Source organism: Priestia sp. 40 (assembly GCF_049368575.1).
Lineage (GTDB): Bacteria > Bacillota > Bacilli > Bacillales > Bacillaceae_H > Priestia > Priestia zanthoxyli.
In genome coordinates, this window is the sequence record NZ_JBMPZA010000016.1 from 57,318 (window position 1) to 114,459 (window position 57,142).

Below are 57,142 nucleotides of genomic sequence, written 5' to 3' on the forward strand. Positions count from 1 at the left end.
GGGATAGCGATTTGCAAGCGGCTCTAGCTTCACAAGCTGCAGCAGCTCGGTTACTTTCTTGTTAATGTCTATTTTAGCAGGCCTTGTTTTTTTAGGTCGTACTTTTAAACCATACGCAATGTTATCAAACACAGTCATATGCCTGAACAAAGCATAGTGTTGAAAAACAAACCCTACATTTCGCTCCTTTGGATTTACGTGCGTAATTTCCTTTCCATCAAATAAAATAGCTCCTTGATCAAGGTGTTCAAGACCGGCAATGATGCGAAGCAAAGATGTTTTTCCAGAACCGGACGGACCGAGCAAAGCTACTAATTCACCCGTTTGAATATCAATGTTAATAGAATCCAGCGCTTTAAAATCACCAAAGTTTTTTGATACGTGCTTAATATGGATACTCATCTCATAAGCTCCTTCCTATTTAAATATGTTTGGCTTTCCACTCAATAATATTTTTTACAATTAATGTAAATATAGCTAAAACTGACATTAAAGATGCTACCGCAAACGCTGCTGCAAATTGATATTCATTGTAGAGAATTTCAATATGAAGAGGCATCGTATTAGTCATTCCTCGAATGTGCCCAGACACAACGGAAACAGCTCCAAACTCCCCAATTGCACGCGCATTACATAAAATAATGCCATATAATAAGCCCCATTTAATATTAGGTAATGTCACTAGAAAAAAAGTTTTGAAACCGCTGGCTCCTAACGTTAACGATGCTTCTTCTTCGGCTGACCCTTGAGCTTGCATGAGTGGAATCAATTCTTTGGCAACAAACGGAAGCGTTACAAAAAGGGTAGCTAATATAATACCGGGAATAGCAAAGACAATTTTAATATCTTGATTAAACAGCCATTCTCCGAATAACCCTTGTGCACCAAATAATAAAATAAAAACCAATCCAGCAATAACAGGCGAAACGGCAAACGGTAAATCAATAAGCGTAATTAAAATATTTTTCCCTTTAAAATCAAACTTCGTAATTAACCATGCAGCTACCACGCCAAAAACGGCATTTAAAGGAACGGTAATCAGCACAACAACTAACGTTAGTTTAATAGCAGCTAAAGCATCCGGATTCGTAATCGCAGCTAGATACGTTTCCAACCCTTTTTGAAAGGCTGTCATAAAAATAGTAATAAGTGGAAGCACTAAGAATAGAGCTAAAAAAGCAAGCGCAATAAACGTAAGCAGCCATCGGACGACTTTAGGCTCTTTTAAACTAGAATGATTAAGTTCCACATTCGTTTTTGCATGCTGCATTGGAACATGTCCTGCCAATGTCATCCCTCCTTAACTATGTACAAATTTACGATTTGTCCACCATTGAATAATATTAATAAGTAATAACAGAAAAAATGATACAACGAGCATGACTGATGCAATAGCAGTAGCGCCCGCATAATCGTACTGCTCGAGTTTTGTCATGATAATAAGCGGCGTAATTTCAGTTTTCATCGGCATATTTCCAGCAATAAAAACAACCGACCCATATTCTCCAAGCGCTCTTGCGAATGAAAGAGAAAAACCTGTTAAAACAGCAGGCACCAGCTCTGGAAAAATAACTTTTCTGAACGTTTGCATTCGGCTGGCTCCTAAACTAGCAGATGCTTCTTCGATCTCTGTATTAAAGTTTTGCAATACCGGCTGCACCATTCGGACGACAAACGGCAGACCGATAAACGTAAGAGCGATAATAATTCCGATAGGCGTAAATGCGATTTTAAACGTAAATAATTGACCAATCCATCCTTTCGGAACGTAAAGAGTGGTCAAGGCAATGCCGGCAACAGCCGTTGGCAAGGCAAACGGCAAATCCACAAGTCCGTCAATAAACCTCTTTCCAGGAAAATGATACCTCACTAATACCCACGCAATAATGGTTCCAAAAATAACATTAATAATGCCGGCTGCAAATGCTGCTCCAAAACTTAATTTATACGATGCTACTACTCTAGGGTCTGTAACAGTTTTAATAAAGTCGCTCCATCCCATAGATGCCGTATTTAAAAAAATCATAGCTAACGGAAAAAGAACAAGGATGCTTGCATAAAACATTGTAAAACCTAAAGAAAGCCCAAATCCAGGTAAGATGCTTTTCTTTTTCTTCTGTCGTTGTAACACGCTCACGTCTTACACCTCTCTCTGCTTTCAAGATACATGTACACAGAAGATACGAATCACCATTCGTATCTTCCTCGTTCTACTTTTTTAATGAATCATATTATTTTGGCTGATAAATCTGATCGAACGTTCCCCCATCATTAAAATGCGTTTCTTGAGCTTTTTTCCATCCACCAAAATCCTTAATGGTGACTAGGTTAAGAGAAGGAAATTGATCTTTGTGTTTCTCTAATACTTTTTCATTTCGAGGGCGATAGTAGTTTTCTGCTGCGATTTCCTGACCTTTTTCTGTATATAGGTATTTTAAGTATGCTTTTGCGACCTTTGTCGTGCCTTTCTTTTCAGCTACTTTATCTACTACAGCAACAGGCGGCTCCGCTAAAATACTTAATGACGGTGTTACAATTTCAAATTTATCTTTTCCTAGCTCATTTAACGATAAGTAAGCTTCGTTTTCCCATGCAATTAACACGTCTCCAATGCCTCGCTCTACAAAGGTAGTTGTAGCTCCTCGTGCACCTGAGTCTAACACTTCGACATTTCCATAAAGCTTACTCATGAAGTCTTCAATCTTTTTGTTATCGTCGTTGTATTTATCCTTCGCGTATGCCCAAGCCGCTAAATAATTCCAGCGTGCGCCTCCAGAAGTTTTTGGATTTGGCGTAATAACAGAGGTACCTTTTTTAGTTAAATCATCCCAATCTTTAATTCCTTTTGGATTTCCTTTACGAACTAAAAAAACAATCGTTGAAGTGTATGGTGTAGAATTATGAGCCAATTCTTTTTCCCAGTCTTTGTTTAATAATTGGCGAGTTTGAGCGATTTCATCAATATCGTAAGCAAGCGCCAGCGTTACTACATCCGCTTCTAAACCGTCAATAACTGCTCGGCCTTGCTTACCAGAGCCACCGTGTGATTGCTGTATCGTGACGTCTTGCCCTGTTTTATCTTTCCAATAAGACGCAAAGCTCTTATTGAACTCCTGATAAAGCTCACGTGTAGGATCATAGGAAACGTTTAAAAGTTCTACCGGTTTTTTTGAATCGTTTTTACTCGTAGAACTATCTTTCCCTGCTGTTTCAGTAGATTTTCCATTGCCGCAACCTGCTAGCACCACGAGCAGTGCTGTCAGCACCATTAAAAACTGAACCGCTTTTTTCTTCATGTTTTACTCCCCTTTTTATAAAAAAATACAAAAAGGCCGCTATCTCTTTGAAAAGAGAAGCAGCCTTCAGTTAGTCTGATCAGCGTATATGCTCTTAAATTATTCTTATTAAATTTATTAGTAAGAATAAAAAGAAAATACTTTCTGAAAAGACAATTTATTCTTGTTTTTATAATAAACACACTTCACCTATTAGTCAACTAGGTTTTTAATCTTTTTTACACTTATTTTAGTTCTTTTTGCGTATTTTCCTTACTTACTGCGTGCCTGATACTCTTTTTCTAAGTCAGAGAGTGTGAGTTCAAAAAGATGATGATTTTCTTTTTTGTAAATCCCTTTTTTCAGTAACTCTTCAATAAGGTATTGTTTTCTTTGCCGCACCGCTGCTCGTAATAAATTTTCCATCTTTTCTCCTCCTATTATATTAATTTAAGAATAAAAAAAGACTCCTAACACAGGTCAGAAGCCTTCGGTAATCCGATCAGCACAGGAATGAAACTGTCAGATCTTCATCATTTTAAAAAGTATAAAGCTGCTTTAGCAGCTTTACACTTCTCATCGTCATACTCATATAACCTATAACTCAATTTTAATTCGAAAAATTCTAAATCTTTGACCGGAAAGAAAGTCAATTCTTCTTCGAATACGCACGTTTTCTATGTTTAGTACAGTACTTGCTTGCCCCGCCGTCAAGCGTTCGCTATCTAGGCCGGCCCTTCAGTTTCTCTAAATACGTATTTAAATAGGCTTATTTGTGGCTTGCTACTTTGCTTTTAGCTAAAAAACGGTTTTTTTCCGTGCTGTCTACCTGAGTAATTTGTCCGTCGTGAAGAGTAATTAGTACAGATCCATAGTTGATTTCAGTTAGTAATTTAACAATATAATCTAATTTTTCTTGTGTAATCGAAGCCATTTTATCATTCTCCTATTCATAGATAAATTTATATTTTAGTTGCAGTTGAATAAACAAGGCGAACAACATCTATAAGTACTTGTATAATGTGCAGAAGATAAATACATGGTAATCCTCCCCATATGTTCAGTTGAAGATTGAGATTTTAATGACCACAACCAATGTACAGAAAAGGCCCACACTAGTAGCGAACAAGTATGAGCCTTCGGTTGACCGATCAGCTTCTTTAGCATCCCAATTTTTTCAAAAGATTTATACTATCTATATTATTTACACTTTACCTATATGTCAAGTAGGGATTAAAAAAATAAATGGATATTATTAAATTTTTTTATATCTATAAAAAACTCATCTGTATGAATTTACACAGATGAGTCTTTTTTATTCCTATTTTTTTGGATAGGTAATGTTACAGTAAAGGTGCTTCCTTGATCACTTTTGCTTTCTACATGTATGGATCCCTCATGCAGTCGAACAATTTTTTTGGTAATAGCTAGACCAAGCCCGCTTCCTTTTAACGTTCTGGATTTATCTACTTTATAAAAGCTTTCAAAAATATATTTTTGATCTTCTTCGGCAATACCAATTCCATTATCTTTTACTTTCACTTCTATTTTTTCGTCTTTTAGAGAAATGGATATTGTCACAAATCCATGTTCAGGCGTATATTTAATAGCATTTGTTACTAAATTTAGCCAAACTTGCTCTAACAAATCTTTATCTGCTTCTATTTGAACATTGGATAAATCAAGGTCAATTTCTATGTTCTTTTTTATCCACTGAGGTTCTAAAGCCATGACCACATGCCTGATTTGTTCATCTAACCGGTATTGCTGCAGCATTAGCGTTTGATGTTCAGAGTCAAGAGAAGCAAGCTTTAGCAAATTGGAACTAAGCTGAGAAAGTCTTGTACTTTCTTTTTCAATAATCGTTAAATATTGTATCTTTTTATCTTCACTGACGATATCGTCTTTAAGTGCCGCTGAAAAACCGCGAATAGAGGTCAGCGGTGATTGAATTTCATGCGAAACGCTAGCAATGAACTCTTGCCTCATGGTTTCTATTTTGTTTAATTCTTTAGTCATTTGATTAAAGTTTTTAGTTAACAGGCCGATTTCATCATTCGCTGCGTGCTCGACTTGCACATTGTATTCGCCTTTTCCGACAACTTTCATCGCCGTACTGAGACGCTTAATCGGTTTAATAATAATCGTTGAAACATATGCAAATAATACAATACCTACTAATAAAATCGTAATAAGCTGGATATTTTGAACATCTTGAATAACTGAAAACTGCCGCTGTGGATGAGACTGAATAAATAGAGCATACGACCGTCCATTTTCTTGAAAAGGAAGACCCACTACGTTTGGCTGTGGACGATCACCTTTTTCCTCGTTTAAATTAGAATAACGCTTCCCTTCTAATACTTGATCTACTTCTTTCGATGTAATTGGAATAGGCGGTCCTGGCTGCCCTAATACCTTTTCTTTATGCTGATCATCAATAATAATAAACGAAAAATGAATGAATGATGAATTAGATAAAAACCTTGCAGCTTTGTCGGAGTCTTCTGCTCCGTACAAATCGATAAAATCTTCTCCCATCTTCACCATATCCTGACCTAATCGCATTTCGAGCTTCTGCTTGCTAAGAAATGTCGTGACGACAACGGTAATCACAACGCTCAATAAAATCGTAATGATGAATGACAGAACCAGCTTTACATAAATTGATTTCACGTTAACACCCTTCTGCTCTATAGCCTAGTCCGCGAATTGTTTTGATTTCCATACCGACGTTTTTCATATGATTAAGCCTCTCTCGCAGACGTTTTATGTGAACGTCTACCGTGCGCTCATCGCCTTCATAATCATATCCCCAAATTAATTGAATAAGCTGATCACGAGTAAAAATCTTTCCTGGAGAACTAACTAACGTGAACAGTAATTCAAACTCTTTTAGCGGAAGCTGTTCGCTTGTTTCTCCTGCACTCATCTCTAATTTGGTACGGTCTAATTTTATATTTCCCATATAGATTATATTGTTGGCTTCTACTCGGTACCTGCGTAAAAGCGCCTTTACACGAGCAACCATTTCCTGAGGATCAAAAGGCTTGACGACATAGTCGTCTGTTCCGATATCAAATCCTTTTAGTTTATCATGCGATTCGCCTCTAGCTGTTACCATCAAAACCGGTATATCAAAATACTCCTTAATTTCCTTTGTTAGTTCCCATCCGTCTTTAAATGGCATCATGATATCAACGACCGCTAGATCAATTCGAAACTCTTCCATTTTCGCCCACGCTTCTTCACCATCTGCTGCTTTTATAATTTTAAATCCTTGATTTTCCAAATATAATGATATCAGCTCTCGAATATGTTGATCATCATCTGCAACTAATATTTGAATCATACATGTCTCTCCCTATCCCTAAGTTTGTCCAGCTTTTACGCACAGTAAGCTCTCTGTTTATAGTAAACAGAGAGCCACATAAGATCATACAATGATTTTATACTTCAAATATGAACTGAATATGAACAAACTGATTAACTCTTATTAGCTGAAGTTGTTTGCTCGTTCTTTTTCTACAATTCCTTCCAAATACGATAAAAACGTTTGACGTAAATCTTTACGCTTTAACGCCACTTCTACCATTGCTTTCATATAGCCTACCTTATCTCCAATGTCAAAGCGTTTCCCTTCCAGTTCAAGAGCAAACAGCCTCTCTTTTTCACATACTACACGCAGTGCATCTGTTAATTGTAATTCATTTCCTACCCCTCTTTCAATCGTTTTTAGATAAGAAAAAATAGAAGGGTTTAAAATGTAGCGGCCCATAACGGCAATAGTTGACGGAGCTTGTTCTATCGATGGTTTTTCAACCAAGTCATTCACTTCATGAAGGCTGCCGGATTTATTTTTTGGCTGAATGATGCCGTATTTCGATACCTCTTCAACATCCACTTTTTGAACTCCGATAACTGATTGATTAGTCGTTTCATGCGCTTGGATCATCTGTTTAAGGGCAGGTTCTTCAGAAGTCATAATATCGTCTCCAAGAAGAACGGCAAACGGCTCATCTCCAATAAACTGCTCGGCGCAAAGAATAGCATGACCAAGTCCTAACGGCTCTTTTTGACGAATATAGTGAATGCTGGCCATTGATGAAATCGTTTGTACTTCTTTTAACATTTCGTACTTGTGCTTTTCTTCAAGCATTTGCTCTAATTCAATTGATTTATCAAAATGGTCTTCAATTGATTTTTTATTTCGGCCTGTAATAAAAATAATACTTTCAATACCTGATTTCACAGCTTCTTCTACAATATATTGTACAGCAGGCTTATCAACAATTGGCAGCATTTCTTTCGGCTGTGCTTTTGTCGCCGGCAAAAATCGAGTTCCTAAACCGCCTACTGGAATAACTGCTTTTTTTATCGTCATATATGAATCCCTCTTTCTTTTTTGGTAGTAAATACAAATAATTTGGTGCCAATAAAATTGATACCGACACTTACGATTGTAATTAAAAGTTTACTGATTAGCAGTGGTATACCCCATTTACTATATAGAACAGTCAACAGAAAAGATGTTAGGGATAAAGTGATTAAATTCACGACCACGAATGAAATCACTTCACGCTTACTGCTTTTTTCTTTTTTCTTAAACGTCCACTTACGATTCATGACATAACTGTTTAAAATCCCCGCGCTGTATGAAATCCACTGCGCTAGTATGTAGTTAACACCGATTGTTGTTAAAAGTGCGTATACTACAAAATCAATCAGTGTATTCACAACTCCTACTATCGCAAATTTAATCAAAGGTAGCCATTTGTTAGTCACGAAGAGATACTTCCTTGCGTGTTTCAAACTGATATTTTTCACGGACGATATAAAGCGGACGATTTTTTGTTTCATCGTAGATGCGTCCAATATATTCTCCGATCATACCAAGAATGATTAAAATGATGCCGCTAAAGAATAGCTGAATGACAATTAATGACGACCATCCTGTGATGGTGCTTTCTGTAAACAACTTCAAATACAGTACTACTAAAAGATAAATAAAACCAATACCAGATAGCGTTACACCAGCATAGCTAGCTAGCTTTAATGGTTTATATGAAAAAGATGTAATACCATCCATTGAAAGCTTTAACATCTTTTTCAAAGGATATTTGGACTCCCCAGCCAAACGCTCGTCTCGCTCATATTCTACTGCTATTTGCTTAAAGCCCACCCAGCTTACTAATCCGCGAACAAAGCGATTTTTTTCTTGAATGCTATTCATTTGATTGCATACTTTACGATCCAGCAAACGAAAATCCCCAGTATCGAGCGGAATATCAATATCGGTCATCGCACGTAAGAAACGATAAAACATAGCAGCCGTTTGCTTTTTAAAATATGTTTCTCCTTTTCGCTTTGTACGCTTAGCGTATACAACGTCAAACCCTTGCTCCCATTTTTCAATCATCTCTAAAATCAATTCGGGCGGGTCTTGCAAATCAGCATCAATCACAACAACCGCTTCTCCTCTTGCATAATCCATACCAGCTGTAATAGCAATTTGATGACCAAAGTTACGGGCAAAATCTAATAAAACAACCGCTGGGTCTTGCTCACTGTACTCTTTAATGATTTCTGCTGTTCGGTCTCTACTGCCGTCGTTCACGAAAAGAAGCTCGTAAGCTTCTTTCGTTGAACGCATCACTTCTGTTAGACGGCGGTAGGTTTCATGAATCACTTCTTCTTCGTTGTAGACAGGAACAACAATAGAATATTTAATAATTGAACTCATGTTCATCTCCTCCTTATTTAAGCGTTATTTCGTATAATGTTCCGTTTCCAGATGGCCCTTGCTGAGCACTTGATGAAGTAGACTGCCATTTGGAAGAAGGAATCTCCTTACTATTTTCTTTAATCCACGTGATAACGTCAGATTGACCTCCCTTGCCCATTCCAGACAAGTAGAAATATTTCACTTCACCTTTTTTAATCATGGCTTTTAATTTACTCACCGTTAAAATTGGGTCTGAACCGCTAAATCCTCCCATTGCCATGACTGGCTTGCCCGTTTTGATAATGTAAGGCGCAGCTGAAGTTGAATCCGTTGTGGCAAATAAATATTTTTCGCCTGTATTATTTTTTGTTAAATAGTTTAGTAACTTTTTGTTCACTTCTGCGTTCATCCCTCCACTTTTTCGTTTTGAAGATGATAACTTGCTTGAAGAGCTACTTGGCATTTGCATTTGACCATTATTATTGGACGAGCCTCCTGGCATTTGACCGCTACTTGACGAACCATTTGGAGGCTGCATTTGACCATTATTGGACGAACCGCCCGGCATTTGCATTTGACCGCCGTTCGATGAACCGGTTGGCGGCTGCATTTGATTGTTTGAAGATGAATTGCTGCTAGAGCTTCCTGGAGGCTGCATGCCGTTAAAGCCAGACTGTTTGCTATTCGTTGCTGTGCTTGGAGGTCCTCCCATACCGCTTGAAGAATCAGGACCTGCTGCTGGAAGCATGCTATTTCCACCATAAATAATTGGTGTCATCGCCCAGTACGCCGGCATTGCAAGCAAGACAACCATTGCTGCTACTCCTAAATAATTCGTTACAGAATTTTTACGCTCTTTACGAATAGCTAAAACAAGAGCTAAAATGACGCCCAGTGCCCCTACACCTGCAATTGGCGCTACGCCGATTGAGCTGACATAAGGAGACATGATATATACTTGAAGCGCTGCTGTTGTTAAAATACCTCCCGGCAACAGCCATGATTTCCAACCATTACGCTGTTTGTACATACTCCATAAAGCTACTGCTCCCGCTCCTGCAAATGCTGCGATTGGAGGTGCCAGCATAATTAAATAATACTGATGGAAAAATCCTGCGATACTAAAGAAAACAGCTACTGGCAGCAGCCACGCTAACCAAAATAAACTTTCTTTTTGTTTTGTTGTGTAAGGTCCTTTAAATTTCATTCCTGCAAATAGACCTACGATTGAGAAGATTACAAATGGCAATAACCAGCTGATTTGATCTGATAATCCTTTTTGGAACAGTCGGAATGGACCAGGGTTCCCTGTGTTGAACATTCCGTTTTGATTTCCTCCACCTGGAGCCTGCATCTTTTTAGAAGAGCTGCTCTTGCTTTGATTTGAGCTTTGTGAAGACTCAGCATTTGAATTACTAGTTTGTTTTGTTTCATTGCTTGCTGTTTGCTGCTGAGCTTGAGCAGGCTGTTTATGACTGCTTCCCGTCACGCTTGTATTTCCAGTTAAACGATTGATACCGTTATATCCAAAAGCAAGCTCTAGAACTGAATTTGTTTGACTGCTTCCCATATAAGGCCGCTTATCAGCAGAAGTTGAATCTACTACAACTGCCCATGAGACAGAAACAGCAAGCATCAGTGCAGTTGCTGTTGTTAAAAAAGCAATTTTCTTTTTCCACGTAATTTTGGTCGCCACTACATAGAAAACATAGAATGCTGGTAAAACCATGTATGCTTGAAGCATTTTCATGTTAAATGCAACACCGATCATCGCAAAAGCCGCTAACACCCAGCCAAATTTAGCCGTACGCACAGCACGAAACAACATCCACGTTGCTACTAATAATGTAAACACAAGCATACTATCAATATTATTTGTTCGGCTTACCGCCGGCACAATTGGCGTCAAAGCCATACCAAGAGCAGCAAACCTCCCAGCCCATACGCCAAACGTACGTTTTACGAGTACGTATAGTAAAAGAACTGAACCGATGCCCGCTAAGGCTTGCGGTAAAATAACGCTCCACCCGTGAAATCCAAATATTTTGGCGCTAATTGTCTGAATCCAAAACACAACCGGCGGCTTATCAATCGTTACATAGCCTCCTGGATCAAAAGATGCGTAAAAGAAATTATGAAAACTTTGAAGCATACTTTTGACAGCTGCCGTGTAATAAGCGTTGGCGTATTCATCTGTCCAAATTTTAAATAAGTTCAAAAACGCTGCAATTAAAACAATTGGAACTAAAAATAAGTCTATTCTTTTTTTGTTTGAAGTCCGTTCTTCTTTCACTTCACTGTTCATGTGTTTCATTTCACTCCTTCGTAATTTCTGACTTTAGTCTAACAAGCTTATGTGAACTGATTATGAACAGTAAAAATAATGTTTTTATTTTTTAAAAAGCTATTTGACCTCTTACGCTCAGCAATGAAATATTTTACAATTAAAGAATCAAGTACATGAAATGAAAAGCATCTTTCTTGGATGCTGCAGCTTCTATGAAACATTCTTATCAACAATTCATCCACTTCTTGCCGAGAAAGGAGACAACTTTATGATTCAAGTAAAAGATATATACGGAAATTTACCCACACTAGAAACAGAAAGACTCCGCTTGCGGAAAGTTACCAAAAAAGATGTGCGTGACATGTTTGAATATGCCTCAAATGAAAAGGTAAGCAGATATGTAAATTGGGAAAAGCACCGAAAGCTTCAAGATACAAAAGAGTTTGTTTCCTTCGTTTTAAAGCAGTACAGCAACCAATCTATTTCTCCTTGGGCTATGGAAATCAAAGCCTTGAAAAAATGTATTGGCACCATTGACTTTGTCACTTGGAACCCTACTCATCGCATTGCGGAAATTGGCTATGCGATTTCTGAAGCATATTGGAATAAGGGATTTGTTACGGAAGCAGCTGAAAAAGTAATTGCGTTTGGATTTGAAGAAATGGATTTGGTCCGCATTCAGGCGAGGTGCTTTGTTGAGAATGCCGCATCTGAGAAAGTGATGAAAAAAATCGGTATGTCTTATGAAGGAACGATTCGAAAAGCCATGTTTATTAAGGGAGCTCACCAAGACTTAAAGTTATATTCAATCTTGCGAGAAGAATATACGCGCAACGCGTAGAAAATGTATAAAATACTTTCCATAACATAGGCTAACTTCAACACTAACTCTTCCTTTTGAGGTGAACAATGTTGGAGCAAGCAATTCAGCATTTAGACTTATCTGCACATGGTTTGTGGTTTCCAGTTACCGTTAGTTTATGCTTATTTATTCTTGCCCTTGTTTTATTTAAACAACAGCTAACTTGGCGAGATTTTTATATCACGTTTAGCGCAGTTGGATTTGTCGGATGGCTTTGTGATGTTATCATTACGCGTGTTTTTAACGTGATTGACTTGGGGGATCCAAAAGTTACAGGACTTGGAGATATTCTAAGTTATACGTTTATTCCACCTTCCCTTTCCATTTTATTTTTGGCTTACTTAACAGCTAAAAATAAATGGGTTTTATCCCTTCTCTTTTGCGCGGGTTCACTACTCATAGAATACGGAATGATTAAAAGTGGCTATATGCATTTAAACGGCTGGTTTTTTATCTATTCAATCGTGGTATACTTCCTCGTTTATGCTTTTGTGCTGCCATGGCATATGGCATTTATCAAGTAAAAAAGCGGATGTTGATTAACATCCGCTTTTTTACTATGCTCTTACTTTCTACCTGCTGAAATCCATATTTATGGCCGGTCATTTTATGCGCCGCGATGACACATGCGCGCGTTTATGTTCTTCAGGGCGTATAAACCCAATTTTTAAAAGCGCCGCTTCTAAATTTGCTTCTGTTTTAATTTGATTAAAATCAATTCCTAGTTTCACTACCGTTTGGGCAATTTCCGGTCGTATCCCCGTTATAATAGCTTCCACTCCCACCAATTTAAGAGATCGATGAATTTTAAAAAGATTGTCTGCTACCATTGTATCAATAATCACGACACCTGAAATATCCAAAATAAGATAAGATAATTGAAGGCTTGTCCCTTTTTTTAAGCAGGTTTCCATAATAACTTGCGAGCGGTGGGTATCAATTTCTCCAATAATGGGCATAATAGCAATCCCTTTTGTAACGGGTACGAGCGGAACTGAAAGTTCTTCTAGTGACGTATAAGCTAAATTCATCATATATCGATTATGCTCGTCATAAATTTGACCAAAAACACATGTTACCGTATCTAAAAGTGGATCAATTCGTTCACTGACATGCAGCATGGTAATTGCAGCAAACTGATGCTCCTCTAGTTCTCGTGTAAATACATCCCAAATAACGCTGCGATAGATTGGAAGGATACCTAGTGCTTTTTCTAAAGGAATATTTTTTTCCACTGCATATTTTCCCGTTTCTAGTGCCCATTCTTTAACAAGTTTAAGTAAAGTCTCTTGTTCTTCAAATAGAGATCTTCCAAAGTATTCCATAATTAACACTCGCCACTTCAAAATTTTCTTTTCTTTCAATTCCTCTAGACTTAGCGTATGTGTAGCATCTAAACGTTCGGCTAATTTTTCTGACAAGCTATATTTATGTTCAAGAATCTTTTTTCCTATATACACGAGCTCCTCTTTCATAAAATACGTTCAGCTCCTCTTTTCTGCTATTTTTACTGCGTATATAACTTTGACTAAGCCTACTTACCCACCCGACAATTGACTAGCCTTCCTAAAAATAACAAAAAAGCGGTTATTTTATGAATTTTCTTTCTTTTTATTATAGTATCAGAGTAAGAGCCGCACAACTTAAAATTTGCTTCGGAAAAAATTTATGCTTTTATATAAAAAGCGAGATGGGGACATAACGAAATCAACAGTTAGAAGTCATTACATACATTAAATCTACGTTTACGATGATCATAAAAAAACACGAACTATCCATCACCTTTCAATAGATAGTTCGCGTTCAACTTTAACTAACATACTTTTGTCTCAGCCTCGTTTTTTATATTGACTTTCTTTTATCTCACCTTACACTTGGAATAGCCAGACGACAATCGGTCCAAAAACCGATCCTAATACAGCACTTAACGTCATTGATACTGAACTCATCGATACCGTTAGCTCACCGTATTCAAATGCTTTAGAAGTTCCTAGGGCATGAGAAGCACTGCCTAGTGCAATGCCTTTTCCTAAAGAACTTTTGATCCTAATCCATTTTAAAAGTAGCGGTCCAAGGATTACCCCTGAAAAGCCTGCAATCATAACAAATACCACGGTCATCGATGGAACGCCCCCTAGTCCTGTGGCAATTTGAATCGCTACCGGGGTAGTAATAGATTTAGGAATAATGGATAAAATCAGGCTTCGATCAACGCCAAATACTTCAGCAAACACAAGTCCGCTGATCATGCCTGCGAATAAACCTACAAATACCCCTCCAATAATAGGAACGCTGTATTTTACTAGCATCTCACGCTGTTTATAGAGTGGATACGCTAATGCAACAACAGCTGGTCCTAGAAGTGAATTAATCCATTTGCCTCCAATCATATACTCATCATAGGAAATATGAAAAGCAAGCAAAAGAAGAATAACGAATATGGTTGTAGTTAAAACAGGAATAAGAATCGGATAGGAGAACCGCACGTATACTTTTGCCATGACTAGATACAAAGCAACTGTAGCTACGATTATAAGGACCGCGATAAAGAATTCTTGCACTGTTGTTTCTCCTTTCGTTTGTTCGATTTCTTTTCCAAAAGTTGGCTGGCAGTCCCTGCGGCGGCCATCGTAACAATCGTACTAAGCACAATAATTAAAAATAGAACCGCTCCGCTGCTTGAAAGAAGCGAAGGATAATTCATCACACCTGCCATAGCTGGTATGAATAATAGCGGTAAAAAAGATAACAAGAAACTTGCTCCGTCTTCAATTATTTTGATGGGAACAACTTTGCACGTTAAGCAAATGAGCATTAAAATTAAGCCTATAATACTGCCTGGAATAGGTAGATGAAGCATATGGTGAACAGCTTCGCCAATCATAGAAAAAGCATAAAGAATCGCAATTTGTAAAATGATTCGTATCACTTTCATTATAGGTCACTGTCCTATAAATAAAGAACAGCTGCCCTCCTCTCTTTATTTTGTCATGTTGTCTAACATTTAACTATATAAACACCTTTACTTTACCTACTTTTACTTGTACTATACAACTATATATACATTTGTATTATACAAGTATATATTTCTTTGTCAATGAATGATTTTGTAAGGGGCGATTATGATGCAAGAAAAGAATTCAATTGAATTGATTGAATATGAACTTACTACCTTTATTAGACGAGCGGTCTATCTTGATAATTCTGAAAATAAAATAGGAAACCTAGAAAGATCAGCTTATTTATTACTGCGGCAACTAGATGAATTTGGACCAGCTCGTGTAAAAGAACTGGCAGAAGCGTTTAAACTCGACATTTCAACTCTTTCTAGACAGGCTGCTGCTTTAGAAAATAAAAGGCTTATTTCTCGCTCCTCTGATCCTTCGGATGGACGAGTCAGCCTATTTGACATCACAACACGCGGGAAACAAATGCTGCAAACCGATAAGCAAATGCGCCTTGAACGCTATCATAGTATGTTAAAAAAATGGTCAAGTGAAGAAAAGGAGCTGTTTGGCAAACTATTAATGCGGATGAATGACGCATTTATCGATTAAATAGAAATTCATGAAAATTAGGCTGCTGCTGCAAGGTGTTTGTCCCTTTCTCTTTTCTCTTTTTTGCATTTAATGTAAAGAGACTATTGAAAAGGATGTATGATTATGTCTGTTCCGAATAAACGGAAAGCCACGCCCTGCCTCTTCCCCGGCTATAAATGGTGTGGCCCCGGATGCAGTGGTCCGGGATGCCCCGTAAATGATGTAGACTGCTGCTGTAAATACCATGATTTATGCTATGAAGATTACGGATCATGCCGCTCATGTGATGAGCAATTTCTTGACTGTCTTTGCCCCAAAGTAAATCCGTACAGTTTAAAAGGAAGACAGGCATACGCTATGTATACCTATATGCGGCTGAAGTTAGCTTTAAAACAATATGACTAAGCAGAAAAGAGATGAATTAAAAAATTCATCTCTTTTTTATACTATTTTATCCGTATGAATCCAAAAGCGCTGAACAACAGCTCCGTTTTCTTCTATATAATCCTCGTCTTGTATACCACCGTTTGCCAAAATAGTTTGACGAGAAGCGGTGTTCCAATCATCGCACACTACTAATGCCCGTTGAACTCCTAGCTTTCTGATCTCTTGAAGAGATAACTTTAATAGAAGCTTTGCATACCCTTTTTTTCTTTCGCTTGGCCGAATACCATAACCTATATGCCCCCCGCTGTTTCGGAGCAATTCACTTAGTTCATGACGGATATTAACTACGCCTATCACTCTTTCTTTATACATTAGCCAATAGGTAGAATCCGGTACATATCCTTTTTTTAATCCGATCCCTTTTTCGGCATTTATTAACTCTTGAATCATTCCTTCAAAGTGAGTAGGGTCTTTAGCAATTACCCACGGAATCATTTTTTCTCCGCTTTCTTTCCATTCATTATAAAAACTCATATAAGCATTTCGATAAGCTGCATCTGGTTTCACCAAAACGGGGGTTTCCACGTACCTTCCTCCTTTTTTATTTATTAAGTTTATACTACCTGTTGTCTCCAATAAGTAAAAGAGAATAGTGGAAAATTTTCCGCTGAATTTATTTTTTATAGTCTGAAATTCCTGCAGACTGCTGCAAACGACGGGCAATTTCTGCAAATTCATCCGGACCGATGCCAGGAGCAAACTCTTCTGGTATGTCATCTAAATCAGGAATGCTGCTTCCGTTAGGCGTTCCTTCGATGACTTCTAATAAACTGCCATCTTCGGGATGCGTACCTTTCCATATTTGAGCTATTTTTTTGTAATCGCCGTCGCTGAACGTATAAAGTCAACGATGAACTCCTTGATCTTCAAATTTCCTTGCTGTATCAAATGCCTTGTTGCTCAAATTAGGAATTGGAATAAGCTTTGTCATCTCCACGCCCGTTGCTATTTCGAGTGCTTTTGCGTAGGCAATAACATGGACTCCGCCTCGTACTAATAAATACCCAATCATTTCACGAGCTACGGGATTATCCGTCATTTCGTATACACGCATTTTATGTGTACGTGCTCCGCATTCTAAAAAGAAATTATGAAGTAAATCTAAGATTAAATTTCCGCTGTTAAACACGTTACTCCCTGTCCATGGTCTTCCCATCGAATCAAAAGGGTACGCTGTTTGAGCGGTTTCAATAAAATGAGAAGTATTTCGAAGGTTCTTCGCATTTTGTAGTGGTGCAATGTTTGGGTCCCCTGGAAATGTTGTTCCTTGCAGCATAAGATTGATTGTATTGGACACAAGTTCCACATGTCCAAATTCTTCTGCAGTAATACTTGCTACTAAATCATAAAACGGTCTTAGCTTTTTCTTGGAGCGAAAATTGAATGATTGATACATGTAATTATTCAGCGTTGACATTTCTCCAAACTTGCCGCCCAACAATTCTTGAACGGCAGCAGCCGCATTTGGATCTGGGTTTTTGGATTCGGGTAAATCAATGAGTAACTTATCTATTCGTTTGAACACGGCACATTCCCCCAACCTAGTATAATTAGATACTGACTTATTTCGATACATGTAAATAAAATTAAAACGTAAATCCGTCTATTTACTTGTATGTGTCCAAAAGGTTGTTTCATTCTCTCTATAAGAATTAAGTATGTTTTCCACATAAAAAACAGCAGAGATAACTCTACTGTTCATTACTTATTCGGGCATAATCCACACAATTTGCTGAATTCGAACAAAAAAGGTAGAGCCTTTAGCTGCAATCACAACATGATCAATTTTCACATCTTTCACTCTGCCTCTTACACTTCCTCTTACCGTCTCAATCACGACATCCTTCCCTTGAACAGACTGCAGTGTAGCATATACATAAGGATCGACGTGTGTCACCATCGACGGCGTTTCATAGTTGCGTTCATCTTCTTCATAAGACATGAAATCGCTCCTTTCACTTTAAAGATTCGCTTTAATGTATGCTTTTAACATCGCCTCCTGAACCAAAACTTCTTTCTTCTTAGGATATAATAAAAAAACAGCCAATGAATGAATATTCATTGGCTGTTTTTTTATTATATCGTCACTCGTTTAAATAAATTCCTTAAAGAACCTCGTTACTTTTGCAAGTGTGTATAGGAAGGTTCGCTTTATAACAGGTTCTTCTTTCTTTTGAATCTCAGGAGATTTAATCCATCGCTTGTGATTGGCAATAAGAATACTTTTATCCATTTTGTTTTCCATCGCCTTTGTCAGCTCTTTTGCAAATTCTTGACTATCGATAATGACCATTGATTCATTATTCAAAAACGTAGAACGGGAATCTAAATTGAAAGAGCCTACGGCGCTGAGTCTTTGATCATAAATCACAGATTTGGCATGGATGGAATAAGGTCCTTGGTATTCGTAAAGCTTTACACCTGTCTTCACAATCATATCACGCATACTGATATACCCGGAAAAAGCCAACACATTGGGCGTAGATGTAACTGAATTTGTGAGTAGCGTCCATTGAACGTCTGGCTTCTTTTTCATTGCTGTATACTTTCTCATCGCATTGGTGGGCACCACATAAGGACTTTGAATAAGAACAGAGCCGTTAGCTGCTTCTGCCAGGTTAATAAACGTTTTCCACATAAAAGGTCTTTTATTAAAGCGTTCAATTGGATTATGAATAAAAGAAACACGCTTTGTAGGAACGGTGGAATCATTCCAATTAATCTTAGGCGTCGCAAACGTTTCTCCTACTTGCTTAGCTTTATCATATTGCTGCAGCAGCAAAGCTTCCATCCTCTTTCCCTGATCGACCTGGTACTGTGTGAGATGATGAAAAGCTTTTTTAGTGTAAGGATGAGCCCATAATTCATTTATATAATTTTGCATTTGAGTGATGACGCTATCTTGTTTATGTTTGCTGTTTGTAATAAAGACATCACGATCATAGACGAAGTCTGGAGGAGGCTTTTTAGCCAAATATTTGTCCCCTATATTCCGTCCTCCTATTATGCCTAGCTGTCCGTCTACAACCATTATTTTGTCATGCATACGATTTTGCCACGCCCAAGGTTTAAACAATTGAAATGGTTCGTAATACTTCACTTCAATATTAGGATGTGAAGCTAATGCATAGAGCACGCCCCTTCGGTTTCCCCGTAAGCCGTTAGCTATCCCATCCAAAAGAACCCGAGTATGGACGCCTCGATCAGCTGCTTTAAAAAGAGCGGCCATAATTAAATCAGTTGACTCTCCTTTTCCTATTGAGTAATAAGCAATATCAATCGATTTCTCAGCTTCTTGAATCATTTGAATACGTACTCTTCCTGCCTCATAACCATCTTCAAGAAGTCTCACTCGATCCGTAGACTCACTGTGACCAAAAAAGCTAGCCGGTTTAATTGAGGTCGTTTCCTCACCTGTTTTTAAAGGTACATAAAAGAGAACCACCGCCGTTATAACCACATACAGAATATATAAAGATAAAATAATAAGTAATCCTTTGAATGCTATTTTTATCATCACAACTCCAGCTTTTTGTCTTTTTCTGTTATCGTTCACAAATAATGATCATTACATGCAAGAAACTGCTTCCTTGATTGCTTTGCGCTTTGTTCTTTTGACACATTTATTTTTTCTGATTCACTATTTGTATAGTATGCTAGTACATATCATAGAAAAAAGGATGATGGTGATGGAGGAATATTCTTTTCGTTTTCATATTACAGATTCTTACCCTTTGCAAAATGAAAACGATAAAATAGAAGCTGTTGTACGCACCAAAATCAAGCATGCGGAGCGAGGATGCTTGTATGAGGGGTATCTTCGTGTTCATATCACTAAAATCGGTGTATTTCCCGTGGCAAAAGATATTGCTGAAGCGATTAGCGTTCGTTCGCTTCGTCAGCAGTTAGCGGCCGAATTAAAAAGATACGTACGGCCGCACCGCAACTTTTTATAACTTTATCCAAACATTTGTCCAAGTGGACTTTCATCTGCAATAATATCTTGAATAGCATAGATAGAAATTGGAAAGTAAGGAATTCCATATGCGTAAGGAGCCAGGTCATACAGCTGATAAAATAGCACAAGTGATTTATCCGCGATATAAAAATCTTGATCTGGTTTAATTCCTTTATATTCTCCAAGAACCATAATATCGCGCTCTTTTATTTGCTCTCCTACTATTTTAGAAAGAACACTCACGTAATTACTGTCTTTTTTAAATAAATCTTTTAGTTGATACGTTTTTCCATTCAGCACGTTAAATGTTAACGGAACTACCACGGTCAATCCGTGCGCTCCCCCGGAATAAGCAAAATTGACAAGCGTTAAGCTGAGCACATTTCGCTCGTTTGTTTTCAACTCATAATAACCCGTTTCTTCTGTATCCGGATTTTCTCCATATCCCTGCTGACGAATTAATTCATTCGTACGCTGCAAGATTTTACTGTTAATGCTGTGCTGAACAGCTTGATTAGTCAAATGAACAGCTGGATAGTAAACGTTTAACTTTTTCTTCACCATTTGTTGAGAATATACCGTTGCAGGTAACGTAACCATCGCTTCCTCCTCTTTCTATACAGATTGTTACATTCTATTCTTTTAGCTTTCATTCCATTACTGAAGCAAAAAAATCCCGTGCATATACGCACGGGATTTTTAACTTTCTATTATTTTACGTTGTTAATTGTTTTAGCAGCGTCTACCGTATTTTTTAATAGCATCGTGATGGTCATCGGACCAACGCCGCCTGGTACTGGTGTGATATAACCTGCAACTTCTAAAGCCGCTTCGTAATCAACATCACCAACGAGTTTACCATTTTCCATTGTGTTACCTACATCAATTACAATGGCACCCGGCTTAATATCATCTGCTTTGATAAGTCTAGGTTGTCCTACAGCTGACACAAGAATATCAGCTTGTTTTGTTAAAGCAGATAAATCTTTTGTGCGAGAGTGAGCAATTGTTACCGTTGCACTTTCTTGAAGTAACAGCATGGATACTGGTTTACCAACAATATTGCTTCGTCCAATTACTACCGCATGTTTACCTGAAATTTCTTCACCTGAACGTTTAATTAACTCAACGATACCGTGTGGTGTACATGGTAAATAGCACTCATCGCCAATGACCATATTCCCTACGCTTACTGGGTGGAAGCCATCTACATCTTTTTTAGGAGATACGGCATTTAATACTGCTTTTTCATCAATATGTTTTGGTAATGGAAGTTGAATAAGAATACCATGAACAGATGGATTTCCATTCAAGTGATGGATTTCGTTTAAAAGCTCTTCTTCAGTAATCGTTACGTCACGTTTGATAATTTCAGATGCAACACCGATTTCTTCACAAGCCTTTGCTTTTGCTTTTACATATGATTGGGAAGCAGGGTTTTCTCCTACTAAAATCACGGTTAAACCAGGAACGATACCTTTTGTTTTTAATTGAGCTACCTCTTCTTTTAATGCGGCGCGCAGTTCTTGCGCTACTTCTTTTCCTTTAATTACTTTCGCTGTCATGATGTTTTTTGCTCCTTTCAACTGTAGCCATTTAATAAATGTACGAATTATAGTTATTAATCTAACACAAAAGTTCGGTTTTGTTCAATGTTTTTATTATTTTTATTTTAAATAGATGAAAATAAATAACAAATAACGTATATTCCATTCTTATCGCACTATAATATTTTGCATTCACCAAAGCTGTTTTTATTCAAACGTTGCTTTTCCAAATTAAAAACCGCACCTTCGGCACGGTTTTCGACGATTTATTTTTCTGTTGATACGCTTTTCTTTGTAGTCAACGGCAGTACGTCTTCCTCTGTTTTTAGATCCTTTACATGCATTTCCTTGAGAGGCACACTTATTTTCTTATTTTTCGGAGGTTCTTCAAAATTCTCCACCCAATCACATAGTAGTTCAAATCCTTGATACACATAAGGCAGAAGAGGCTGAAGCTTTCGATCTGGATCAATTTGATGATTCCACACTAAGCTATCAATGTGGTTTCCATTTTCAATTACATAGTGACGATGAAGGTGCTGTTTACCAGAATCTTTTACTAGTTGTTCATAAGGATAGGCATGAATATCTGGAAAAATAAGAGCATCTAGCGACCCTGTAATGCTTATCAATGGAACGGAAATATCACCTGTATTTTCAATTTCACGGACGCGTTGCTTTACATCTTGCGGTCTTTCTCGATAATCATACTTTTCAAAAATAGAGTCTAACGAGCGATCTCTCACTCCGTTTTCAAAAAGCGTCAAGTATTTTTGCCACGGAATGCTTCCAGGTGCCTGACTGTCAAACTCATCTCTATATATATTAAGCGTTAAAAACCAATAATACTGGTCATGATATGGCCATAGAAACTCAGATCCTTTTGGCAATCCTGCTTGATACAACCGATGCAAAGCTTCTTTTTGCGATTCACCTACTGTATACAGTGCTTCTTGGGCATGATTTACAACAGGTGTTAGGGAAGTAATTAAATTATCGTGATCAGCTCGCCACATAACCCCTTCCCATTCAACGCCTCCATTAAAAAGCTGCGGCTCTCCATGTTTCCCGTCGTTTTCTAAAGCGTAGCGAACAACGTAACCACCATTAGAAATACCCAACGCATATGTTTTTATATCAAAATATTCTGTCACTTCTTTCTGAAGTTTATGACGATAATTTTCAAATAAAAATTTCTGCGCGATTTTTGTCACTTCGCGATATTGAATATGCCATTTTTTAATGGAGTCTTCTTCTTTGACTAACGCATTCTTTGCTTTAGCAAATGGATCATCTCTTACTTCTTCTCCCTGAGTTCCTTTATCAGAAGCAGCAAACGCAAATCCTTTTGCCAACACATAGTCGCTGAATAGTAAATCCGTTGATTTCTCATCTCGGGTAGCTGGGACTCCTGACATAACTAACTTTCCATTCCAATCATCAGGAATTCGAATGAGAAATTTACCACCGTCAGCTTCACCTTCTACTTGAACGCCCGTTATTTCTTCAGGCTGATACATGTAATACCATCCATTTTTTTCTTCTTTTGTTCCCCAATAGATAGGAGCTAGCCCGATGTTTCCATAAGCAGTGGCTGCTTGAAATTGAAGAGGATTTTTAGTCGTTAACCAGTTTCCATACTTACCGTCAAACGTTATGATATTCAAGTGATAACCTCCATTCACATTTGCTTTTGAAGATAATCTGTGGGGACTGTACACGCATCATTTTAGTTAAATATTACCATCAACCTTTTAAAAAGTACATCAAAACGCCTTTCTTACAGAAACAAAATAGACATTTATCACAACTGAGCCCATAGCACCGTATAATATTGAAATTTATTCAAAAAAAGGAGTGTCAATGACTATGAGTTCGTTTAATTCTTCAAAACTTTCTACGACCCTTATTCCACCTGCTACTTCCTCCTATCCGGTTTCCGGACGAAAATATACCCTTACTCATTCCGATACAACCGGTCAGCTTTTTTTAAGCATCGGATGCTCATACAACAAGAAGGCGATAGATAAAAATATGCGTGATGAAGTACTAGCTGCTCTTCATGTAACAGACCGACAAGCAGTTATTCAAGGCGAAGTTTTTGTTAGCGGAGGTGAATTCAGCCGGGAACAAGCGCAGCTTCGTTATCAGATTTTCCGCCGGGAACTCCCCCTTGCTTTAGAAGCAATGTTTTACGGAGACCAAGCGTTTTTTCAACATTATCCCGACTTGCTAAATACACCGATTTACATTTATTTCATATCGACTTATCAAGAATTTAGAGGGTGGTCCTATTATCAAACTCCTAAATTTTATTTAAAACAAACATGCAGCAGCTAGCACGCTCGTGCATAAACTAATGGGAAATGAACGAGGAAGGTGTGAATGTTTCATGTACAGTCAATGGGTTTACCCCTATATGCCGCGCTATTACCATCCAGTGGTTCCTACTACGAATGAAAATTATTTAGAACCTTATAGATACAACGAAGACTTATTTTCTTATATCCTGCATGAAGAAGAGGAAGTTAGATCTACACGCGATGTAGACAGAGTGATGAAAATTTTAAAACGACAGTATCAGTCCATCTACAGAGATGCTCAACGAGGCGGGATGGATAGCAAACTAACAGAATACTTATTTCGTTCCATTGTAAGATTTGTTGATGATAACTATAGCAATTACAGCGGATCTATTAACGAACGTGTCGAAAAAGCGGCGCGACAGCTGAAAAAACGTGACCCCTGGATATTTGAACTTTTTAACTTATACAGCGTTTCCCCCGCTTCACAAATTCGAATCACCAACACGATTTTAACCGTTTCATTTGAAAATTTACGAAGAGGAAATGAAGTGCCAAATCCTAGATAAACAAAAAACCGCCACAATTGTGACGGTTTTTTGTTATGGTAATACAGTTGCTCCCATTAGATGGCTATCAACTTGTTTAGCTACTTCACGACCTTCATGAATAGCCCATACGATTAAACTTTGCCCACGACGAGCATCACCAGCAGCAAAAACACCTTCAACATTTGTTTTGTAATTTCCATACGCTGCATCTACGCGACGATTTTTCGTTTCAACACCAAACGCTGATAGAACCGGATGCTCTGGACCTTCAAACCCAATCGCAATAAAGACAAGCTGAGCTGGCCATACTTTTTCTGTTCCTGGAATTTCGGTAAAGATGTACTGTCCATTTTCACCTTTTACTTTTTCCATTTGAACCGTATGAAGTTCCTTTAGATTGCCTTGCTCATCTGCCACGATTTTTTTCGTTTGAATTGAATATTCACGTGGATCGTCCCCAAATTTCGCCTGTGCTTCTTCATAAGCATATTCAAGATTAAATACATGTGGATATTCAGGCCACATATTATCTGCCGTACGCTCAGCAGGAAGCTGAGGATGTTTACCAAACTGAACAACGCTGCGGCATTTTTGACGAAGAGCAGTAGCCACACAGTCAGCTCCCGTGTCTCCGCCTCCAATAACAATAACGTCTTTTCCTTCTGCATCAATAAATTGACCATCTTTGAAGTTAGAGTCTAAAAGGCTTTTTGTTGAAGTTGTTAAGTAGTCCATTGCAAAGTGAACTCCTTTTGCTTCACGACCTTCTAATACTAGATCTCTTTGCTTCTGAGCTCCTGTACACAAAATCACAGCATCATATTGTTCTTTTAACTCTTCAGCAGTAATGTCTTTTCCAACTTCCGTATTCGTTACAAAATCAATACCTTCTTGCGTCAATAAACGAACACGTCTTTCCACTACTTCTTTATCTAGCTTCATATTTGGGATTCCATATGTTAATAAACCGCCGGCACGATCTGCTCTTTCATATACCGTTACTGAATGACCCGCTTGGTTCAGCTGATCTGCGCTCGCTAAGCCTGCTGGTCCAGAGCCAATAACAGCAATTTTTTTGCCTGTTCTTTTCTCCGGAATACGCGGAGTAATCCACCCATTCTCAAAGCCTTTATCAATAATAGCGCGTTCAATATTCTTGATCGAAACCGCTGGATCTGAAATAGCAAGCGTACAGGAACCTTCACACGGAGCAGGACAAACGCGTCCTGTAAACTCCGGGAAGTTGTTCGTTTTCATTAAACGCTCTAAAGCTTCTTTCCAGCGTCCTTTATAAACTAAATCATTCCACTCTGGAATTAAGTTATAGATTGGACATCCGGAAGTAAAAGCATTAATATCCATTCCCATGTGGCAAAAAGGTGTGCCACAATCCATACATCGTGCTCCTTGACGGCTTAGCGCTTCATCAGATAAAGGAGCAGCATACTCTTTCCAATCACCTAAACGTTTTAACGGGTCACGTTCCTTCCCTTTTTCACGTTTGATTTCCATAAACCCTGTTGGTTTTCCCATCGTACTCTCCCCTTTCTTACTGAGCTACCGCTTCTTGTTGTTTTGCCGATGCTTTCTTTTCTTGTTTTGCATTTTCCTCAAACGCACTCATAGCTGCTTCTTCTTCCGTTAGTCCAGCTGCTTTTTGCTCTTCAATGCGATTCATCATGCGTTTATAATCATTCGGAATCACTTTTACAAATTTTGAAAGTGATTGTTCCCAATTTTCCAAGACAAATGCTGCTTTATGACTGTTCGTATATTTCAGATGATTTGAAACCATCTCTTTTACTTCTTCTGCTTCTTCGCCTTTTAAGCTCTCAAATCCAATCATGTCTTTATTGCAAAGGTTTTTGAATGCTTCTTGATCATCAGCAAATACGTAAGCAATACCGCCTGACATTCCTGCACCAAAGTTTTTACCTACATCGCCTAATACGACAACACGTCCGCCAGTCATATATTCACAGCCATGATCGCCAATTCCTTCAACCACTACGTTCACACCGCTGTTACGAACTGCAAAACGTTCCCCTGCTAGCCCGCTAACATAGGCTTCACCGCTTGTTGCACCGTAAAATGCAACGTTCCCGACGATAACATTCTCACCTGACACAGCCGTTGTTTCCTTAGGTGGAGCAACAATGATTTTACCTCCTGATAAACCTTTTCCGATATAATCATTTGCATCTCCAGTTAGATACATAGACATTCCTTTTGGAACAAACGCACCAAAACTTTGTCCTGCAGAGCCAGTGAATCGAAGAGTAATCGTATCTTCTGGCAGACCTTTCTCACCGTAACGTTTTGTAACTTCACTTCCTACAATTGTTCCAGCTACACGGTTAATATTAGAAATTGGCAGTTCTAACTCAACTTGATACTTATGCTCGATTGCTTGCTGTACCGCAGGCAAAATCTTTTGCATATCAAGAGATTCGTCAATTTTGTGGTTTTGAGGTGTTTTAAAGGTACGTACACCTTCAGCTTGATATAAAAGAGTTGTTAAGTCTAAGTGCTGCGCTTTCCAGTGATTTTTTGCACGTTCGCTAACGCTTAATACGTCTGTACGTCCAACCATTTCATCCACTGTTTTAAATCCAAGTTCAGCCATAATTTCGCGCACTTCTTGTGCAACAAATTTCATATAGTTAACGATGTGATCCGCTTCTCCTAGGAACTTTTTACGAAGCTCTGGGTTTTGCGTTGCCACTCCAACTGGACATGTATCTAAGTGACACGCACGCATCATGATACAGCCTAAAACAATTAAAGGCGCCGTAGCAAAACCAAACTCTTCTGCTCCTAAAAGTGCTGCCATGACTACATCTTTACCCGTCATTAATTTCCCGTCTGTTTCAAGCACTACCTTTTCACGAAGACCGTTTAACATAAGCGTTTGATGAGCTTCTGCTAAGCCAAGTTCCCACGGTAGTCCAGTGTGTTTAATACTTGTTTTTGGAGATGCTCCCGTACCTCCGTCGTAACCGCTAATAACAATAACGTCCGCTACTCCTTTTGCTACTCCGGCAGCAATCGTTCCTACTCCTGCTTTTGAAACGAGTTTGACGCTGATTCGTGCATCACGGTTTATATTTTTTAAGTCATGAATAAGCTGTGCTAAATCTTCAATCGAGTAAATATCGTGGTGTGGAGGAGGTGAAATTAAGCCTACTCCTGGCGTTGATCCACGCACATCTGCTACCCATGGATATACTTTGTTTCCTGGAAGCTGACCGCCTTCTCCTGGTTTTGCACCTTGTGCCATTTTAATTTGAAGCTCATCCGCATTCACAAGGTAATGACTTTTCACTCCAAAACGGCCAGAAGCAATCTGTTTAATCGCACTGCGGCGATTATCTCCATTTTCATCCACAGTGTAGCGGCTAGGATGCTCGCCACCTTCTCCACTGTTACTGCGTGCTCCTAAACGGTTCATCGCGATCGCTAATGTTTCATGAGCTTCTTGACTTAAAGATCCAAACGACATAGCACCTGATTTAAAACGTTTTACAATCGAATCAACTGATTCCACTTCATCAATGGAGATAGATGAACGCGTTTCATTAAACGAGAATAGGTTGCGCAAGAAACCGATGCGTTCTTCATTAGCCGATTCAGAGAATTTTTTAAATAAGCTGTAATCTCCCTTACGGCAAGCCCACTGCAACGTGTGAATTGTTTTTGGATTAAACGCATGATGCTCGCCCGTGTGTCTCCACTGGAAGTCACTTCCTGATTCTAACGTTTGCTCAATTGTTTCAACATAAGCATTGTCATGACGCGTTTTCGCTTCTTTTGCAATAACATCTAAACCGATACCGCCAAGCTGCGAAGCAGTACCTGTAAAATATTGCTCGATAACCTCTGCACTGATTCCAACTGCTTCAAAAATTTGTGCGCCCCGATAACTTTGCACCGTTGAAATACCCATTTTAGACATTACTTTTACGACACCTTCAGTAACAGCTTTTACATATTTCTCAACAGCATAGTCATACGATACGTTCAACGTACCTGCGTCAATTTCATTTTGATATGTTGCAAAAGTAAGATATGGATTAATTGCGTCTGCGCCGTAACCAATCAGCGCTGCAAAATGGTGCACTTCACGTGCTTCTCCTGTTTCCACTACAATGCTCGCCTTTGTACGGTTTCCTTTTCGCACTAAGTGCTGGTGAAGCCCGCTGACCGCTAATAAAGCTGGAATAGCTACAGATTGAGCTCCTGCTTCACGGTCTGTCAGAACAAGAATGCTAGCGCCTGCGTTAATTGCCGATTCAGCTTCAGCAAATACGCGATCAAGATCTGCTTTTAAATCATTTGTGAACACAGCAGAAATAACAGCACTTTTGAAATCTGGATGAATAGCAGACTTCAGCTGATCAGTTTGATCGTTTGTTAAAACCGGCGTCTCAAGCTGAATTCGATGAATATTTTCTTTTGTTGGATGCAGTAAATTCCCTTCTGCACCAAGCAATGTCATTGTTGATGTAACCAACTGTTCACGAATAGCATCAATCGGTGGGTTCGTTACTTGAGCAAACAGCTGCTTAAAGTAATTGAACAGCGATTGAGGACGATCAGACAACACGGCTAATGGAGTATCATTACCCATCGAACCAAGCGGATCTTTTCCTTCTGTAATAACTGGAACTAAATATTTATGAATATCTTCATACGTGTAGCCAAATGACTTCTGGCGAATAACCAAATCATCGAAGTATTCAGATTTTTCTTCCTGCACTTCTGGCAACGTTACCAGCTGTTCATCTAACCACTCTTGATAAGGCTCAGCCTGTGCCATTTCAGATTTAATTTCTTCGTCTGAAATAATTCGGCCTTCCTCTAAATCGATTAGAAGCATTTTACCTGGGCTTAAACGATCTTTATATAATACATTTTCATCTTCAACATCAATGACGCCTACTTCTGATGAAAGTATGATGTAATCATCTTTTGTAACATAATAGCGAGCTGGACGTAAACCGTTACGATCTAAAATAGCACCGATTTGCTTTCCATCTGTAAACGAAATAGCAGTCGGACCATCCCATGGCTCCATTAATGCGCTATGATACTCATAGAAAGCACGTTTTTCTTTTGACATGTGCGGATTCTCAGACCAAGGCTCTGGAATAAGCATCATCGCTGCATGCGCTGGCTTGCGGCCGGCCAATACAAAGAACTCCAGCGCATTATCTAACATGGATGAGTCGCTTCCTTCAGCATCTAAAATTGGAAGAACCTTCGGTAAATCCTTACCAAATGCGTCCGAAACAAACTGCTGTTCGCGCGCTCTCATCCAGTTTTGATTACCGCGAAGCGTATTGATTTCACCGTTGTGAATTAAATAACGGTTTGGATGTGCTCTTTCCCAGCTTGGGAACGTGTTTGTGCTAAAGCGAGAATGCACTAAAGCAAACGCTGAAGTAAAGTCTTCATCTTGTAGGTCAAGATAAAAAGCATCAACTTGTTCAGGCGTTAATAACCCTTTGTACACAATTGTTCTACTTGAAAGACTCGTAAAATAAAAACGGTTTTGACGCGCCTGCGCCCAATTTTCTGCTTGCTTGCGAATAACATATAGTTTACGCTCAAACGCTAAGTCATCTTGAATACTGTCGTTCGCTCCAATAAATACTTGTCGTACATACGGACAGCTTTCTTTTGCAACTTTTCCGATTTTTCCGACATTTACAGGTACAGTTCTCCAACCTAATAACGTTTGTCCCTCTTCTTCAATTAATTTATTAATATAAGCTTCAATTTCTCGACGCTCGTCTTCATTATTTGAGAAAAAGATCATTCCAACTCCATAACGACCTTTTTCTGGCAAGTTCAGTTCAACGCATGTCTTTTTAAAGAACGCGTGTGGAATTTGTACCATTAATCCAGCTCCATCTCCTGTTAGCGGATCGCTTCCCTGTCCGCCTCGATGGTCAAGCTGGCAAAGCATATTTAGTCCTTTTTTAACGATATCATGTGACGCTACGCCTTTTAATTGAGCGTATAGTCCGATTCCACATGCATCGTGCTCAAATTCAGGACGGTAGAGACCTTGAGCTTTCGGCATTTGATTGTATGTCATCTTCTTCTCCCCCGTTCGTTTTCTTTATCTTTTTAAGATCACCTGTTTACATTGTAAGTTTTCAAATCAATATAAACAATATATAATTTAGATAAAACTAATCTAATTTTGATATATATAGATGGAGGATGCCTATGGAACTGCGTCAATTACGCTATTTTATGGAAGTTGCAAAAAGAGAACACGTATCTGAGGCGGCGGAATATCTGCATGTAGCTCAATCAGCAATCAGCCGTCAAATCGCGAACCTGGAGTCTGAGCTAGGTGTTAGTTTATTCAAACGCGAAGGACGAAATGTCAAGTTAACAGCAATAGGAAAAGTCTTTCTCGAGCATACCGAGACGGCTATGAAAGCGATTGACTATGCGAAAGAGCAAATCGATGAATACTTGGATCCCGAAAGAGGAACGATTAAAATCGGATTTCCAACAAGTCTTGCTAGTCACCTTCTTCCTACTATTATATCAGCCTTTAAAGAAGAACACCCAAATGTTGCTTTTCATCTTAGACAAGGTTCGTACAAATTTTTAATTGAATCGGTTAAAAAAAGAGATATTAATATCGCTTTTTTAGGCCCTGTACCTGTAGAGGATCAGAGTATAGAAGGGCATATTCTATTCACTGAAAATCTTTTAGCCCTTGTTCCTTCTCATCATCCGCTCGCTGAACGGGATAACATTCGGCTGCGGGATTTAAGAAATGAAGATTTTGTGCTATTTCCAAAAGGATTCATTTTACATAAAATGGCCTTTGACGCTTGCAAACAAGCAGGATTCATGCCCAATATTTCATCTGAAGGAGAAGATTTAGATGCGATTAAAGGCCTTGTATCCGCAGGAATTGGCGTCACTCTTCTTCCTGAAAGCACAGTGTCTGAAACGACTCCTCGTTTTACGACTAAACTTCCTATTCATACGCCGCAGCTTCAGCGTACAGTCGGGATGATTATTCCTAGAAATCGTGATTTAGCACCTTCTGATAAAATTTTTTATAAGTTTGTCAAAACCTTTTTTGAACGGTTGGAGCAGTATAAATAATAGAGGCCCCCTGCCTCTCTTATTCTTTGCTTTACACACTATTTCTCAGCTGATCAATTCTATAAACAGATCTTCTTTTTCCCTAAAGCTAACAGGCATTGACGCTTACCGGACTCTTTCTTATACTGAAGTAACTGACTAAAAAGAAACAAGGTGACTGCTATGGATTTTAAAATTAATTTTTTATCATTTTACGTAATACAAGTAGAAGGAAAAGAAGAACAGGCTTCTAAACAATATAAGCATTTTCAAACGCTTGATACAGAAGAATATGAAGAAAGTTCCATTAAAGATTTTTTAGACGGTGAATTTAAAAAGATTGTAAAGCGCAAAGTAGAGCGACACCCTAAAGCAGAACAAGTGCCTACAAAGCTCGGGTATTTTATAGTTGAACCAGGACACGCTCTCGACTCAAACCCTAATTATAATTTATTTCACCGCACTCGTTTTGCCACAACCAAAGAAGAATTTGAAGAAAATAGCGAGCAGTTTATCAATGCATACCTTGATACTGCAGCGGTTCGAGGAGGAGCATTTTTAGTTGTATCTGCTGTTCCAAGAAAATATTTTGATCATGCTTTTGTGTTTATTTTAAAATGTGACTTCGAACCAAAAGTGGCTTCAATTTCAGATGAATCAACCCTTATTCGCCACGTAGAGATGGCTATTACTACTAAAAACATGAAATCCATTCAATATCCATACATGCCTGAAGAAGGCATGGTGGAAGAAAGTGAACTTGTCATCCACCAAGCGTCTCACGCCCGTTACTTTGAAGACTTCTTGAAATTCATTGACTATAACGAGCCGATGCCTGAGATTATGAAAACACAAGTGATGGATATGGTGCGTGAACACGTCAGCGAAACGTTTGAAGCAGAAAGCGTAGAGCTTGAACAGTTTGAGTCAGACATGGAACTGTGGGCAACAAGTGAAAAGCGTGAGCTTCAAGAACGTTTGGATACCCACCAAGTCATGGAAGCTGCTGCTCATATCGTCGAGCATACGCCTGATGCGGAGCTTAAAATGAAGCTTGGCGAAACAGAGATTAAAGGACTGTTAGCTGATTTTGGGGAGAATATTCACTTGGCGAAAGTAAACGGACGCTACGTGGCGTTAATTGAAGCAGAATCGATTCTGTTTGAAAAAGGCGCGTCTCCGATTGAGTTTCATAAGCCGGATGATTTGCACGGAATTATTGAGAAAATCAGCAGTAAGAAATGGGAAGAATAAATAAAAGCCAGAGAGTATAACATAGCTCTCTGGCTTTTATTTAACTAAAAAATCAGCTCTATTTATCCACCTTAATTCTCTACTAATTGGCTCACGGAAACATTTTGTTCATTCTCCGGCTGACCTAGCGGATAAATTCTTACCGTATCATTTTCTTCGCTTACATGTTGAATATAAACGGCCGTATCGTTATACGTAACGTTAGCCATAACGGGTGAATCAGCAATTTGTTTTGCTCGCTGCTTGTCCACGTTTCTTACCCCCTCTATGCTGAGATACATATAAGGTTTGCTTAAAGAATGGATGATATTCGCCGTTTAGAATAGTTCTAGCGCTTTTTAGCGGTGCGGTAGCCAAGGTAAAAGATGAAAGAAGTATAGATAATAAATGCAGCTCCAGCTAGCAAGATCATTTTGTGATGATGCCAAAGCTCTACGTATGTTTTGATGAAGATCCCTTTTGTAAGTAAAATATATTGATACACAATAAAGCCAACCACCAAAGCAAGAAACAGCACTCGAAACAAACGAATGAAATCAATGTTAGATAAAACGGAAGCAGCTTTTACCCAGGGCGATATAGAAGGCTGCGCTTTTTTGGTGCTGCGGCTCTTCGACTTTTGTTTCTTTGCAGGCGGAGCTTTTGATTCTTCTATTTTAGGTGCTGGTTTTTGTTTCCCTTGAGCCATCGGTCACTTTCCCTCTTTCTTAAATAAAGTGTCTAAAAAAGAAGCTTTTCTATTTTGCATATTCAAGAAAGAGGCAGCTATCTCCTTTTCGCTTTTAAAAATACTTTCCTTTTTAAATACAGAATGTCTTTAGGTATGTGCCTATAGCATTTTTCTTATCTTCGCATACGTTATATCGTGTTTAATTTGAATTTACTATTTAAAAGGAGCGGTGCCCTAATGAACCCTTATTATTTCAACTCTGGATATATTCCTCAGCAAGTTGATTACTCAGTTCAACAATACTATCCCCCTTACGTACCACAGCATGAAGAATACGATGAAAGACAGCAGCTTCAAAATCTTGGAGGATTTGAACGAAGAATACGTGCCCTTGAGAGACAAAATGAGGAGCAAGTCAGAGAAATTACTCGTTTAAATCGCGTTGTGGAGCGACATACTGACCGTATAAACAGATTAAATCAGCGCTTACGCAATGTAGAAAGAAGACTTAACATTCCATTTACAGCAAGCCAGGACGGATTTTAAACTCACCTTAAGCATTCCCGTTTCTTTTGAGCGAGAATGCTTTTTACATGTCTTCCGTCGTTTTTGATAGCACAAAGGATATTTGATTAAACTTTACATAAAATAAAATTTGACTATGAAAAAGAAAAGGAGAAAATCACATGAAATCCCCTGTTGTTATTTGTCCTAACTGTCATTCTCAAAAAGAGCTTGCTACCGTTTTAACTGCTCAATCCAATCAAAACGTTATCTATACATGCTCAGCTTGCGGCTATAAGCTGACAAACATTAAAACAAGCAAAGGATAATCAGTATCTCTCACTTCACTTAGTACCTATACTCAATACGTTCTTCTGTGCATATACAAAAATTAACGTTTACGTAAATGTTATTAATTTTGTATACTGATAGTATTATGGGAAAGGGAGTTGAAGAAGTTGAAGTTTAAAATGAAGGAACGCGGGCAGCTGCATTTGAGTCCCGAAGGAAAACAATTGATTTTAGACTTATACGAATCAAATATGATGGAATCTGTAAATGAAGCTTTGGATGCTGAAACAAGAAGCTTTCACAGTGGAAAAGCCGATGGGATACAGGCTATTCTACTTCTTTTAGGGGTACAGCTAGAAGAAAACACTTCACAATCCTAAATGAATGCCCTATAAAAACCATAAAAGCAGACGCACTCTTCTGGTGAATGCGCCTGCTTTTTATGATTCTTCCTGCTCAAATTTTACAATTGCAGTCTTAGCACGATCTCTCAGTGACAGAAGGTCAGACTCTACTTTTAAGATATTTTTCTTTTTCTGTTCAATCAGCTTGAGCTGCTCTTCTACCGTATGTAACACTTGCTCTAACTTTTCTTTTTGTTGACTTGTTCCTTTCACTTGCCTATAATCCATCTTTTGTATTTCAAGAGTATCACTTAAAGCAAGAAATTCCTGTAATTCCTGAAGTGAAAAACCCATGACTTCTTTGGCATTCGTAATTTTCTTTAAGAATTCTACATGTTCTTCAGTGTACAGACGAAATCCACCTTCACTTCTTGGAGGTGCTGGCATCAGTCCAATTTGTTCATAATAACGAATCGTACGTTTTGTTAAACCGCTTTGCTTCGCTACATCATCTATTTTTAGTTCACTCATTTTTAAATCCCCTTTAATCAATTAACAATGTCAACTTTTCGTACTTGTTACTATTATACACTAACGTTAGATATCTCAAAACAAATCTGAACAGCTGTACACTTATTTAAAAATAAATAAGCAATTTCTTTACCCTTTTTTAGAGTAAAAAAATTGCTTATACAGTATATACTGGGTTCTTTTCTCTAAAACCTTATCATAAATGCCGTTTTTGTTAATTTACGATTTAGCATACAAATTAATAAATTTGTTTTTGAGACTTCTTTTTTCTATCCACTAAATGTTTATTAACTTGTATGTAGCCTTCTCTTTCTGTACTAGCCCCGCCTGCGCTGAGTACACCGATAGCCACGCATGCTATCCAACCTAGTTTCATTATAACAGAAAGCGCTTACATAATAAAGTGTTATGCTTTAATTTCTAAAAAGTTATAAATACAATCAGCAGGTCTTTTTCTAGCCCCTGCTGATTTGTTAAATAGAACCGGCGACGCGGCGACGGTACAGCTTTATAAAATAGTAAATAGGTCGTCTTAATAAGCGACTTTATAAATCAAAAACCGTTCATATGGATTTTTACGATCCAACTCTGGCAGCATTACCTCTTCTTTCAAAATGAAAGAAGGGTGTTTTTCGAGATGATGAAGATAATCCTCCGAACTATAATACAAAATCAAATCAATCTCGCGCTTATTCTCTTCCCACGAAAGCAAAATATTGTTCACTACTTGGATAAAAATTTGAACTGAAAAAGGGTTAAAAAAATAAAAGCAGTTGTCTAGTGGATGAATCTTATATTCCTGGGCTAAACAACACTGAAAATGAATATGACGTTTTCAACCCTTGGCTTTTTTTAAATAGCGCCTCTGATTATCTATGGCCTGCTCATAAAAGTGCTCATTCATTTCTATCCCTACAGCGGTGGCATTACATAGGTAGTTCACATAAAAATTCAGCCTCCCTTTCCCACACCCGAAGTCGACAATTCTATCGCTGCTTGTTAGCTCATACTGAGTGAAAAGTGTTTCTAATGCACTATAAGGCGTGGGTTCATAACGGTGGTAATGGAATGAATCATTAAATCCCTTTTGTTCTCCCGTTGTTTTTATATTTAATAAAGCGTCATAATATTGCTCATTCATGGCCAATCTCCTGTTTATAGTTGTTGAAAAAGAGAAAGAAGGACAGATGTCCCTCTTTCTCTTTTTTCTCACTCTACTTTCACACGCATTTCTGATATTTTAAGACCAATCTCTTCGATTAAATGCACAGCTTCCGCTCGTTTTTGATCATCTAATGTGCTGATTTCTGGTATATCTATGCTTTTTAAATATCAATAAGAGGCTTTAAGTCTTTCTAGGGTATCTTCTTGGTCAAAATTTTTCATGATTATCTCCTCCAGTTTATGTAGTTACTATATGTATACCACAAACATGTCCGTAATAAATCTAACCTGTTTAATAAATACTAAACGTATCTGATTTATCTAAGAGGAAATGCACTTCTAATAGCTGATATATACTCAAAAAATTCCTGGGTTTTAGAATTTTTACGTTCATTTCTCGTGTTAGTTGCAAAAAAAGCTTCTCTTTGCGCTTTACTTATCTCAATTTGCACACCCATCCGCCTAGCTGTTTTATTGGTTATATTTCTAGGGCTTGTACCGGAAAAAGGATCTTGATCTGATAAAATTTCTGTACTAAAGCCTTTGGAAACAAGCGCTTCACGTACTTTGGACCTTAACGCTTTGTCAGCACCACCGATTTTAGTGTGTTTTTCACTTTTATCATTGTATCCATGAAAAGATACTGCATAGTCTTCTTTCGATATAATAGTTAGCGCATGAGGTTCATCAAAATGAGTGGATGTGATATGAAGGTCGGCATTTCCTGATTTCTTTAACCCTTCAAATATATAGTACGAGTATTCGTTTCCTGCTAGTCCAACAGCAAGTTCGGATGTTCCCGTTTCGATACCTCCGCCGTGTATCGCGAGCATAATAATGTTAGAAGGTCTGATTTCAAATTGAATTTTGTAGTCTTGGTTGTATACTTCATAAGAGGCAAGTTCAGAGAAGCTAGCATATTTATCTGGCATCATATATCCTCCTTGTGAATAAGACATAGTAAACAAACTTATTAGTTCTTTCTTTAATGTACCACATCTTTTCTTTCATCACATACTATGTGATTGCAATTACCAATAAATATGGTACGATTAAGTTCGAGTTTCTTGCTCGTTAAAAGTTCACCAGATAGTCAAAATTTTCATTTTTAAGCATTCCATTTTTATCTTATAATAAAGGATGTACTTATTTTTAATTGGGAATTCGACATTTTTCTTTGTTTTTTTAAAAAGTTCAAGGAATGTTAACAAATTTTACGAGCAACCTTGATGTAATTACGATATTTTTTTGTTAAAATAGTTTAGTTGATTAATAAAGATTAGGTTTATTCATGTAAGAATAAGCTCAAAAAGGAGAATTGCTGTGAAAAATACCGAAGTTATCACAAAGGAATCACTTCCTATCAATCAGTATTTTTCCCGGGAAGTAATCAGTGCTATTATAAAAACTGGGATTATTAAATCGAACTCACTAGGAATGGTTGCTGGGCTTTGTCTCGCAATTGCTGTTAACGACTTAAGCTTTGTGACACAAATTCCTATCATTATTTTGGCTTTAATTGGGACATCCTTTGTCGTAGGAGGAGCTGGGGCAGTTAATAACTTCTATGACCGTGATATCGATGCGATCATGAAACGTACAAAAGACAGACCGACGGTAACAGGAGCGGTCAACCCTAAATTTGCTCTATGGTTAGGACTGGCTTTATTTGTTATTGGTGTAGGTATTTTATTTTTAGTTTCTAACATGGCCGCCATTATGGGTATTTTAGGATTTTTCTTTTATGTAGTGCCTTATACTATGCTTACAAAACGTACAACCATTTATAATACCGAAGTCGGAAGTATTTCTGGAGCTATGCCTCCAATCATTGGATGGGCCGCTATTTCACCAGACTTATTCCATCCGGTAGCAATTGGATTGTTTGTATTTATGTTTTTATGGCAGCCTCCTCACTTCTACGCTATTGCGATTAGAAGACTTGAGGAATATAAAGCCGCAGGTGTACCAATGCTTCCTGTAGTAAAAGGTATCCGTCGTTCCAAAGTCCAAACGCTTGTATACCTAGTTATTTTGCTAGCGGCATCTTTCTTATTTTTATCGTTTAGTAAAATTATCGCATTTACAATGTTCGGTTTAACACTAGTGTGGATGCTTCTTGGGATTGTTGGATTTAAAAAATTAGAAGATACAAAATGGGCTACTTTAATGTTTGTGTTCTCATTGAACCATCTTACGATTATTTTTGCCCTTATGATTATACTGTCATTTTTTAAATAATAAATGCTCAAAAGCAGGTAGCTATCAGCTACCTGCTTTTATATTAGATACATCTTTTGCTTTAAGCGAAATCATTCCTCCGTATCTCGCCGAAACTGCTCCACCTAACGCGTTGGCAAACATTGTGTACCGCTTACATGCTTCCTCACTTTCAGGCAAACCTTTTTCATGAATACACCAGAGAATTCCTGCCATAAACGCGTCACCCGCTCCTGTTGTATCTATCGCCTGCACTTTTTTTGCACTCACATGAAGCATTTGATTTGCAGTAACGGCTACTGCACCATTTTCTCCTTGCGTGACCCATACGTACGGAATATGATACGCTCTCAGTTTTTCTAGACTTTCTGTCAGATCTGTTGAATTCATCAAAAATAGCAGCTCATCTTGAGAAATTTTCAAAATATCTGTTTCGTACAAAAACGGTGTTACGGTATTTCTACATGCTGCTTCACTTTCCCATCTTTTCATTCGAATATTTGGATCAAACGCTACAAGCATACGATGTTTTTTTGCGAACTTCACAGCTTCTTTTGTAGTTTCTTGGGAAATCGGATGAAACAACGTACCTGATCCAAAATAAAAAATCGCTGCCTGCTCAAATAAAGCTTCCTTCAGCTCATGTTTATACACTTGCTCATGAGGTGTAGAATCTATGTAGGAATGGAAGTAACGATCTTCTTCTTTACTTTTATGTACATACACTTCACAAACTTTTTTAATCTCCGATATTACACAGCCGCTTTGATCCACTCCTTCCATTAAAAGATTCTTTCTTACGAAATCACTTGTTTCATCACTGCCTAACTTGCAGATATAATATGCTTTTGCTCCTAGCTTCTGAACTCCGACTGCTACATTAACGGTTGTGCCTCCTAAAAAAGGGTCAAAGCTGGTGTTAAATTCGTTTTTAGCAATATAATCAATAAACGCCTCACCGTATGAAATAATTCCTTTTTTCAAGTTAATCCTCACCTTCTTTCTTCTGTCTCCCAACGCATTTTACACATACACACGCTTTTCCTCTGCTTTCTAAAGGAATTTGTTCAAACAGATCAGGGGTAAAAACTTTCTGCATGCACCAACACTTTTCTATTTCTCTACCTTGTACAGAAGCACAGTTATTTTTCTCTCCGCAGATAGGACATCTGCTATCATCGCCTGAAAATGCCATGAATTCCTCTCCTTTTTTTCTATGCAGTTGTATAGATTATCTTTATTAGTATACAAGAGGTGGTTAAAATGCGCTTTCTGCTTTTTGATATTTTCGTTTTCAACTTCTTCTATTCTTGATACTATACATATAAAGGAAATAACATATTGCGAAAGGAGCCTTTATGACAACACATTTATTTCACCAAAAACCCCTTGCTACATGGATGCATGAATATCCTTTATTAACACCTTTAATCAATAAACAGGAAACACTTTGGATAAATCCTTATATAAAACCTGCTCAAGAAGCACTTTCTTCTCTTTCTTTACATACCAAAGACATAAAAGATGCAAAAGAACGACTTTCTCGCTTTTCTTCTTTTCTTCAAATCGCTTTTCCGGAGCTGAAAGCATCAAAAGGAATCATTGAATCACCTCTTCAAGAAATTGCATACATGAAAGACTATTTAAATCAACAAATGAATAATAAGCTTCAAGGAAAATTATTGATGAAATGCGATCATGATCTTCCCATATCAGGTTCTATTAAAGCAAGAGGCGGCATTTATGAAGTATTAAAGTTTGCTGAAAGTCTTGCTATCAAAGAAGGGCTTCTTACCAAGGAAAGCAGCTACGCTCTTCTAGCTGAAGAACGATGTAAAAAGTTATTTTCTTCTTATTCTATTGCAGTAGGATCTACCGGTAATTTAGGTTTAAGCATTGGTATTATGAGCGCTACTCTCGGCTTTAACGTCACCGTCCATATGTCAGCCGATGCGAAGAAATGGAAAAAAGATCTGCTTCGTTCTAAAGGTGTAACCGTTATTGAATATCAGTCTGACTACGGAAAAGCCGTGGAAGAAGGACGAAAGCAAGCCGAAGCAGACCCCGCCTGTCATTTTATCGACGATGAGCAGTCTAGAGATTTATTTCTTGGTTATTCCGTTGCGGCTTTACGTTTGAAAAAGCAGCTAGCGGAGCTGCGGATTCAAGTAGACGCCGAACACCCTTTATTTGTCTATTTACCTTGCGGAGTAGGCGGAGGGCCTGGCGGTATTACGTTTGGATTAAAAGCAATATACGGTGATCACGTTCACTGCTTTTTTGCTGAACCTACTCACTCTCCTTGCATGCTGCTTGGATTAATGACCGAGCTGCATGATGGCATTTCCGTTACCGATATTGGACTTGATAACGTAACAGCTGCCGATGGACTAGCTGTAGGAAGGCCATCTGGCTTTGTAGGCGAAACGATAAAATCGCTTATTAGTGGAATTTATACTGTAGAAGATGATCAGCTTTTCCGATTTATTTATGAGCTAGCCAATCGTGAAAATATGTATATAGAACCTTCAGCAGCGGCTAGTTTACAAGGACCTCTTCACCTGATGGAAAGCGGGTCTTCCTATATACAAGCGCAAGCACTAGAAAACGATATGTCAAAAGCTACTCACCTTGTATGGTCAACTGGAGGGAGTATGGTGCCAGTTGAGGTAATGAATAGCTATTACGAGCAAGGAAAAAATTTAATGAATAGATAACGTCAAAAGGCATGAAGAACAATGATGTTCTTCATGCCTTTTTAGAAGAAGTAGCTTGCAGAAAGATAGGATGCCAAATCTCAAATGGAAAATATCCTGACTTATAGCTGCCGCTTGTACCCATAGTTGAAATTTTTATTTTCCTGTATCCTTTTTTCCATAAAAAGGTGCCTGCAAACACCTCAATTTCTTCTATTTTCTTCCTTCTAATAATCGTTGTTTTTCGTGTTAAAAACTGCGATCGAATACTGACAAATACATCGTTCATCATCAAGCCACCTTGGCGATAGCCTAACCAGTGAATAAGTACATATGCAAGGCACAGCACAGCAATAATCCACACAAACATTGATTTCCAAAAGCTGATGCCAATTCCTGCCGCTGCAAATAACAAGATCGGTAATAGTAATGGATACCACGCATATTGAATCGCTGTATTTCTTGGACACTTTACATATTCATAGTGCGGCACATATACGTTCATTAACGCTGCAATCTCTTTTTTCTGGATAAACGGGTGCAAATAGACCTTTTCTTTTAAATCAGAGGTTACGACGTTTAACGAAACGGAAGACCATCCAAATAAGCGTCGAACCAACCCTTCCTCTATCGTAACAGCCTGTATTTTATGAAAAGGAATCGTAAGGGATTTCTTATTTAACAATCCGTATTTAATATGTAGATAATGATCGTAGCGTTCTACTGTAAAACCGCCAAATCGTATTACATATAAAACGATAGACAGCAAATAAGCAAGCACCACAATTACAGCCACTAATACAAATAAACCAAGCATCGATTGATGAATCACTTCTTCGTAAGCTGTCTTTACCCAGCGGTTGATATACGTATCAATATACTGATAGAGAAAACCAAGAGCAGCAAATATATAGCCAAAATTCCCGGAAAACGCAGCAGCTAACGCCAGCTGTTTCACCGACACTTTCATCGTACGTTCAGGACTTTTTTCCCTTATTTCCGGCTGACTTCCTGACAGCTTTAACGTATCTTTAAGATGGTGCGCTTCTTTTAGTGAAATACCAGATAAATCAATTTCAGCATCCGTACCGCTGCTGGCCGTGTCAATACGAAGCCGGGCTAAGCGAAGAATTCTAAAAATAAATGGCTGATCTAACTGAATCGATTGGATGCGATTTCGTTGAATAAATCGTTTTTCTTTTTTAAAGACCCCTTTATAAAGACGCACTTCCGTTTCCGTTACTTCATAACGAAATTCCTTCCAAGTAAAAAAAGCAAATAAAGCGACTACGCCTCCCGCTAATAGCGTTGCCCACCAATATGTAAACAACAGATGCCGATTGACGATAAATATAAACACAAAAGGCAGGATATTATTTTTTATATGTTCAATAAATGCTATTGCAATATATAGCGGATGCAGCCGCTTACTCATCTTCATCATCTACCTCTGCTAGTCTAGCAATATACTCTCGCAGTGCTTCAGCATCTCTTTGTACAAGTGCAGGAATTTCCACGCTTCCGGCTGCTGTGATGATTTTAACAGATGCCAAGTCAAATTTTCGAAAAATCGGCCCTGTCAACGTTTCAACGTGCTGCACTTTCACAAGCGGAATTTTCGTATGATACCAGACGAATAGCCCTCTTTGTACATCAATTTGAGTATCTGTAACTTCATATGAATATACATTCATATATACATTTGGAGCTATAATTGTATATATGATAAAGCTCACGACTAATAGTCCAGCTGATATCCATCCAATAATTGACCACCAATCAAAAAAATGAACGAGTAGAAAATAACCCGCTGTTGCAAGAAGCCACAGGCTATGGGTAAAAATGGATTGCCAGCGCATTGCTTTTTTAGCCTCGAGGGGCAATTTGCCTTTTAAATGTTCAAACTCCATAAAAACTCCTTTCTCTACCTTTTTTACTATTTCTATTACTATATTACGTTAAAAAAGGAAAAAAGTTTCATAGTTTGCTATTTTCTTATTATTTTTTGATAAAAACAAACAAGGCTGCCTCGAAATAGGCAGCCTTGTTTGTTATCGATAAACGCCGTCTTTCTCTCCGTGTACAACAGCCGCTCTTTCAACTGCTTCAGATACTGCTTCATGTACAGCTAGATTAAGAGGGTGAGGAACTAAATCGCCTGGACGCGTTGAATTCGCAATGGCTTCAGCTGCAGCTACAAGCATCGTATGCGTAATATCGCGCACACCCGCATTTAACACTCCTCTGAAAATACCTGGGAAGCCAAGTACATTATTCACTGACCTTCCGTCAGTAGCGTAAATAGCTCCTGCTTCAAGAGCATCTTCAGGTTCAATTTCTGGCTTTGGATTAGAAAGTGCTAGAATGATTTGCCCTTTTCGGATCCATTCTTTTTGTATTAAGCCAGGTACACCTGTTGTTGCGATAACAATATCACAGTTCTCCATAAGCTCTTCTAATGAATCCGCTACTTTTCCACCATAGCTGACTAAGCGCTCATTCGCTTCAGGAGACTTATCAGCTCCTATCACCTGTTTGACACCGTAAGCCATGAACATTCTGCAAGTAGCGATACCGGCAGCTCCTAAGCCAATCTGCCCTACTTTTGCTTCTTTCAAATTCACACCTGTGCTGCGACAAGCTGAGATAGCTGCTGCTAGCGTCACAACTGCTGTTCCGTGTTGATCATCATGCATAACTGGAATATCGAGCTCTTCTTTTAAACGTTCTTCAATTTCAAAGCAGTGAGGCGACCCTATATCTTCTAGTAAAATTCCGCCAAATCCCGGTGAAATATTTTTAACCGTTTGAATGATTTCTTCCGGCTCATTTACATTCAACAAAATGGGGATAGCGTTTACATTGGCAAGCTGATCAAATAACGCAGCTTTTCCTTCCATAACGGGCATTCCTGCAACTGGACCAATATTTCCTAACCCTAATATAGCGGTGCCATCCGTTACAATCGCAACCGTGTTTCCAATGCTCGTATAAATTTTAGCTTTGTCGGGCTGTTCTTGAATAGCACGGCAAACGTTTGCTACACCTGGTGTATATACTCTTCTTAAGTCAGCGATCGACTCAATTTTCATTTTGCTTTTCATTTGAATTTTACCGCCTTCATGCGCATGAAGAACTTCATCTGATACTGTATGTAAAGTAATGCCTTCTAAACTGCGAACCGCTTCAAGCAATTCCTCAAGCTGGTCTTCACTTTCTACTTGGACCGTAATGCTTCTCATGGTGTAGTTATGTCCTACTTTAACGGTTTCAACCTCGCCAATGTCCCCTCCAACATTTCCAATAGCTGTTGCTACTCTTCCTAAGTTTCCCGGTACAGTCGGTGTTTGTACCATTAATGTGCGTATTAAATTATTCATCATATCCCCATATCCCCCTTGTCCTAATCTTGCAAGTACGTCTGCTTACTCAATGAAGCGTTTAAAACGCTCAAATTCCCCATAAGTTCATGTTATCTACTTATCTTACAAGTAGATCTATGCGTACTGTCTTTTCCATAAAAAAAAGAAATAGATAACGCTTTCAAAAAGCTGTTTCGCTTTGATTATAAGCAAAGTTTTTAGAATAATCAAGCGATGACATTGTGAAAATTCATAAATTATTAAGAAGGAATTTGTTCTCCATAAACAGAAAAGACTTATATAGAGAAGAAACAAAGGAGTGAAGCAATTGAAATCAATTTGTGTATTTGCAGGATCGAGCGCTGGAATAAAAACAGAATATAAAGAGGCCGCCGTCTCACTAGGACGCTACATGGCCCAAAAAAACTACCGGCTGATTTACGGAGGCTCACGAATGGGACTGATGGGAGAAGTCGCAAATGAAATGCTTCAGCATGGAGGCGAAGTCATCGGCATTATGCCCCGCGGTTTGTTTAGCGGTGAAATTGTTCATACCGCGCTGACAGAACTCATCGAAGTAGAGAGCATGCATGAGCGAAAGGCAACTATGCACGAGCTAGCTGATGGTTACATTGCACTTCCTGGAGGTTTTGGGACGTTTGAAGAATTGTTTGAAGCTCTTTGCTGGGCTCAAATTGGCATACATAAAAAACCAGTGGGGTTATTAAATGTGAACGGCTACTACAACCCGCTTATGCAAATGGTTCAGCATGCCGTAGATGAAGGGTTTTCTACGGATTCTGCTATCCGTCTCATCAACATTTCTGATACTCCCAAACAGCTTATCTCTTCAATGGACACCTACACGTCTCCTTCAGAAGAACAAAAATGGAACACTGAACACTAAAAAGCAAGCGCATCATTTGCGCTCGCTTTTTAAGCATTATTAAAAGCAATTTCATATTTTTTTACGCCAAAAACAAAAGGGCTGGCTATTGGCTTTAAAGACTGATTCTGAACTTTGGAAAATTCCCCTTTTTCTAGTAGCTTAGTAAAGGCAATTTTCCCTTCCATTCTGGCTAGCGGTGCTCCTAAGCAAAAATGGATACCAAATCCAAAGCTCACGTGAGGATTTGTTTTACGATGTACGACAAAAGTGTCAGGACGTTCAAACTTAACTGAATCTCTATTTGCACTTGCTGCCCAGCTAATTACCTGCTGCCCTTTTTTAATTTTACACTCTCCAAGTTCTACATCTTCAGCGGCTATGCGTCCAATCGCTTGAATAGGAGGATAATAGCGAAGCGTTTCTTCCACTAGGTTCGGAACTAGCGATATGTCTTGACGAACTTCATTCTGCACGTCTACGTCTTCTGTCATATATCGGACTCCGTTCGTAATTAAGTTTGTTGTTGTCTCATTACCTGCTACTAGCAATAAAATACAAAATCCCAGTACTTCCTCTTCTGTTAATTGCTCGCCGTCAATTTCTGCTTCTAAAAGCAGCGAAATCAGATCTTCTTGTTTCTTTCTCTGACGATGGGCGATAATTTCTTTAAAATACCCTTGCAAAAAAAGCACGCCTTCATTACGCTTTTGCATCATTTTCGCAAAAGCTTCGTCTGAATTATTTTCGGCACCGCTCACTAAGTCATCGGAGTACTTTTTAAACAGTGCTCGGTCTTGTATTGGTACTCCTAGCAGCTCTGCTATTACAATAATCGGCAGTGGTCCAGCAAAGTCTTCTACTATATCAAACTTTTTTTTGCTGCTTACTTCATCTAATAAATAATCTGCAATCTCTTCAATATGACCCTCCAAGTGCTGAATAGCTCTTGGCGTAAAAGCTTTGTTTACTAAATTTCGTAACTTTGTATGTTTTGGAGGGTCCATCATTAAAATACTTTCTTGGCGTTCTTCCATTGCTCGTTTGGATGAAAAAAGCGACGGGTTTTTTAAAATATACTTTACTGTTTCATAATCAAATACATCCCAGCAGTTTCGGCTTTCATCGTAACGAATAGGTGCCTCTTGACGCAGACTGTTATAAACGTCAAATGGGTAAATCTGCTGTTCAACGGATGTGATTTCTTGCATAGGAATTAAGTTAGCATAACGATTTTCTCTTTTCACTGCTTTTGGGTTCATCTCGTCTTCCTTCTTTCGTTTAAAAGTAACCTCGTTAAGTTTTTTAATCTTCTACAGATGAAAGAATTTTTTTCCATCCTTATATCTTTTGATCAGACTATCACAAGGTTTTTTCACTTTCAACGGACATAATCAGAAAATTTTGTCAATTATACAGAAGACTTATTTTATTTAAGGTCTAAATCAGTGATTCTTTTCCATTTTTTTAGTTCTTTTATCTTGTTTCATAATAATCACATAGATGGTTACACTACAAATAAGTACGCAAGAAAGTAGGGATCTCATGTGATAGATGCCCTTATGTGGGGTGGTGTCTCAGGCTCAGCTGTATTGATTGGAGCTATTATAGCCATTTTTGTACCTTTAAAAAAACAGTTGACTGCTTATATTATGGCTTTTGGCACGGGCGTTTTGTTAGGAGCTGCTGCTTACGAGCTCATTCAAGATTCGGTAAAAGAAGCAGGCATTATTGCTTCTTCTTTAGGATTCTTAACAGGCGCAGCACTTTTTACTCTTCTTGACATGTCCTTAGCTAAAAGAGGCGCTCACAAAAGAAAACGTTCAGACCATCTAGTCCCCGCTAGCTCAGGACTAGCCATTTTTATTGGTACCATTATAGATGCTATACCTGAGTCACTGATGATTGGCGCAAGTTTGATTGAACAGCACCACGTTAGCTGGCTGCTTGTTGTTTCTATTTTTATCAGCAATATACCGGAAGGAATCTCCGGGACAAGCGGACTACTAAAAAGCCAATACAAGCGAAAGAAAATTTTTTCATTATGGCTTTCTGTCTTCTTTATATCAGCTCTTTTTTCTTGGATTGGATATCTATTTCTTCAAGACGCTACCCCAAACATGATGGGCTTTATTGCCTCATTCGCCGGTGGTGGAATTGTGGCAATGGTTGCTTCTACAATGTTGCCAGAAGCTTTTGAAGAAGGTGGTCCTGTTATTGGTTTTATTGCTTCATTAGGGTTATTAACTTCTATTATTTTGGATTATATGTCTTTTTAATGAATAAACTTATATTTTGTATGAAACAAAATATATAGGTCTTTCGTCTTTACAAGTAGATATAAACAAAAGGAGTTACCATTATGAAAAAAATATATGCTTCTCTTACACTTTGCACAGTGCTCACTTGCCTATCAGGGTGTGCCTATGCACCTCATAATAATCTGTCTGCCGAAAGAGTCTCTGCTTCTTCTATTCAACATACTTCTTCTTCAAAACATGAGGCTTCAGTAGAGGAAATTACAAATAAGCTTCCAGGACACGTTTATTTAAAAGGTATAACCTTTCAAGATGCGCAAAAACCTTACTACTTAGCAATTAATTACGCTGCAATAGATAATCAGCATACGTTCGAAAAAAGCTGGACGTCTGTGAAAACTAAACGCATACTTTTACATAACGCAACCATCTTACTTTCTGCCGTACAAAATGCTGACAGCGTTCACTTTACTATTAATACGACTGTTCCTCAGACAATCACCATTACTCGAAAAGAGTTAACCGACTTCTACGGAAGAGATCTGGGGAATTATAATGACGTGAAACAAGTATGGAAAGAAAAATTCGAAGGACAGCAAGAAAAAATCGAGGAATTTTATGATGCACATCCAATTACGGAAATGCAGTAAAAGCGGCCCATGGCCGCTTTTTAAAGTTGTTTTTTCATAAACACCTGCTCAAGTTTGATTCTTTCATCTGTATATAAATCTTGGAAACCAAATGATTTTAACATTTTCACGAGTAAGCTATTTCTTTTTTCAGGTACATTATATGTATTGTAAGCAATTGGTCCATACATATTAAAAATGGTTGCTAATAAAAAGCCCAGAATGTCCTCTGAATTCGAGATATGTTCCTTAACGCTTCCTTGATAAAAAGTAACGGAATTCACGATGCCTATGGAAGAAAAATTCTTTTGAAATAACAGATAGCCCACTTCTTCGTTTTTTTCATTCAACGCAATAAACGATTCTCCATCACGAATACAGTCAAATTGATTTTTCCACGGAACGTCGTATGTATAAAAGGGTAGGTTCTGAATATCTTTTGCAAGTTTTCTCTTTAACGAATACGCAAGCTGATTCTTCTTTTTAAGTAAAGAAGCGGGAAAACTACCTCTATGCTTTAGAAATAAAAGCGTATCTACAATTTCATATCCGTATTTCTGATAAAGGTGAATGGCTTTTTCATTCACTTTAAATGCTTCCAGACTAGCTTCTACTACTCCTTGCTGCTCGTATCTCTCAAGTGTAGCTTTTAGTAAGGCTTCTCCAATTCCCATTTTCTGGTAAGGTAAGACTACGCTTGTACCTCCATTCCAAGCATGTTTTTTTCCCTTGACCTTTTTTATTCCATTTAACATAATTCCAGCTGGTGTTTCATTATAAAAAGCCATAAAAGAATGGTCGAACAGATAGCTGATCGAAACCAAATCTACAAGTGAATTGATCTAGTGACATCTCAACCGGAATGTAATAATCTTCAAAACCCTTATTAAATGCTTCTAGCGCATCAGAAAAAGAACACTGACTTAAAGACTTAATTATAATCACAGGACATTCCTTCCTTTTTTAAAAAGATAATAAGCTAAAAAAGCATCAATAACATTCTGAATTTTTGTGGCTTTTGAAAGAAAAGAAAGAGACATACCGTTTAAACACCCTGTCTCTTCCTTTCTTTTAACAGTCTATTCTATTGTTTTTTAACCTCTACATCCGAAGCTTTCACAAACGCATAGCGGTGATTAAAATAAATTTGATAATATTCGTCTTTTCCAGCAATCATTTTGTGATCGTTTGGATTTGTTGTAAAAGTTGGTGCATAGTAATAGTCACTCCTTACTTTTTCTACCCCCACGTACACCTGGTCTGGAGAGATTGTGTACTGAAGTGGCACCATGTCTTTAACTGGTATATTAGAAGGATAGACTGAAGCTTCAGGAAAAGCTCCTCCATACACTTGAATGCTTTCTTTTCCTGGTTTTGGCGTTAATAATATGCCTGTACCTTTACTTGTATTTTTATTATGCGGATTGTAAAACCAGGCTTTTTGCCCTCCGTACCAAATCGCTGTCCATTCTCCTTTTGTCTCAGCTACTGCATACGTTTGGCCAGTTACAGCTTTGCTTCCCCAGTCTAACGTTTGTTTTGTTCCCGGCCCTGAAGCTGCAGGCTCATTAAGTAGCGGTGAATCATTGCTCGGAGCTTGATGCAAATACACAAAGTTGGCCGGCTGCTTTGGTGCATCTGATACCTCCGGCTGATTGTTTTGAAAGACGGGATTAATCGTAACGGCTAGTTTGTTTGTGTGCTGGCGCTCGACTGGGCTTCCTACTAAATCCATATAGTGTCCCCAATCCCAAAACGGTCCGGGATCTGAATGCATACCTGATTGAGCCTTAGGAGACAAACCTGGCACCTCGTCATGACCAATAATGTGTGCTCGGTCTAACGGAATATTATATTCTTTGGCAAGGTGGCGTACGAGTCTTGCTGAAGAACGATACATTTCTTCTGTAAACCACGTAGATCCTTCAAGGGCGAATCCTTCATGTTCGATTCCAATACTGTGCGTATTAAAATACCAGTTTCCTGCGTGCCATGCTACGTCTTTGTTATGGATCATCTGTGCGATGTGACCATCACTTGAACGGATTACATAGTTTGCAGCGGCTCTATTAGGGTTAGCAAACAAATCAATCGTTCCATCATAACTTACTTCTGTATCATGAATAACAATATAGCGAACATCTGATTTTTGACGATTCGCAATATCATAGTTTCCGTAATCTGAAGGACTTTCGCTGAATTTCCCGTAAAATGCAGGGATGTATTCACATTTTAAAGATGCGGGACAATCCGCTTTATTCGTATTGGAATTTTCAGTGCGAGGAATCGATATATCTATGTTTTGAGGAGAAATTTTAAGATGCTGTCCATCTGAAGTTGTAAGCTCTGCTCCTTTTTCCAACGTTTCATATACATCATCGGCAAATACTTGAGCGTTTTCTTTATCCTGAGAAGAACTGTAAGCTGCGACTGCTTCGTACCATTTTTGATCAGTGGACGGTACGTTTCCATTTTTGTCTTTTGCAATAAAAGCTAGCACAGCAGCGCCACCGCGAATATTTTGTACAGGATCTTTTTTTAATCTTTCTTTATCTGATTTAAGCAGCTTAGCAGCTAAGGAGAGCGTTTGCTGTTTGTCATATGCTGGCTTTGAAGGCGAAGCTCCATTTCCTTTTCCATCTTCTAAAGAAGGGATGTCTGTTAAATGCATCAGGCCGTATCCCCCGGCTGCGCTGGGTTTTCCATTATGACTTTCCCAGCGCGACTTGTTGTAGGAAATTGCTTTTAAAAGCGAAGCTGGCACATCAAATTCTTTAGATGCTTGTGCAAATGCTAGCTCCAAAGAATCCGACTGATTCTCTGCAGCCTGAGCGACTAGAGGCGCTTGTAGCATATGAATAGGCGTATAACCTGTACACATAACCCCAGCCGTAAGCATGGCTATCCCTATCTTGTTTAGTTTTAATCGTTTTTTTAGTTTCAAACGTATTCCTCCCCCGTAAAATATGTAAATGAGGTAAATAAAGACATAATATGACTTTACCTCGTTCTCAACCATTTCGTCTTCTTTCTTTCTATTCCCTTGAGACAATAGTCTAAAAGATTCGACAGAGTTACTAGGAGGAAAGATGTGGTAGGAGGAAAAAATGATAAAACCATCCCTCTTTTTTAAAGCTGAGCTCTCAAAAATGGTTGAGTACAAAGGCGGTACATTCATCCCTTTTGCTGCCTTTTTAATAAAGCAGCAATATTGTAGATAATGACATTCTTTCTATAATTCAACTATTACTAAACCAAATTTCTTAATTTACCAGTTTTTTAACAGACTGTACGTTCGACATTTTAGTAACTTTTCACCATAGTTAACCATGGAAAAGGTTGCTATTATTAAAGACAAGAGAATGTTTACATATGATTGAACGCAGCAAGAACTGCTCTTGAAAGGAGATACCTTATGAGAGGACACAGCATTCCAGCAATTAAGTTGAATGAAGAAGAAAAAGAAAAATTAGAGGAACTTATTGAACACTATAATTTAAAACGAACGTCTCTCATTCGAAAATTTATTATGGATGGAAAAGTTAAGCCGCCTTTAATCGGCAAAGAAGCAGGTGTGGAACTATTAGTTAACCTGCGAAAAATTGAGTCTGAGCTAAGCCGGCTAAGCAATAATATGCATCAAATCGCAAAGTATTTACATAAACCAAAAGATAAGCAAAATCATTCACAGAACCTTGAAGAAATCCTGTTAGAAATGATGAAAAAACAAAAACATGTGCAAGAAGATGTAGAAACTATTTCAGAGCAGCTTAGCGATCATTTATACGTTAAATAGAGAAAAAACGCTCTTTTCATTTCAGAAAAGAGCGTTTTTTACAAAGAAGTAGGGATTTAAATACTTTTTTTCATGCCGCACTTTGCGCATGTACGAATAAAAATAAAGTCTTTTACTAAGCTTTTAAATTTTACATGTCCGCAGTTGTCGCATCTGCCTGCAACTTTATCCGGAAACTCCTCATATACATATACTTTTGTTAAATCAATCGCTTCTTGTTGCTCTTCCATTTCCATCACACCTTTATGCATCTTTACGATTCAGCTCTTTATATTCTATCAAAAATAAGTAAAATTACTAGGGTGAAAGCTTCAAAAAAACAAGCAGGTTTTTTCACGATGTTTTTATCCGTTCAGCTTTGTACCACCATTTTTCTCTATCTAAAAATGCTTTTACATTCAATATTTTTTTATCGTGAAGTGTAAAGATGGCTACCGCAGCTCCTTCTTTAGAAAAGGTTACCGCTGTTTCTAACTTTTCTTCCCTCACAAACAATTTTAATGCTTCCAAATTTTCTTTTGTTAATTCCGCAGTTGTGATAGTTTCTCCTTCAATGATTGTATCTTTTTTTTCAATAAAATGTTCTCCATCAATTATCCAGGCTGCATGCGTTTCACTATAAACTTGAAAGAGGGTATTCTTTTTTAAATAACCTGTTCTCTCTAACATATTTGCATACTTATACGTCTCAGTATCCTGGGTTGTTTTTATCCATAAAGGTTTATATAAAAAAGTAGGCTTTGGGAACCCTTCCTCGTCAGAATCTCTCACGGGATTTGTAGATTTAGGCTCCAAGTTTAAAAACTGCGCAACCCCTTTTGCATATGCCACCCCCATATCTTTTAGAAATTGAGGATTTTTTAAGAGCTTTGCATCGTGTTCTGTATCAATAAACCCAATTTCAGTTAATACAGACGGCATATATGAACGCCTTAACACACTATGATTAGCCAATTTTCTGCCTCGGTTAGAGTGATTGTATTTATCGAGAACTAATTTTGCGTGATCATGAATATCGTTTCGGAACACAATGGTTTGGTTATTTATATTCTTACTATAAATAAAATCTTCATATCCCGTTTCTCCACCTGAATTTATATGAATAGATAAGTATACATCAGCCCCCCACGCATTGGCTTTGTTAGCCCGTTCATTTAATGACAGAAACACATCGGTTGTACGCGTTGTACAAAGAGAAAACCCTTGATAGTGAGTAGAAAGAAAAGAGATAATGTGCTGCTGAACAGCTAACACTACGTCTTTTTCATATAACCCGTTGGCTACAGCCCCTAGATCTGCCCCTCCGTGACCTGCATCTAAATAAATTTTTTTCATATAACCCGTCTCCTCCTTATTCTTAGCATATGCATGAATAAGCGAAGACGTTTGTTATACAAAACTACTTTTATGTATAAAGCTTTTTGCTATAGCTCATTTAGAAGTCTTTACAACTGATTTACCATAGCTGGTAACATTAAAATATGTATTTGATCCATCGTCTTCATTGATCACAACATCTAAGTCATGAAAATAACGATGAAGTTCTTTTAACAGTGCTTGATCTTTCGTCTGCTCTAGCTGTCCAGCGAGCTTCTCCATATGCTGAAAGTCTTTCTTTAAAACAGAATCTTTTACTTCAATCGTGCCAATTGTATTTTTAATGGCTCCCGCTTCTTCTTGTACGGCAGGCCAGTCTGGGTGCTCAATGGCACTCCACCCCGTCAAATCATTTAGTACGTCATGATGTTCAGCTATAAAATCTTTTGCCTGCTGATCGTTGCTTTCCAGCTTATCAACTTTTTGTTGATTCACTTTAATGGCACTTGCCTTTATACTTTGCTGTGATAAAAAAGGAATTTTTCCGTTTTGGTACAATATCCATCCTGTCGCTCCTCCCCCGACTAAAAGAACGGATAAAGATATCGACATGATCATACGCTTCTTCTTACTTTTATGTCTTTTTTCCATTTGACTCCTTTCCGGGTATTCAAAACCCTTTAGGCCTTATGAACTGAAACGAATAACCTACAAAAAGAATTTTACCATATTTTTAATATTAAAAATATTAAAAAGGTCGAGACATAACTAAATTAATTCAATCTAAAGACGAGCAAATGGGATACATGAGCTCATATGGATGGCTTGTTACACGCCGTTACTTCGCTTTCCGCAGAAGTCTTCGCCTTGCCCTCCAATCAACTGCTAAAGGGAATTAAACAGATAAAACCTGCGTTCACCATAACAAAAAAATGAACTGTCAATCAAAAAATTTCGATTAATAGTTCATTTTTCACTTCAGCTAAAATACTTTTTTCCGGTATCTTTGAATCTACTTCAGTTAACTTTCACCTTTGTGTAGCGATTTTTAGGAACATTCAACTGCAAGTTGCTTCTTAACGTACTCCCTTCGTATTCTGTACGATATAAGCCTCTTTCTTGCAGTATCGGTACAACATGTTCAACAAAGTCATCTAAGCCATGCGGAACGCTTGAATGAATAATAAAGCCGTCAGCTCCTTTTTCTTCAAACCATTGTTCCATCAAAGTAGCGATATGCTCTGGCGTCCCAATAAATTGTGTTTTAGGTGTAGCAATTCGCAGCGCCGCTTCTCGCAGTGTCCACTTATGTTTTTTAGCGTTTTCTTTGATTTTATCAGTTGTACTGCGGAAACTATTACTTCCGATACCCCCTAAATCAGGAAATGCCTCATCTAATGGAAACTGTGAAAAATCAAAATGATCGAAAAAACGTCCTAAGTAGTTGAGCGCATGTTCAATTGTCACCAATTGAGAAAGTTCTTCATATTTTCTTTCGGCTTCTTCGGTTGTACTGCCAATGATAGGACCTATTCCCGGGAAAATTAAAAGTTCGTTTTCATTGCGCCCTTGCGCTACGGCTCTTGATTTTACATCTTGGTAAAAAGCTTTTGCTTCTTCTAAATTGTCTTGTCCCGTAAACACTGCGTCAGCCGTTTTCGCTGCTAGATCTTTGCCGCTTTCAGAAGAGCCTGCTTGAAACACTACGGGCTGCCCCTGAGCTGAGCGGCCAATGTTTAACGGACCTTCTACAGAGAAAAATTCGCCTTTGTGATGCAGGCGGTGCAGCTTTTTCTCTTCAAAAAATTGTCCGGTTTCTTTATTTCGAATAAATGCATCATCTTCCCAAGAATCCCATAATCCCTTTGTTACTTCTAGAAACTCTTCAGCTATTCTATAGCGTTTATCATGAGTAGGATGCTCTTTTCCATAGTTAAGCGCAGATCCTTCTAATGGAGATGTTACAACATTCCACCCTGCTCGGCCGCTGCTAATATGATCAAGCGAAGCAAATTGTCTAGCCACCGTAAACGGCTCGCTATACGAAGTCGATAGAGTGCCAACTAAACCAATATGAGAAGTGACAGAAGCAAGTGCTGATAGAATAGTAAGAGGTTCAAAACGATTCAAAAAATGGGGAAGCGATTTTTCATTAATATATAATCCATCGGCAATGAACACTAAATCAAATTTTCCTTCTTCCGCTTTTTGAGCCTGCTGCTTGTAAAAACCGAAATTAACGCTGGCATCTGACAAAATTTCAGGGTGCCTCCATGCCCCCATGTTTCCTCCCACTCCATGAATAATAGCCCCTAGCTTTAATTGTCTTTGATGTGTCATATTACCATTCTCCTTTTTCATATCCATTCATAAATTCTCGTAATTGATTGGTCAAACCACCTGCTCCAAAGCGAAGGACTCCTTCTTTTTCGGTCTTTCTTTCATTTCCTTCCTGTGCAAATTGCAAAAAAGCGATAACGTGAACTCTTCTAGGGTGAATATTTTCAATTCCTGCGTCATAAAACCATTGATCAATTGTATTGTAAATCCCTTTATTGACTCTGAATTGACTGTGGCACCAATTAAAAAACTGTAGATCAGGAAGATTTAAATACCGCGCTTGCCCTAGCTTGGAAGCTGTATGTTCACTAGATACATAGCCCATATGTTGAAATCTTTGCTTAACTTGTAGTGTATCGGCTTTAATTTGATGTTTTAAAAACTCAATGGAAGGGAACTTTTTCTCTCCTCGCACCCGAAAGATCACGTCGCATTGAACTGTCTCTCCATAAATAACGTCGTTAAAGTCCAAAATATGAACCTCAAATGTTTTAGATAGTTCCGATCCAAATGTCGGCTTAACGCCTACATTCATAACTCCTATATGATCAAGTCCCCGCAGATGAACGAGGACACCATACACGCCATTTTTTAATTCCTCATGCTGAGTATCTATATTAGCTGTTGGAAAACCCAAATGTCTTCCTTGCTGCCTTCCAGGTACAACCAGGCCTTTTATAATAAGTTTTTTGCTTGTTTTAGCTTTTAATGCTCCTCTATTCACTACGTTCACCCTTCTTCCCTTAAGTCTAGTTAAAAATAAAAGGTTCTTTGCACAATGCGTGACATTGTGCAAAGAACCTCTAGTGATCTAGTCGGTTTGTTTAATTTGATGATTTTATCATATACTTATTATTCCTATGAGTCAAGTGGGTTTTAAATTAAAATATTAGATTGTTTTTTCATAAACATAAGAGTAAGGCGAATGCGTTGGGTTAATACGCTTGAAAAATTGCTTTGTTCGATCTTCTTTTGGGTTTAAAAATATTTCTTCAGGATGACCTTGTTCGACAATCTTTCCTCCGTCCATAAACACCACGTGATTAGAGACTTCACGGGCAAAACTCATTTCGTGCGTAACAATAATCATCGTAATTCCTTCTTCAGCAATTTTACGAATAACAGACAGTACTTCACCCACCAGTTCAGGGTCCAAAGCAGACGTTGGCTCATCAAATAAAATAACTTCAGGATTTAAAGCAAGCGCTCTAGCAATACCCACTCGCTGCTGTTGACCTCCTGATAATTGACTTGGATACGCATTTGC

General features: G+C 38.2%; 60 protein-coding genes and 2 pseudogenes (2 of these 62 only partly in view). 18 read left to right on the plus strand and 44 right to left on the minus strand.

Annotated elements, in window-relative coordinates; translation table 11 throughout:
- From ACO1DI_RS18680 to ACO1DI_RS18735, 12 genes are all read right to left on the minus strand, one after another.
- Positions 1-402, minus strand: the start of a protein-coding gene (locus ACO1DI_RS18680) for a sulfate/molybdate ABC transporter ATP-binding protein (protein ID WP_014460329.1). It extends 672 nt beyond the left edge of the window; 402 of the gene's 1,074 nt are visible here — the first part of the coding sequence; the start codon lies at positions 400-402; its stop codon lies beyond the left edge, outside the window.
- Between the two features lie 19 nt (positions 403-421).
- Positions 422-1,288 carry a sulfate ABC transporter permease subunit CysW gene (gene cysW / locus ACO1DI_RS18685; RefSeq protein ID WP_014460330.1) on the minus strand — a complete coding sequence of 289 codons (867 nt, stop codon included), beginning with the start codon at positions 1,286-1,288 and terminating at the stop codon, positions 422-424.
- Positions 1,289-1,300: 12 nt separating this feature from the next.
- On the minus strand, positions 1,301-2,137 hold the full coding sequence (cysT, locus tag ACO1DI_RS18690) for a sulfate ABC transporter permease subunit CysT (protein WP_423145539.1): 837 nt from the start codon (positions 2,135-2,137) through the stop codon (positions 1,301-1,303).
- A 94-nt stretch (positions 2,138-2,231) separates the two neighbouring features.
- Entirely contained in the window at positions 2,232-3,296 is a 1,065-nt protein-coding gene (locus ACO1DI_RS18695) for a sulfate ABC transporter substrate-binding protein (RefSeq protein ID WP_423145540.1), read from the minus strand.
- A 252-nt stretch (positions 3,297-3,548) separates the two neighbouring features.
- Complete coding sequence (locus ACO1DI_RS18700; RefSeq protein WP_013056825.1) at positions 3,549-3,701, minus strand: Fur-regulated basic protein FbpA; 153 nt, start codon at positions 3,699-3,701, stop codon at positions 3,549-3,551.
- 343 nt (positions 3,702-4,044) lie between these two features.
- Positions 4,045-4,209 carry a YezD family protein gene (locus ACO1DI_RS18705; RefSeq protein WP_013056824.1) on the minus strand — a complete coding sequence of 55 codons (165 nt, stop codon included), beginning with the start codon at positions 4,207-4,209 and terminating at the stop codon, positions 4,045-4,047.
- Positions 4,210-4,571: 362 nt separating this feature from the next.
- Positions 4,572-5,951: a sensor histidine kinase gene (locus ACO1DI_RS18710; protein ID WP_209369039.1), complete on the minus strand. Its 1,380-nt coding sequence runs from the start codon at positions 5,949-5,951 to the stop codon at positions 4,572-4,574.
- 1 nt (position 5,952) lies between these two features.
- Positions 5,953-6,627 (minus strand): response regulator transcription factor, encoded by a 675-nt coding sequence (locus tag ACO1DI_RS18715; RefSeq protein ID WP_014460335.1) that lies wholly within the window; start codon positions 6,625-6,627, stop codon positions 5,953-5,955.
- Positions 6,628-6,771: 144 nt separating this feature from the next.
- Complete coding sequence (gene galU / locus ACO1DI_RS18720) at positions 6,772-7,659, minus strand: UTP--glucose-1-phosphate uridylyltransferase GalU (RefSeq protein WP_423145541.1); 888 nt, start codon at positions 7,657-7,659, stop codon at positions 6,772-6,774.
- Positions 7,656-8,060: a GtrA family protein gene (locus ACO1DI_RS18725; protein ID WP_423145542.1), complete on the minus strand. Its 405-nt coding sequence runs from the start codon at positions 8,058-8,060 to the stop codon at positions 7,656-7,658. Before ACO1DI_RS18725 ends, galU begins: the two co-directional genes overlap by 4 nt.
- Complete coding sequence (locus ACO1DI_RS18730; RefSeq protein WP_042992145.1) at positions 8,053-9,018, minus strand: glycosyltransferase family 2 protein; 966 nt, start codon at positions 9,016-9,018, stop codon at positions 8,053-8,055. Before ACO1DI_RS18730 ends, ACO1DI_RS18725 begins: the two co-directional genes overlap by 8 nt.
- A 13-nt stretch (positions 9,019-9,031) precedes the next feature.
- On the minus strand, positions 9,032-11,314 hold the full coding sequence (locus tag ACO1DI_RS18735) for a glycosyltransferase family 39 protein (RefSeq protein ID WP_423145543.1): 2,283 nt from the start codon (positions 11,312-11,314) through the stop codon (positions 9,032-9,034).
- A gap of 241 nt (positions 11,315-11,555) precedes the next feature.
- On the opposite strand from ACO1DI_RS18735, the gene ACO1DI_RS18740 reads away from it, so the two are divergent.
- Positions 11,556-12,128, plus strand: coding sequence for a GNAT family N-acetyltransferase (locus ACO1DI_RS18740; protein WP_014460341.1), 573 nt, complete (start codon positions 11,556-11,558; stop codon positions 12,126-12,128).
- A 68-nt stretch (positions 12,129-12,196) separates the two neighbouring features.
- The gene (locus ACO1DI_RS18745; RefSeq protein WP_423145544.1) at positions 12,197-12,673 is read left to right on the plus strand and encodes a hypothetical protein; all 477 of its coding nucleotides are present in this window, start codon (positions 12,197-12,199) and stop codon (positions 12,671-12,673) included.
- A gap of 78 nt (positions 12,674-12,751) precedes the next feature.
- Here the strand turns inward: ACO1DI_RS18745 and ACO1DI_RS18750 are convergent, their stop codons facing one another.
- From ACO1DI_RS18750 to ACO1DI_RS18760, 3 genes are all read right to left on the minus strand, one after another.
- A complete protein-coding gene (locus ACO1DI_RS18750) occupies positions 12,752-13,624 on the minus strand; it encodes an STAS domain-containing protein (RefSeq protein ID WP_115653736.1) in 873 nt (290 codons plus the stop codon).
- A gap of 393 nt (positions 13,625-14,017) precedes the next feature.
- Positions 14,018-14,710: an LrgB family protein gene (locus tag ACO1DI_RS18755; protein WP_423145545.1), complete on the minus strand. Its 693-nt coding sequence runs from the start codon at positions 14,708-14,710 to the stop codon at positions 14,018-14,020.
- The gene (locus ACO1DI_RS18760) at positions 14,680-15,084 is read right to left on the minus strand and encodes a CidA/LrgA family protein (RefSeq protein ID WP_014460345.1); all 405 of its coding nucleotides are present in this window, start codon (positions 15,082-15,084) and stop codon (positions 14,680-14,682) included. Before ACO1DI_RS18760 ends, ACO1DI_RS18755 begins: the two co-directional genes overlap by 31 nt.
- A gap of 190 nt (positions 15,085-15,274) precedes the next feature.
- Between ACO1DI_RS18760 and ACO1DI_RS18765 the strand changes: the two genes are divergently transcribed.
- The gene (locus tag ACO1DI_RS18765; RefSeq protein WP_116738315.1) at positions 15,275-15,706 is read left to right on the plus strand and encodes a MarR family winged helix-turn-helix transcriptional regulator; all 432 of its coding nucleotides are present in this window, start codon (positions 15,275-15,277) and stop codon (positions 15,704-15,706) included.
- Positions 15,707-15,811: 105 nt separating this feature from the next.
- Positions 15,812-16,093, plus strand: coding sequence for a phospholipase (locus ACO1DI_RS18770; protein WP_140450775.1), 282 nt, complete (start codon positions 15,812-15,814; stop codon positions 16,091-16,093).
- A 36-nt stretch (positions 16,094-16,129) separates the two neighbouring features.
- On the opposite strand, the gene ACO1DI_RS18775 is transcribed toward ACO1DI_RS18770, so the two are convergent.
- The 4 genes and pseudogenes from ACO1DI_RS18775 to ACO1DI_RS18790 all read right to left on the minus strand — a co-directional run bounded on the left by ACO1DI_RS18775 (position 16,130) and on the right by ACO1DI_RS18790 (position 19,652).
- Complete coding sequence (locus tag ACO1DI_RS18775; protein WP_181170484.1) at positions 16,130-16,609, minus strand: GNAT family N-acetyltransferase; 480 nt, start codon at positions 16,607-16,609, stop codon at positions 16,130-16,132.
- 139 nt (positions 16,610-16,748) lie between these two features.
- Positions 16,749-17,660 (minus strand): annotated as a pseudogene (locus ACO1DI_RS18780) (manganese catalase family protein).
- Positions 17,661-17,840: 180 nt separating this feature from the next.
- A complete protein-coding gene (locus ACO1DI_RS18785; protein ID WP_047751084.1) occupies positions 17,841-18,077 on the minus strand; it encodes a YuzF family protein in 237 nt (78 codons plus the stop codon).
- 150 nt (positions 18,078-18,227) lie between these two features.
- Positions 18,228-19,652, minus strand: a complete 1,425-nt coding sequence (locus tag ACO1DI_RS18790; RefSeq protein ID WP_014460350.1) for a phospholipase D-like domain-containing protein — start codon at positions 19,650-19,652, stop codon at positions 18,228-18,230.
- A 172-nt stretch (positions 19,653-19,824) separates the two neighbouring features.
- Between ACO1DI_RS18790 and ACO1DI_RS18795 the strand changes: the two genes are divergently transcribed.
- On the plus strand, positions 19,825-20,091 hold the full coding sequence (locus ACO1DI_RS18795) for a hypothetical protein (protein WP_014460351.1): 267 nt from the start codon (positions 19,825-19,827) through the stop codon (positions 20,089-20,091).
- Positions 20,092-20,093: 2 nt separating this feature from the next.
- Here ACO1DI_RS18795 and ACO1DI_RS18800 read toward each other — a convergent pair whose 3' ends face one another.
- From ACO1DI_RS18800 to ACO1DI_RS18810, 3 genes are all read right to left on the minus strand, one after another.
- Positions 20,094-20,693 (minus strand): DUF3298 and DUF4163 domain-containing protein, encoded by a 600-nt coding sequence (locus ACO1DI_RS18800; RefSeq protein ID WP_116738320.1) that lies wholly within the window; start codon positions 20,691-20,693, stop codon positions 20,094-20,096.
- 110 nt (positions 20,694-20,803) lie between these two features.
- Complete coding sequence (folD, locus tag ACO1DI_RS18805; protein ID WP_028408722.1) at positions 20,804-21,658, minus strand: bifunctional methylenetetrahydrofolate dehydrogenase/methenyltetrahydrofolate cyclohydrolase FolD; 855 nt, start codon at positions 21,656-21,658, stop codon at positions 20,804-20,806.
- A 248-nt stretch (positions 21,659-21,906) separates the two neighbouring features.
- Positions 21,907-23,307 (minus strand): tannase/feruloyl esterase family alpha/beta hydrolase, encoded by a 1,401-nt coding sequence (locus ACO1DI_RS18810; protein ID WP_014460355.1) that lies wholly within the window; start codon positions 23,305-23,307, stop codon positions 21,907-21,909.
- A 202-nt stretch (positions 23,308-23,509) separates the two neighbouring features.
- Here ACO1DI_RS18810 and ACO1DI_RS18815 point away from each other — a divergent pair, with 202 nt between their 5' ends.
- Together ACO1DI_RS18815 and ACO1DI_RS18820 are read left to right on the plus strand one after the other, a co-directional pair.
- A complete protein-coding gene (locus ACO1DI_RS18815; protein ID WP_042992149.1) occupies positions 23,510-23,980 on the plus strand; it encodes a staygreen family protein in 471 nt (156 codons plus the stop codon).
- A gap of 52 nt (positions 23,981-24,032) precedes the next feature.
- Complete coding sequence (locus ACO1DI_RS18820) at positions 24,033-24,512, plus strand: hypothetical protein (RefSeq protein WP_014460357.1); 480 nt, start codon at positions 24,033-24,035, stop codon at positions 24,510-24,512.
- Positions 24,513-24,545: 33 nt separating this feature from the next.
- Here ACO1DI_RS18820 and gltD read toward each other — a convergent pair whose 3' ends face one another.
- A complete protein-coding gene (gene gltD, locus ACO1DI_RS18825; protein ID WP_013082931.1) occupies positions 24,546-26,027 on the minus strand; it encodes a glutamate synthase small subunit in 1,482 nt (493 codons plus the stop codon).
- Positions 26,028-26,043: 16 nt separating this feature from the next.
- Positions 26,044-30,597, minus strand: a complete 4,554-nt coding sequence (gene gltB / locus ACO1DI_RS18830) for a glutamate synthase large subunit (RefSeq protein ID WP_217028071.1) — start codon at positions 30,595-30,597, stop codon at positions 26,044-26,046.
- Between the two features lie 134 nt (positions 30,598-30,731).
- On the opposite strand from gltB, the gene ACO1DI_RS18835 reads away from it, so the two are divergent.
- Positions 30,732-31,634 (plus strand): LysR family transcriptional regulator, encoded by a 903-nt coding sequence (locus tag ACO1DI_RS18835; RefSeq protein WP_013056801.1) that lies wholly within the window; start codon positions 30,732-30,734, stop codon positions 31,632-31,634.
- 162 nt (positions 31,635-31,796) lie between these two features.
- On the plus strand, positions 31,797-32,867 hold the full coding sequence (locus ACO1DI_RS18840) for a DUF3900 domain-containing protein (protein ID WP_013056800.1): 1,071 nt from the start codon (positions 31,797-31,799) through the stop codon (positions 32,865-32,867).
- Between the two features lie 71 nt (positions 32,868-32,938).
- Here ACO1DI_RS18840 and ACO1DI_RS18845 read toward each other — a convergent pair whose 3' ends face one another.
- Both ACO1DI_RS18845 and ACO1DI_RS18850 read right to left on the minus strand, forming a co-directional pair.
- Positions 32,939-33,118, minus strand: a complete 180-nt coding sequence (locus ACO1DI_RS18845) for an H-type small acid-soluble spore protein (protein WP_013056799.1) — start codon at positions 33,116-33,118, stop codon at positions 32,939-32,941.
- A gap of 77 nt (positions 33,119-33,195) precedes the next feature.
- On the minus strand, positions 33,196-33,555 hold the full coding sequence (locus tag ACO1DI_RS18850; RefSeq protein WP_014460361.1) for a hypothetical protein: 360 nt from the start codon (positions 33,553-33,555) through the stop codon (positions 33,196-33,198).
- A 219-nt stretch (positions 33,556-33,774) separates the two neighbouring features.
- On the opposite strand from ACO1DI_RS18850, the gene ACO1DI_RS18855 reads away from it, so the two are divergent.
- The 3 genes from ACO1DI_RS18855 (at position 33,775) to ACO1DI_RS18865 (ending at position 34,712) form a co-directional block, all read left to right on the plus strand.
- Entirely contained in the window at positions 33,775-34,083 is a 309-nt protein-coding gene (locus ACO1DI_RS18855; RefSeq protein WP_014460362.1) for a hypothetical protein, read from the plus strand.
- 140 nt (positions 34,084-34,223) lie between these two features.
- On the plus strand, positions 34,224-34,370 hold the full coding sequence (locus ACO1DI_RS18860; RefSeq protein WP_013056796.1) for a hypothetical protein: 147 nt from the start codon (positions 34,224-34,226) through the stop codon (positions 34,368-34,370).
- Between the two features lie 129 nt (positions 34,371-34,499).
- The gene (locus ACO1DI_RS18865; protein ID WP_013056795.1) at positions 34,500-34,712 is read left to right on the plus strand and encodes a hypothetical protein; all 213 of its coding nucleotides are present in this window, start codon (positions 34,500-34,502) and stop codon (positions 34,710-34,712) included.
- A gap of 60 nt (positions 34,713-34,772) precedes the next feature.
- Here ACO1DI_RS18865 and ACO1DI_RS18870 read toward each other — a convergent pair whose 3' ends face one another.
- The 4 genes and pseudogenes from ACO1DI_RS18870 to ACO1DI_RS18885 form a co-directional block, all read right to left on the minus strand.
- Complete coding sequence (locus tag ACO1DI_RS18870) at positions 34,773-35,207, minus strand: MerR family transcriptional regulator (protein WP_013056794.1); 435 nt, start codon at positions 35,205-35,207, stop codon at positions 34,773-34,775.
- Positions 35,208-35,445: 238 nt separating this feature from the next.
- Positions 35,446-35,583: a hypothetical protein gene (locus ACO1DI_RS18875; protein ID WP_181903706.1), complete on the minus strand. Its 138-nt coding sequence runs from the start codon at positions 35,581-35,583 to the stop codon at positions 35,446-35,448.
- Positions 35,584-35,739: 156 nt separating this feature from the next.
- Positions 35,740-36,348 (minus strand): annotated as a pseudogene (locus ACO1DI_RS18880) (methyltransferase).
- Between the two features lie 340 nt (positions 36,349-36,688).
- Positions 36,689-37,303 carry a poly-gamma-glutamate hydrolase family protein gene (locus ACO1DI_RS18885; RefSeq protein WP_223260157.1) on the minus strand — a complete coding sequence of 205 codons (615 nt, stop codon included), beginning with the start codon at positions 37,301-37,303 and terminating at the stop codon, positions 36,689-36,691.
- 391 nt (positions 37,304-37,694) lie between these two features.
- On the opposite strand from ACO1DI_RS18885, the gene cyoE reads away from it, so the two are divergent.
- Complete coding sequence (cyoE, locus tag ACO1DI_RS18890) at positions 37,695-38,612, plus strand: heme o synthase (RefSeq protein ID WP_013056789.1); 918 nt, start codon at positions 37,695-37,697, stop codon at positions 38,610-38,612.
- Between the two features lie 24 nt (positions 38,613-38,636).
- Here cyoE and ACO1DI_RS18895 read toward each other — a convergent pair whose 3' ends face one another.
- Together ACO1DI_RS18895 and ACO1DI_RS18900 are read right to left on the minus strand one after the other, a co-directional pair.
- Positions 38,637-39,575, minus strand: coding sequence for a carbohydrate kinase family protein (locus tag ACO1DI_RS18895; RefSeq protein WP_208732392.1), 939 nt, complete (start codon positions 39,573-39,575; stop codon positions 38,637-38,639).
- Between the two features lies 1 nt (position 39,576).
- Positions 39,577-39,786, minus strand: a complete 210-nt coding sequence (locus ACO1DI_RS18900; RefSeq protein ID WP_115653725.1) for a cysteine-rich CWC family protein — start codon at positions 39,784-39,786, stop codon at positions 39,577-39,579.
- Between the two features lie 163 nt (positions 39,787-39,949).
- On the opposite strand from ACO1DI_RS18900, the gene ACO1DI_RS18905 reads away from it, so the two are divergent.
- The gene (locus tag ACO1DI_RS18905) at positions 39,950-41,308 is read left to right on the plus strand and encodes a D-serine ammonia-lyase (RefSeq protein ID WP_116738334.1); all 1,359 of its coding nucleotides are present in this window, start codon (positions 39,950-39,952) and stop codon (positions 41,306-41,308) included.
- 31 nt (positions 41,309-41,339) lie between these two features.
- Here the strand turns inward: ACO1DI_RS18905 and ACO1DI_RS18910 are convergent, their stop codons facing one another.
- The 3 genes from ACO1DI_RS18910 to ACO1DI_RS18920 all read right to left on the minus strand — a co-directional run bounded on the left by ACO1DI_RS18910 (position 41,340) and on the right by ACO1DI_RS18920 (position 44,670).
- Positions 41,340-42,722 carry a PH domain-containing protein gene (locus ACO1DI_RS18910; protein ID WP_223260158.1) on the minus strand — a complete coding sequence of 461 codons (1,383 nt, stop codon included), beginning with the start codon at positions 42,720-42,722 and terminating at the stop codon, positions 41,340-41,342.
- Positions 42,715-43,197, minus strand: a complete 483-nt coding sequence (locus tag ACO1DI_RS18915) for a PH domain-containing protein (RefSeq protein ID WP_115653722.1) — start codon at positions 43,195-43,197, stop codon at positions 42,715-42,717. Before ACO1DI_RS18915 ends, ACO1DI_RS18910 begins: the two co-directional genes overlap by 8 nt.
- A gap of 141 nt (positions 43,198-43,338) precedes the next feature.
- The gene (locus ACO1DI_RS18920; protein WP_014460373.1) at positions 43,339-44,670 is read right to left on the minus strand and encodes an NAD-dependent malic enzyme; all 1,332 of its coding nucleotides are present in this window, start codon (positions 44,668-44,670) and stop codon (positions 43,339-43,341) included.
- A gap of 307 nt (positions 44,671-44,977) precedes the next feature.
- On the opposite strand from ACO1DI_RS18920, the gene ACO1DI_RS18925 reads away from it, so the two are divergent.
- Entirely contained in the window at positions 44,978-45,556 is a 579-nt protein-coding gene (locus ACO1DI_RS18925; RefSeq protein WP_042992151.1) for a TIGR00730 family Rossman fold protein, read from the plus strand.
- 29 nt (positions 45,557-45,585) lie between these two features.
- On the opposite strand, the gene ACO1DI_RS18930 is transcribed toward ACO1DI_RS18925, so the two are convergent.
- Complete coding sequence (locus tag ACO1DI_RS18930) at positions 45,586-46,797, minus strand: cytochrome P450 (protein ID WP_423145546.1); 1,212 nt, start codon at positions 46,795-46,797, stop codon at positions 45,586-45,588.
- 285 nt (positions 46,798-47,082) lie between these two features.
- On the opposite strand from ACO1DI_RS18930, the gene ACO1DI_RS18935 reads away from it, so the two are divergent.
- Positions 47,083-47,814: a ZIP family metal transporter gene (locus ACO1DI_RS18935; protein ID WP_014460376.1), complete on the plus strand. Its 732-nt coding sequence runs from the start codon at positions 47,083-47,085 to the stop codon at positions 47,812-47,814.
- Between the two features lie 83 nt (positions 47,815-47,897).
- On the plus strand, positions 47,898-48,443 hold the full coding sequence (locus ACO1DI_RS18940; protein WP_423145547.1) for a DUF4825 domain-containing protein: 546 nt from the start codon (positions 47,898-47,900) through the stop codon (positions 48,441-48,443).
- A gap of 20 nt (positions 48,444-48,463) precedes the next feature.
- On the opposite strand, the gene ACO1DI_RS18945 is transcribed toward ACO1DI_RS18940, so the two are convergent.
- Both ACO1DI_RS18945 and ACO1DI_RS18950 read right to left on the minus strand, forming a co-directional pair.
- Positions 48,464-49,210 carry a GNAT family N-acetyltransferase gene (locus tag ACO1DI_RS18945; protein ID WP_423145548.1) on the minus strand — a complete coding sequence of 249 codons (747 nt, stop codon included), beginning with the start codon at positions 49,208-49,210 and terminating at the stop codon, positions 48,464-48,466.
- A 296-nt stretch (positions 49,211-49,506) separates the two neighbouring features.
- Positions 49,507-51,366 carry an N-acetylmuramoyl-L-alanine amidase gene (locus ACO1DI_RS18950; protein WP_423145549.1) on the minus strand — a complete coding sequence of 620 codons (1,860 nt, stop codon included), beginning with the start codon at positions 51,364-51,366 and terminating at the stop codon, positions 49,507-49,509.
- 471 nt (positions 51,367-51,837) lie between these two features.
- Here ACO1DI_RS18950 and ACO1DI_RS18955 point away from each other — a divergent pair, with 471 nt between their 5' ends.
- Positions 51,838-52,218, plus strand: coding sequence for a plasmid mobilization protein (locus ACO1DI_RS18955; RefSeq protein ID WP_013056777.1), 381 nt, complete (start codon positions 51,838-51,840; stop codon positions 52,216-52,218).
- Positions 52,219-52,274: 56 nt separating this feature from the next.
- Here ACO1DI_RS18955 and ACO1DI_RS18960 read toward each other — a convergent pair whose 3' ends face one another.
- The 6 genes from ACO1DI_RS18960 to ACO1DI_RS18985 all read right to left on the minus strand — a co-directional run.
- Positions 52,275-52,454: a hypothetical protein gene (locus tag ACO1DI_RS18960; protein ID WP_025752091.1), complete on the minus strand. Its 180-nt coding sequence runs from the start codon at positions 52,452-52,454 to the stop codon at positions 52,275-52,277.
- Positions 52,455-52,551: 97 nt separating this feature from the next.
- Positions 52,552-53,553 carry an N-acetylmuramoyl-L-alanine amidase family protein gene (locus tag ACO1DI_RS18965; RefSeq protein ID WP_243549196.1) on the minus strand — a complete coding sequence of 334 codons (1,002 nt, stop codon included), beginning with the start codon at positions 53,551-53,553 and terminating at the stop codon, positions 52,552-52,554.
- Positions 53,554-53,649: 96 nt separating this feature from the next.
- Positions 53,650-54,147 carry a hypothetical protein gene (locus tag ACO1DI_RS18970; RefSeq protein WP_243556939.1) on the minus strand — a complete coding sequence of 166 codons (498 nt, stop codon included), beginning with the start codon at positions 54,145-54,147 and terminating at the stop codon, positions 53,650-53,652.
- Between the two features lie 405 nt (positions 54,148-54,552).
- Positions 54,553-55,875 (minus strand): LLM class flavin-dependent oxidoreductase, encoded by a 1,323-nt coding sequence (locus ACO1DI_RS18975; RefSeq protein WP_243549194.1) that lies wholly within the window; start codon positions 55,873-55,875, stop codon positions 54,553-54,555.
- A 1-nt stretch (position 55,876) separates the two neighbouring features.
- On the minus strand, positions 55,877-56,608 hold the full coding sequence (locus tag ACO1DI_RS18980; RefSeq protein WP_243549192.1) for a riboflavin kinase: 732 nt from the start codon (positions 56,606-56,608) through the stop codon (positions 55,877-55,879).
- A gap of 156 nt (positions 56,609-56,764) precedes the next feature.
- Positions 56,765-57,142: the end of an amino acid ABC transporter ATP-binding protein gene (locus ACO1DI_RS18985; RefSeq protein WP_243549190.1), read on the minus strand. The gene runs 396 nt beyond the window's last position; 378 of the gene's 774 nt are visible here — the last part of the coding sequence; its start codon lies beyond the right edge, outside the window — the gene reads right to left on this strand; it ends in the stop codon at positions 56,765-56,767.

What these genes read in the sequence shown, in the direction of transcription:
- galU (WP_423145541.1), bottom strand. Translation starts at nt 7,659, where the DNA reads ATGACGATAAAAAAAGCAGTTATTCCAGTAGGCGGTTTAGGAACTCGA.
- ACO1DI_RS18745 (WP_423145544.1), top strand. Translation starts at nt 12,197, where the DNA reads ATGTTGGAGCAAGCAATTCAGCATTTAGACTTATCTGCACATGGTTTG.
- ACO1DI_RS18960 (WP_025752091.1), bottom strand. Translation starts at nt 52,454, where the DNA reads ATGGAAATGGAAGAGCAACAAGAAGCGATTGATTTAACAAAAGTATAT.
- ACO1DI_RS18915 (WP_115653722.1), bottom strand. Translation starts at nt 43,197, where the DNA reads ATGGAGTTTGAACATTTAAAAGGCAAATTGCCCCTCGAGGCTAAAAAA.
- ACO1DI_RS18775 (WP_181170484.1), bottom strand. Translation starts at nt 16,609, where the DNA reads ATGAGTTTTTATAATGAATGGAAAGAAAGCGGAGAAAAAATGATTCCG.
- ACO1DI_RS18860 (WP_013056796.1), top strand. Translation starts at nt 34,224, where the DNA reads ATGAAATCCCCTGTTGTTATTTGTCCTAACTGTCATTCTCAAAAAGAG.
- ACO1DI_RS18715 (WP_014460335.1), bottom strand. Translation starts at nt 6,627, where the DNA reads ATGATTCAAATATTAGTTGCAGATGATGATCAACATATTCGAGAGCTG.
- folD (WP_028408722.1), bottom strand. Translation starts at nt 21,658, where the DNA reads ATGACAGCGAAAGTAATTAAAGGAAAAGAAGTAGCGCAAGAACTGCGC.
- ACO1DI_RS18695 (WP_423145540.1), bottom strand. Translation starts at nt 3,296, where the DNA reads ATGAAGAAAAAAGCGGTTCAGTTTTTAATGGTGCTGACAGCACTGCTC.
- ACO1DI_RS18750 (WP_115653736.1), bottom strand. Translation starts at nt 13,624, where the DNA reads ATGAAAGAGGAGCTCGTGTATATAGGAAAAAAGATTCTTGAACATAAA.
- ACO1DI_RS18940 (WP_423145547.1), top strand. Translation starts at nt 47,898, where the DNA reads ATGAAAAAAATATATGCTTCTCTTACACTTTGCACAGTGCTCACTTGC.
- ACO1DI_RS18730 (WP_042992145.1), bottom strand. Translation starts at nt 9,018, where the DNA reads ATGAGTTCAATTATTAAATATTCTATTGTTGTTCCTGTCTACAACGAA.
- ACO1DI_RS18815 (WP_042992149.1), top strand. Translation starts at nt 23,510, where the DNA reads ATGAGTTCGTTTAATTCTTCAAAACTTTCTACGACCCTTATTCCACCT.
- ACO1DI_RS18965 (WP_243549196.1), bottom strand. Translation starts at nt 53,553, where the DNA reads ATGAAAAAAATTTATTTAGATGCAGGTCACGGAGGGGCAGATCTAGGG.
- ACO1DI_RS18770 (WP_140450775.1), top strand. Translation starts at nt 15,812, where the DNA reads ATGTCTGTTCCGAATAAACGGAAAGCCACGCCCTGCCTCTTCCCCGGC.
- ACO1DI_RS18760 (WP_014460345.1), bottom strand. Translation starts at nt 15,084, where the DNA reads ATGAAAGTGATACGAATCATTTTACAAATTGCGATTCTTTATGCTTTT.
- ACO1DI_RS18945 (WP_423145548.1), bottom strand. Translation starts at nt 49,210, where the DNA reads ATGGCTTTTTATAATGAAACACCAGCTGGAATTATGTTAAATGGAATA.
- ACO1DI_RS18795 (WP_014460351.1), top strand. Translation starts at nt 19,825, where the DNA reads ATGGAGGAATATTCTTTTCGTTTTCATATTACAGATTCTTACCCTTTG.
- ACO1DI_RS18785 (WP_047751084.1), bottom strand. Translation starts at nt 18,077, where the DNA reads ATGTCTTATGAAGAAGATGAACGCAACTATGAAACGCCGTCGATGGTG.
- ACO1DI_RS18875 (WP_181903706.1), bottom strand. Translation starts at nt 35,583, where the DNA reads ATGAAACTAGGTTGGATAGCATGCGTGGCTATCGGTGTACTCAGCGCA.
- ACO1DI_RS18790 (WP_014460350.1), bottom strand. Translation starts at nt 19,652, where the DNA reads ATGATAAAAATAGCATTCAAAGGATTACTTATTATTTTATCTTTATAT.
- ACO1DI_RS18920 (WP_014460373.1), bottom strand. Translation starts at nt 44,670, where the DNA reads ATGATGAATAATTTAATACGCACATTAATGGTACAAACACCGACTGTA.
- ACO1DI_RS18765 (WP_116738315.1), top strand. Translation starts at nt 15,275, where the DNA reads ATGCAAGAAAAGAATTCAATTGAATTGATTGAATATGAACTTACTACC.
- ACO1DI_RS18930 (WP_423145546.1), bottom strand. Translation starts at nt 46,797, where the DNA reads ATGAACCCAAAAGCAGTGAAAAGAGAAAATCGTTATGCTAACTTAATT.
- gltD (WP_013082931.1), bottom strand. Translation starts at nt 26,027, where the DNA reads ATGGGAAAACCAACAGGGTTTATGGAAATCAAACGTGAAAAAGGGAAG.
- ACO1DI_RS18840 (WP_013056800.1), top strand. Translation starts at nt 31,797, where the DNA reads ATGGATTTTAAAATTAATTTTTTATCATTTTACGTAATACAAGTAGAA.
- ACO1DI_RS18885 (WP_223260157.1), bottom strand. Translation starts at nt 37,303, where the DNA reads ATGCCAGATAAATATGCTAGCTTCTCTGAACTTGCCTCTTATGAAGTA.
- ACO1DI_RS18900 (WP_115653725.1), bottom strand. Translation starts at nt 39,786, where the DNA reads ATGGCATTTTCAGGCGATGATAGCAGATGTCCTATCTGCGGAGAGAAA.
- ACO1DI_RS18910 (WP_223260158.1), bottom strand. Translation starts at nt 42,722, where the DNA reads ATGAGTAAGCGGCTGCATCCGCTATATATTGCAATAGCATTTATTGAA.
- ACO1DI_RS18870 (WP_013056794.1), bottom strand. Translation starts at nt 35,207, where the DNA reads ATGAGTGAACTAAAAATAGATGATGTAGCGAAGCAAAGCGGTTTAACA.
- ACO1DI_RS18740 (WP_014460341.1), top strand. Translation starts at nt 11,556, where the DNA reads ATGATTCAAGTAAAAGATATATACGGAAATTTACCCACACTAGAAACA.
- ACO1DI_RS18700 (WP_013056825.1), bottom strand. Translation starts at nt 3,701, where the DNA reads ATGGAAAATTTATTACGAGCAGCGGTGCGGCAAAGAAAACAATACCTT.
- ACO1DI_RS18820 (WP_014460357.1), top strand. Translation starts at nt 24,033, where the DNA reads ATGTACAGTCAATGGGTTTACCCCTATATGCCGCGCTATTACCATCCA.
- ACO1DI_RS18800 (WP_116738320.1), bottom strand. Translation starts at nt 20,693, where the DNA reads ATGGTTACGTTACCTGCAACGGTATATTCTCAACAAATGGTGAAGAAA.
- ACO1DI_RS18855 (WP_014460362.1), top strand. Translation starts at nt 33,775, where the DNA reads ATGAACCCTTATTATTTCAACTCTGGATATATTCCTCAGCAAGTTGAT.
- ACO1DI_RS18735 (WP_423145543.1), bottom strand. Translation starts at nt 11,314, where the DNA reads ATGAAACACATGAACAGTGAAGTGAAAGAAGAACGGACTTCAAACAAA.
- ACO1DI_RS18835 (WP_013056801.1), top strand. Translation starts at nt 30,732, where the DNA reads ATGGAACTGCGTCAATTACGCTATTTTATGGAAGTTGCAAAAAGAGAA.
- ACO1DI_RS18705 (WP_013056824.1), bottom strand. Translation starts at nt 4,209, where the DNA reads ATGGCTTCGATTACACAAGAAAAATTAGATTATATTGTTAAATTACTA.
- ACO1DI_RS18850 (WP_014460361.1), bottom strand. Translation starts at nt 33,555, where the DNA reads ATGGCTCAAGGGAAACAAAAACCAGCACCTAAAATAGAAGAATCAAAA.
- gltB (WP_217028071.1), bottom strand. Translation starts at nt 30,597, where the DNA reads ATGACATACAATCAAATGCCGAAAGCTCAAGGTCTCTACCGTCCTGAA.
- ACO1DI_RS18970 (WP_243556939.1), bottom strand. Translation starts at nt 54,147, where the DNA reads ATGTCGATATCTTTATCCGTTCTTTTAGTCGGGGGAGGAGCGACAGGA.
- ACO1DI_RS18955 (WP_013056777.1), top strand. Translation starts at nt 51,838, where the DNA reads ATGAGAGGACACAGCATTCCAGCAATTAAGTTGAATGAAGAAGAAAAA.
- ACO1DI_RS18975 (WP_243549194.1), bottom strand. Translation starts at nt 55,875, where the DNA reads ATGACACATCAAAGACAATTAAAGCTAGGGGCTATTATTCATGGAGTG.
- ACO1DI_RS18905 (WP_116738334.1), top strand. Translation starts at nt 39,950, where the DNA reads ATGACAACACATTTATTTCACCAAAAACCCCTTGCTACATGGATGCAT.